Genomic DNA, 57,671 nt, shown 5'->3' with positions numbered 1-57,671 from the left:
CCGCAATTTCAGCTATTCGACGCAGCCGCCCGTGCAGATTGGACAGCGCGTTCATGTGTCGGGCGATACGTTGACCTCTTCGTGACCGAGTATTGTCCGGCACGGTACAGAACGACCCGTCATGCGCGAGCCGTGGTTACATCGGTTCCAGCAGCATGTGCGTGGCCGCGGCTGGGGACTTCGTCTGACGACCAGCAGTCGGCCATGCCTGAACGCTCCTTGCGAATGGCTGCTTTCAGGCAGCCCGGCTGGAGTGACGCGTGCAGCCATCCGCGCCGGTAACGTCCATCAATACCCAACCGACATTCGTCGACACCGGAAGGCGGGTCACTCGTCGGCCTAAACCGACGTTCAGACATCGCCTTTCGTGACGTAGCTTCAGGTTACTTTGCCGTCGTTCGGACCTGCGCGACCGCGAACGTCTGGTTCACTGTCAGCGGATGCATACCATGCAGGCGCCTTGTACACGAAGTATTGACCACCGTCTGCACCTCAAGGCGAGGGCGTCGCCTGTCGGTTTCCACCCGTGCTCGTCACCGCGTCTCTTTCCGCTCGATGCTTCGCGGCAACCTTCTCTTCCGCGGCCTGAATATCGGCGGGGTACGAACCATCGTCGCCCTGCGACGGGTTATAACCCGCCGCCTCCAGTTCTTCGAGCTCATGCATGACTTCCGCACGGGTGCGTTGATGGGTGGCAGGCTCCGGCATGGTTTGCGCACCAACGCTCACTGTACCGGCCATCAGCATTGTGCCTGCGATCACGAAGTTGCGTAGTGGCAGAACAACGCACCTGGCTATCGGATGCGATCTCATGTGGTACTCCTTTTACCTCGGGGGTATTTGCAAAATGGAATGGCTGGCGTTCAATGCGCCTTGTCGTCTGGGAGAGAAGCGTTCTGGCGCGCGAGATGTTCACGCTTCATACGTGCGACTTGCCCCGCGTGGATCGGATTGACATCTGGATACGAGGTATCGGTCACAAAGTTCAGACCGTTTTGCTGTGCTTCGATCAGCTCCTGATAGATCTCGGCGCGGGCCTTGCCTTGAGAAAACGCGTTCGGCGATGCGAGAGTCAACAGCGAAATGGCGATCACGATAGATTTTTTCATTTCATACTCCTTAGCGAATGTGTGAGTGTTGCTCGATGAGCATTGTGTAGACGCCACTTCGTCGCCGGATATTCCCGATCTTTGTCAAGCAGGACGTCGGCGGAGGCCCCCTCGCGTGTGGTCGTGTCGTATCAGCATTCATCACCTGTTCTGCAATCTTCGACGTTCAAGGCCGTTACGTAACTGGCCTGCGACGAACGCGCTAATGATCAGGAACAGGTAGAGGGTGACGAGATGGTGACGCCAGGCATCAAGGGCGAGTTGGTGCGAAACCAGTTTCGGATCGGGGGGCGGAAGCATGGAGCCCTTCGCCTCGACGGCTCGCATCATCCGGATAAAGCCTCCTGCGGAGAGCAGTGGCAACAGGACGACGAGTGCCAGCAGCGCGGGCTTCACGCGGCGCGCCAACGGATGATGGCGCAACCGGAACCACAGCCCGAGGCATCCGTGTATCCAGCCGGGCGCGAGCAGTGCAAGTTGCAGGCCCTGCGTGCCGCTGGTAAGCAGCACGGTGACGACTCGCTCGTAATCAGGCTCGAAGCCATAGAGCGAGGAGGCGAGTCGGGTTGTCACCGCGTGGCGGATCAGCAGCAGCGGCAGGCTGAGGCCTGCCCAGAGGCGGAGCCATTCGGTGGGCGGCAGTGCCCAGTGGCGGCGCCCGTATATCGTGCGCACCGCCAACGCAAAATGCAGCAAAGCTGCGCCGTACAGCGCGATCGTTCCAGGGGCGCTACGCCAGAGTCGGAGCGCCACCACGAGACCGCGTCCGGCAAGGTCCAGTGACCAGATGCCGAGCGCGTGATTGGTCAGGTGGAGAAAAAGATAGGTCAGCAGCACCATGCCCGACCCGAGTTGAGAACCACGCAGAACGGATTGCATCTGGACTCTCGATTCACTGTGTGGTGTGCGCACCGTGGGCGTTTCTTATTTCACACTCAGTTGAGTGTCGCGCGACATGCATTGAGCAGATGCAGTTGTTGCGTGGGATGTCCCGGCACCTTCGATAGCACACCGGCGCATCCTGCCAGACGGGTTAGCCACTGTTGAACGGCGCGAGGTCAAGTCACTCTGATTTGCTGCGCACTGACATACTGTTTCGGCAAATCGCAGTAACGCGGATACCGAACCGCATACGCTCTGGTATTCCTCGCTGCCTATTCTGCCGTCGAGGACGACTGTCAATCCCGATGCACGGGCCATGTCGATGATGTCCATCGTGGTCACCCAGTTCGTGTGTCCAGCCTGCAATACCGTGAGCACGCGACGGTTATTCCCTGATTCGACGAGACCCCCGGGGGGTAAAACAATGTGAGGGCGCCCGCGCTCGACACGCGCAAGCACGTTGCAGCAGCGCGGTAAGGGTGAGTGACCTGTTGTGCGCCAGCGGCGAGATTTCCGATCGGGGAATAAAACGGCCGACGCGGCAGTTTAGCGCTCGAAACCAGCCACGGAGGTCCACCGGATGATCCGGCGGTCTACCTCCTGAACCCCAGTCGAGAGGACACCATGTCGTCAGATCTTCCCTCCAATCCGTCGCGCCGCAGCGCGTTGAAATGCCTGGCCTACGGTGGCGCGGGTACCTTGTTTGTCCTGGCCGGTGGCGTCCTCACGCCAGTGCAATTGGCCCTTGCCGCCGGTACGAAGGACGAGTCCGCGGCCTCGGGCGTTCCCCTGTTCCTGCAGATCAGCGACACGCATATCGGCTTCAACAAGGAAGCCAATCCGGATGTCGCGGGAACGCTGAGGCAGACGATTGACTTCGTTGACGCCATGCCGGTCAAGCCGGCCCTGACGATTCACACGGGCGATATCACCCATCTCTCGAGGGCCGCAGAGTTCGACCTTGCAGCCCAATTGCTGGCGGGGTTGAACATCACCGAGTTGCACACCGTGCCCGGAGAACATGATGTGACAGACGGGCCTGGAACTGAATACTTCAACCGCTTCGGCCAGGCCTCAGGCAACAAGGGCTATTACAGCTTCGACCACAGTGGTGTGCACTTCATCGGGCTCGTCAACGTGATGCATTTCAAGCCAAATGGTCTGGGGAGCCTGGGCGATGACCAGCTTTCCTGGCTGGAGAACGATCTGAAGGGGCGTTCGTCCAGCACGCCGATCGTTGTGTTTGCACACATGCCGATGTGGACGATTTACGAACCGTGGGGTTGGGGCACCGGCGATGCAGGCCTGGCGATGAGCTACCTGAAGCGGTTTGGTTCGGTGACAGTGCTGAATGGACATATCCATCAGATCGTTTCCAGGGTGGAGGGGAATATCACCTTCCATACAGCGCGCTCGACCGCCTATCCGCAACCGACGGCCGGCAATGGCCCCGGACCCATGCCGCTATCGGTGTCGAACGATCAGCTCCCGAGAATGCTTGGTGTGACCAGCATCAAGATCTCGCGCCATCCGCTCAAGGCGACGCTTGCAGACACGACGCTCGCCTGATTCCAGACACCACTTGCTCACTCATCCAGGATCCCAATCATGCTTTCCACTTTCTTTCGTCGCGCATTTGTCGGCTCTATCGGGGGCGGGATGCTCATGGCAGCATTGGCTTGCGGGTCGACTGTCGCGCATGCGCAGGACGCCAATGCGGTTGTTATCAAGAATTTCATGTTTTCGCCGATGTCCCTCACGGTCAAGGTCGGCTCGACCGTGATGTGGAAGAATCTGGATGGCGAACCGCACACGGTCGTCAACGATGCCGGCATATTCCACTCGGCCGCGCTCGATCAGAACGATACATATCAATTCAAGTTCGACAAGCCGGGGGTCTACAAGGTGTTCTGTGGCATACACCCGAACATGAAAGCGACCATCACTGTGCAGTAGGAGACGGTCACCAATAAGGTCACTGAATAGAGAAGTCAGACCAGGGACAACACGAAGATAACGGGAAGTTATCAGCAAGGCAGCAGCTTTCATTATTCAACGGTGGCCCGATTCCTTACATTGTGCGGCAGATGCGATATGGCTCTGTCAACGGGAACGAGGACACACAATGAAACTGCTGCGATATGGCGCCCCTGGCCGCGAGAGGCCGGGCATTCTCGACCGCAATCACGCGATACGCGACCTGTCCGGCGTGATCGACGATATCGCGGGCTCGACGTTGCTACCCGAATCGCTGGAGCGGCTACGCCAGATCGACATCGAGTCGCTGCCCGTCGTTCCCGCCGATGAACGGATCGGCGCGTGCGTGGGCCGCATCGGCAAGTTCGTCTGCATCGGGCTGAACTACGCGGACCATGCCGCCGAATCGAATCTGCCTGTTCCCGGCGAGCCCGTCGTCTTCAACAAGTGGACCTCGGCCGTCGTGGGCCCGAACGACGACGTGCGCATTCCGCGCGGCTCGCAGAAGACCGACTGGGAAGTGGAACTGGGCGTCGTGATCGGCAAGGGCGGCGCATACATCGAAGAGGCCGACGCGCTCAGTCATGTCGCCGGATATTGCGTTGTCAACGACGTATCCGAGCGCGAATATCAGATCGAACGCGGTGGCACCTGGGACAAGGGCAAGGGCTGCGATACGTTCGGCCCGATTGGCCCGTGGCTCGTCACCGCCGACGAAGTGCCCGACCCGCAGCGCCTGAGTCTCTGGCTCGAAGTGGACGGCAAGCGCTATCAGAACGGCAGCACGAGCACGATGATCTTCAACGTTGCGCACATCGTTTCGTACCTGAGCCGCTTCATGAGCCTGCAACCGGGCGACGTGATCGCGACGGGCACGCCGCCGGGTGTCGGCATGGGCCAGAAGCCCGAGCCCGTCTATCTGCGCGCGGGGCAGACGATGCGGCTCGGCATCGAAGGGCTCGGCGAGCAGCAGCAACGCACCGTCGCGGCATAAGGAGCACGCTCATGAACCACTACGACTTCACGCAGCGCGCGGCCGTCGTCACGGGTGGCGCGCAGGGCATCGGGTATGCGGTCGCGGAGCGGCTGTTGCGGGGCAACGCGCGCGTCGCGCTATGGGACCGCGACGCAGCCGCGCTCGCCGATGCGAAAGCGAGTCTCGCGCACTTCGGCGATGTCGAGACAGTGCTCGTCGACCTCACGCAACGCGATGCCGTGCAGGCGGCCACCGACCACACCGTCGCGCGTCTGGGCGCCATCGACATTCTCGTTCACAGCGCGGGCATCGCGGGTGCGAACGCACCGCTCGCGGACTACGCGCCGGACGAATGGGCGCGCGTGATCGACGTCGATCTGAACGCGGCGTTTCACGTCAACCAGTCTGTGGTGAAGACGATGATCGCGCGCGGCTATGGACGCATCGTCAATATCGCCTCGATCGCGGGCAAGGAAGGCAATCCGAACGCGAGCGCCTACAGCGTCGCAAAGGCAGGGGTCATCGCGCTGACGAAGAGCCTTGGCAAGGAAACGGCTGCGCTTGATATCGCCGTCAACGCAATCACGCCCGCTGCCGCGCGCACGCGTATCTTCGAGCAGATGACGCAGCAGCACATCGACTACATGCTCTCGAAGATTCCGCGCGGCCGTTTCGTCGATGTGAAGGAAATCGCATCGATGGTCGCGTGGCTCGTATCGGCGGAAAATTCGTTCACGACGGGCGCGGTGTTCGACCTGTCGGGGGGCCGCGCGACGTATTGACGAGTGCGGTTTGCGCGGACCCGAAGCATCCGTTCGCTGACGGTTGACGCAATCGCACGTGTCAACGGTCCGCGCTTTCAGCATCGCTTCTGGCGGATATCTGATCATGAACACACGAAGCACGCCGCGCTATCGCGGCATTTTCCCCGTCGTGCCGACGACCTTCACCGAAACAGGCGCGCTCGATCTCGACAGTCAGAAGCGCGCGCTCGATTTCATGATCGACGCGGGCTCGGACGGCTTGTGCATTCTCGCGAACTTCTCCGAGCAGTTCGCGCTCTCCGACGACGAGCGCGACACGTTGACCCGCGTGATGCTCGAACACGTCGGTGGCCGCGTGCCCGTGATCGTGACGACGAGCCATTACAGCAGCGCCGTCTGCATCGAACGAAGCCGGCGTGCGCAGGCCCAGGGCGCGTCGATGGTGATGGCGATGCCGCCGTACCACGGCGCGACGTTCCGCGTGCCCGAGTCGCAGATCTACGAGTTCTACGCGCGGCTGTCGGACGGCATCGGCATTCCCATCATGATTCAGGACGCGCCCGCGAGCGGCACCGCGCTGTCGGCTGCGTTCCTAGCGCGGATGGCGCTTGAGATCGAACACGTGTCGTACTTCAAGATCGAAACGCCGGGCGCGGCCGCGAAGCTGCGCGAACTGATCCGCGTCGCGGGCGAAGCAGTCGAAGGTCCGTGGGACGGCGAAGAAGCGATCACGCTGTTCGCCGATCTCAACGCGGGCGCGACGGGCTCGATGACGGGCGGCGGCTACCCGGACGGCATTCGCCCGATACTCGAGGCTTTCCGCGAAGGCAGGCGCGACGACGCCTTCGCGCACTATCAGCGCTGGCTGCCGCTGATCAATCACGAGAACCGGCAGGCGGGCCTGCTTGCCGCGAAGGCGCTGATGAAGGAAGGTGGCGTGATCGCGTGCGAGAGCCCGCGCCATCCGCTGCCGCCGATGCATCCCGCCACGCGCGCCGAATTGATCGATATCGCGCGGCGGCTCGATCCGTTGGTGCTGCGTTGGGGGAATTGAACGCATAGCCAGGCCGCACAGAATTCACCACACACAAACACACGAGGAGACAGAATGGATGGAAAGCTGATTGGGGCGTCCGCGCCGGCCACGACTACAGGCATGAATTTCCGCTGGCGCGTGCTGATCTGGCTGCTGATCGGCGGCATCATCAACTATCTGGACCGCGCGAGTCTTTCGATCGCGGCGCCCGGCATGATTCACGATCTCGGGCTCACGCGCACGCAGATCGGTCTGCTCGGCACCGTATTCGCGTGGACGTATGCCGTGATGCAGTTGCCCGCGGGATGGATCATCGATCGTTTCGGCGCGAAGAAAGCGTACGCGATCGGATTGATCTGGTGGAGCGTCGCGACATGGCTGACAGGCGTGGTCGGTTCGATCTCGGGGCTGATCGTGATGCGCGCGCTGCTTGCCGTCGGCGAGGCGCCTTGCTGGCCGACATCGGCGAAGATCACGGCCGCGTGGTTCCCCGACAAGGAACGCGGCTTCGCGACGGGCATCTGGGACTCGTCGTCGAAATGGGGGCCCGCGCTCGCGCCCGCTATTCTCGTCGGGCTGATGATCGCGTTCGGCTGGCGCTCGCTCTTTCATGTGACGGGCGCGGTGGGCATCGCATTCGCGATTCTGTTCCTGTTCCTCTATCGCAATCCGATGCAGAGCAAGCGGCTTTCGCGCGAAGAGTTCGCTTATATCGAAGCGGGCGGCGGCGGACATGAGCGCTCGCTCGCGACGTCGGCGATCAAGTGGCGCTCGCTGTTTGGACATCGCAGCGTGTGGGGGATGATTCTCGGCTACTTTTGCGCAATCTGGCTGTGGAATCTGTTTCTCGTGTTTCTGCCGCTGTATCTGCTTGACCGCTTTCACATCTCGCTCGCGCAACTCGGCGTGTACGCGAGCATTCCGTGGTTCGGCGGCGCGGCGGGTGAGATCGTCGCGGGCTGGATTGCGACGAAGCTCGTCGATCGCGGTGTCGCGTCGGCGATGAGCGCGAAGCGCATCATCATCGTGTGCTCGTCGCTGGGCGCGGCGGCTTGTGCCATCGCGTTGCCGTTCACGCAATCGATCACGACGACGCTCGTGCTGATGACAGTCGGTCTCGCGTTCATCGCAGCGACGATCGGCAATGCGTGGGCGCTTGCGGCGGATATCGCGCCTTCGTCGATGGTCGCTTCCGTCAGCTCGATCCAGAACTTCGGCGGTTATTTTGGCGGTGCGTTTTCGCCCGTTGTCGCAGGGTTTATCGTCGATCGCACGGGTTCTTACTCGCTTGCGTTCGTGATCGGCGGGGCGATTGCGGGATGTGCCGCGCTGTTCTACTGGTTCATGGCGCGGCGGACCGTGGCGGATGGGGTGATGGAGCGAAGCGCTGGTTGATTTTATGGTTCGAACGACGAGTGGTCGTTAGTATTCGACGTCACTCGTCGTTCGGTCTGCCGCATGCATGGCGGCAGACGATGCACAAACTACGCTACATCACTCGGACGGCACCCGCACCCAACCCTCCATCAGCACTCGCGCGCTGCGGCTCATGACGGCCTTCTTCACGGTCCACTCGCCGTTTGCCTGAGTCGCCTGGGCGCCGACCCGCAGCGTCCCCGACGGATGACCGAAACGCACGGCGTTGCGCTCGCCGCCGCCCGCCGCGAGATTCACGAGCGTGCCCGGAATCGCGGCTGCCGTGGCGATCGCGACGGCAGCCGTGCCCATCATCGCGTGATGCAGCTTGCCCATCGACATCGCGCGCACGAGCAGATCGACGTCGCCCGCTTCCACGCGCTTGCCGCTCGATGCCGTATAACCCGTGGGCCGTGCGACGAACGCGACTTTCGGCGTGTGCTGGCGCTTCGCGATTTCATCGAGGTTCTTGATGAGGCCCATGCGCAGCGCGCCATGCGCGCGAATGGTCTCGAACTTCTTGAGCGCCGCGTCGTCGCTGTTGATCGCGTCCTGTAACTCCGTGCCCGTGTAGCCGATCGCCTCCGCGTTCACGAAGATCGTCGGAATGCCCGCGTTGATCATCGTCGCCTTCAGCGTGCCGACGCCGGGCACGTCCAGATCGTCGACGACACTGCCCGTCGGGAACATCGCGCCTTCTTCCTCGGCGGCGGGGTCCATGAATTCGAGCTGCACTTCGGCGGCGGGGAACGTCACGCCGTCGAGCTCGAAGTCACCCGTTTCCTGCACGGCGCCGTTGGTCATCGGCACGTGCGCGATGATCGTCTTGCCGATGTTCGCCTGCCAGATGCGCACGATCGCGATGCCGTTGTCCGGCACGCGCTCGGGATCGATGAGGCCGCCACTGATCGCAAACGGTCCCACAGCCGCCGACAGGTTGCCGCAATTGCCGCTCCAGTCGACAAACGCCTTGTCGATCGACACCTGGCCGAAGAGATAATCGACATCGTGATCCGGCCTGCTGCTCTTCGCGACGATCACCGTCTTGCTGGTGCTCGACGTCGCGGCGCCCATGCCGTCGATCTGCTTGCCATAAGGATCGGGGCTGCCGATCACGCGCATCAGCAATGCGTCGCGTGCCGCGCCGGGCACCTGCGCGGCTTCGGGCAAGTCCTTCAGTCGAAAGAACACGCCTTTGCTGGTGCCGCCGCGCATGTAGGTCGCGGGAATCCTGATCTGGGGTGCGTGTGCCATGTGTTGTGGTCCTGATGAGACGAGGGGGGTGCAATGCGCACCGCCCATGCATGAACGAACAGTGTGTGTCAGGCCGCTGCCTTCGACGACTCCAGGAAGTCTTGCGCGAAGCGTTGCAGCACGCCGCCCGCTTCGTAGATCGACACTTCTTCCGCCGTGTCGAGACGACAGGTGACGGGCACTTCGACGCGCTCGCCGTTCCCGCGATGGATCACGAGCGTGAGGTCCGCGCGCGGCTTGCGCTCGCCGATCACGTCATAGGTTTCCGTACCGTCGATGCCGAGCGCGAGCCGGTTGACGCCCGGCTTGAATTCGAGCGGCAGCACGCCCATGCCGATCAGGTTCGTACGGTGAATGCGCTCGAAGCCTTCCGCGACGATCGCTTCGACGCCCGCGAGCCGTACGCCCTTCGCGGCCCAGTCGCGCGACGAGCCCTGGCCATAGTCCGCGCCCGCGACGATGATCAGCGGCTGCTTGCGGTCCATGTAGGTTTCGATCGCTTCCCACATGCGCGTAACCTTGCCTTCGGGCTCGATACGCGCGAGCGATCCCTTCTTCACCTGGCCATCGACGACAGCCATTTCGTTGATCAGCGTCGGGTTCGCGAAGGTCGCGCGCTGTGCGGTGAGGTGATCGCCGCGATGCGTCGCGTACGAGTTGAAGTCCTCTTCGGGCAGGCCCATCTTCGCGAGGTATTCGCCCGCTGCGCTGTTCGCGAGAATCGCGTTCGACGGCGACAGGTGATCGGTCGTGATGTTGTCGCCGAGCACGGCGAGCGGGCGCATGCCCTTCAACGTGCGCTCTCCCGCCAATGCGCCTTCCCAGTACGGCGGACGGCGAATGTACGTGCTTTGCGCACGCCAGTCGTACAGCGGGCTAATTGGCTCGCCGCTCGCGGCCGTGACGGCGAACATCGGCTCATAGACCTTGCGGAACTGCTCGGGCTTCACGCTCTGCGTGACGATCGCGTCGATCTCCTCGTCGCTCGGCCAGATGTCCTTGAGATAAACAGGCTTGCCGTCCTTGTCGGTGCCGAGCGAATCGCGTTCGATGTCGAAGCGGATCGTGCCCGCAATCGCATATGCGACGACGAGCGGCGGCGACGCGAGAAACGCCTGCTTCGCATACGGATGAATGCGGCCATCGAAGTTGCGATTGCCCGACAGCACGGCAGTCGCGTACAGATCGCGGTCGATGATCTCCTGCTGGATCTTCGGATCGAGCGCGCCCGACATGCCGTTGCAGGTCGTGCACGCAAACGCGACGATGCCGAAGCCGAGCTTCTCCAGATCGGGCAGCAGATCGGCTTCCTGCAAATACAGTTCGACCGCTTTCGATCCCGGTGCAAGCGACGACTTCACCCACGGCTTGCGCGTGAGGCCGCGCGCATTCGCATTGCGCGCGAGCAGGGCCGCTGCGATCACGTTGCGCGGATTGCTCGTGTTCGTGCAGCTCGTGATCGCGGCGATGATGACAGCGCCATCGGGCATCTGGCCCGGCACGTCTTCCCACTTGCCCGCGATGCCGCGTTCGGCGAGATCGGAAGTGGGCAGGCGCTTGTGCGGATTCGACGGACCCGCCATGTTGCGTACGACCGTCGAGAGGTCGAATCTGAGCACGCGCTCATATTCGGCGTCTTTCAGCGAATCGGCCCACAGTCCCGCCGTTTTTGCGTACGTTTCGACGAGCTTCACTTGCTCGTCGTCGCGACCCGTCAGGCGCAAATAGTCGATCGTCTGTTCGTCGATGAAGAACATCGCGGCCGTCGCGCCGTATTCGGGCGCCATGTTGGAGATCGTCGCGCGGTCGCCGAGCGTGAGGCTCGACGCGCCAGCGCCGCGAAACTCCAGATACGCGCCAACCACTTTTTCCTTGCGCAGGAATTCCGTCAGCGCGAGCACGATGTCGGTGGCCGTGATGCCCGGCTGACGCTTGCCCGACAGCTCGACGCCGACGATATCGGGCAGCCGCATCCACGACGCGCGGCCCAGCATCACGTTCTCCGCCTCCAGCCCGCCGACGCCGACGGCGATCACGCCGAGCGCATCGACGTGCGGCGTGTGGCTGTCGGTGCCCACGAGCGTGTCGGGATACGCGACGCCATCGACGGCATGAATCACGGGCGACATCCGCTCCAGATTGATCTGATGCATGATGCCGTTGCCCGGCGGAATCACATCGACGTTCTTGAACGCCTTCTTGGTCCAGTTGATGAAATCGAAGCGGTCTTCATTGCGCCGGTCTTCGATCGCGCGGTTCTTCGCGAACGCATCGGGGTCGAAGCCGCCGCATTCGACGGCCAGCGAGTGATCGACGATCAGCTGCACGGGGACGACGGGGTTCACCTTCGCGGGGTCGCCGCCCTGATCGGCGATCGCATCGCGCAGGCCCGCGAGATCGACGAGCGCCGTCTGCCCCAGAATGTCATGGCACACGACGCGCGCCGGAAACCACGGAAAATCCAGCTCGCGCTTGCGCTCGATGATCTGCTTGAGCGAAGCGGTGAGCGTCGCCGGATCGCAGCGTCGCACGAGATTTTCAGCGTGGACGCGCGACGTGTACGGCAGCTTGTCGTAGGCGCCCGGCTGGATCGCGTCGATGGCGGCGCGCGTGTCGAAGTAATCCAGCGAGGTGCCGGGCAGCGGTTTGCGGTATTCGGTATTCATGACGTAGGGACAGTGCGGTAGTAGTCGGGAGCGTCGGGCGCTGAACGCTCCTTTGAGGTCTTCTCGCGAAGTTTAGCGCGTCAGTGGACGGCTCGCGCGGTAAAGCACGCGGTGTAAAAAGCAGCCTTGGCTCGTGGGTATGACGAGCCAAGGCCCAAGTGCATCGCAGCTCTCGCGCAGCGATACAGAAGACAGCTCATCTATCAGGCGCGCTTCGAGAGCGGCACGAACGGCAGATCATCCGGACCCGTGTAGTTCGCGCTCGGCCGAATGATCTTGTTGTCGATGCGCTGTTCGATGATGTGCGCGGCCCAGCCGGACGTGCGCGAAATCACGAACAGCGGCGTGAACATGGCCGTCGGCACGCCCATCATGTGATACGACACCGCGCTGAACCAGTCGAGGTTCGGGAACATCTTCTTGACGTCCCACATGACCGTCTCGAGCCGCTCGGCGATGTCGAACATCTTCATGTTCGACGCTTCCTTCGACAGCTTCTTCGCCACGTCCTTGATCACCTTGTTGCGCGGATCGGAGATCGTGTACACCGGGTGGCCGAAGCCGGTCACGACTTCCTTGTTCTCGACGCGGCGGCGGATGTCGGCTTCCGCTTCGTCCGGCGTCTGGTAGCGCGACTGGATCTCGAACGCGGCCTCGTTCGCGCCGCCGTGCTTCGGTCCGCGCAGCGCGCCGATCGCGCCCGTGATGGCCGAATAGATGTCCGAGCCTGTGCCCGCGATCACGCGGCCCGTGAACGTCGACGCGTTGAATTCGTGCTCCGCGTACAGGTTCAGCGACACGTGCATCGCGTCGATCCACGACTTCGACGGCTCCACGCCATGCAGCAGATGCAGGAAGTGGCCGCCGATCGAATCGTCGTCGGTTTCGACTTCGATCCGCTTGCCGTTGTGCGAGTAGTGATACCAGTACAGCAGCATCGAGCCGAGCGAGGCCATCAGCTTGTCGGCGATGTCGCGCGCGCCCGCGAGATTGTGATCGTCCTTCTCCGGCAGCACCGTGCCCAGCGCGGAGACGCCCGTGCGCATCACGTCCATCGGATGCGCGGCGGCGGGAATCCATTCGAGCACGGCCTTCACGTTCGCGGGCAGCCCGCGCAACGCTTTCAGCTTCGTCTTGTACGCAGCGAGTTCGGCGACGTTCGGCAGCTTGCCGTGCACGAGCAGATACGCGACCTCTTCGAATTCGCACGCGCCCGCGATGTCGAGAATGTCATAGCCGCGATAGTGCAGGTCGTTGCCCGTCTTGCCGACCGTGCACAGCGCGGTGTTGCCCGCCGTCACGCCCGACAGGGCCACGGATTTCTTCGGCTTGAACGCGCCTGCGTTCGGTGTGTTGTTGTCTGCTTCGCTCATGTGTCTTCCTCCAGATGCCATTACTTGTTCGCGGCGAACAGCGCGTCGAGCTTGTCCTCGTACGCGTGATAGCCAAGGTACTTGTAGAGATCGTCGCGCGTCTGCATCGTCGGCACGGCTGCTTTTTGCGTGCCGTCGCGCAACACCGTCTCGTAGAAATTGAGCGCCGCCGCGTTCATCGCGCGATACGCGCCGCAGCAATACAGTGCGATATCGACGTTCGCTTCGCGCAGCTCCGTCGTCGTGAAGAACGGCGTCGAGCCGAACTCGGTCAGGTTCGCGAGAATCGGCACCTTCACGGCGGCCTTGAAGCGGCGATAGTCGTCGAGCGTCTTCATCGCTTCGGGGAAGATCATGTCCGCGCCCGCTTCGACATAGGCGACGGCGCGCTCGATCGCGGCGTCGATGCCTTCGGCGGCGGCTGCGTCGGTGCGGGCCATGATGACGAACTGATCGTCGGTGCGCGCATCGACGGCGGCCTTCACGCGGTCGACCATCTCTTCCTTCGCCACGACTTCCTTGTTCGGCCGGTGGCCGCAGCGCTTCTGGCCGACCTGGTCTTCCAGGTGAACAGCCGCGACGCCCGCCTTGATGAACGAGCGGACCGTGCGCGCGATGTTGAAGGCGCCGCCCCAGCCCGTGTCGATATCGACGAGCAGCGGCAGGTTCGTGGCGTCGGTGATGCGGCGCGCGTCCGTCAGCACGTCGTCCATCGTGCTGATGCCCAGATCGGGAATGCCGAGCGAGTTTGCGGCCACGCCGCCGCCCGACAGATACACGGCCTTGAAGCCGACGGCTTCGGCCATCTTCGCGGCGTACGCGGTGATCGCGCCGACGACCTGCAGCGGTTGTCCTTCTGCGACGGCCTGGCGGAACGCGGCGCCGGCGCTAGCGGGTTGTTTGGCTGAATTCAATTTGGGGCTCCGTTGATTGCGGGCCTCTAATCGCAAGCAGCGTGCCAGGGTGGACCGCGTCGCTAAGTCTCTGATTTTGTGGAACGCGCGTTCGAACAGCATTTCGCGTGAGTTTCAGAAATGGAATCACGCGTTTCTGTTGTGAAACTTATAATGAATGGAAACCACGATCCGCACCGAGCCCGTCCATGAGTACGCCTTCCGTCGCCTCCCATTCCCGTCCGCGCATCTGGGCGATGGGCATCAGCCGTTTGCGCGATCTGTTCGTCGATATCGCGAGCGAGTATGCGGGCCGCGCCGACGTGCGCATCGTCGCGCGCGGTTTCGACGATGCCATGCAGGAGATCGACGCGGCGGGCGCCGAGCGCCCCGACGTGATCGTGGCGGGCGGCTCGAATGGCGCGTATCTGAAGGCGCGCGTCGACGTGCCCGTGGTGGTCATCACGCCGACGGGCTTCGATGTGATGCAGGCGCTCGCGCGCGCGAGACGCGATGGCGATTCGGTGGCGCTCGTCACGCACGGCGAGACGCCCGACGAGGTCAAGCGCTTCACGGCCGCGTACGGCGTCGATGTGATCTTCGCGTCGTACCGTTCGACGGAAGACGCGGAGCAATGCGTGCGCGAACTGCGCGAGCGCGGCGTCGATGCAGTCGTCGGGCCGGGCCACGTGACCGATCTCGCGGAGCGCGCGGGCATGGGTGCCGTGTTCCTCTATTCGCGCACGTCGGTGCGCGCGGCGTTCGATACGGCGCTCGAAGTCGCGCAGGCGACGCGCGCCGAAGGCGTACGCCGTCAGCGTCTTGACAACCTGTTGCAGCATTTGCGCGACGGCGTCGTCGCGCTCGATGCGCAAGGGCGCGTCGAGGCGATCAATCAGCGGCTCGCGGGCGTGCTCGGCATCGATGCCGCCGGCGCCGCGGGCGTGCCGCTGCAACAGCTCGCGCCCGATCTCGCCAGCGCGCTGCCCGATACGGACGGCGATACGCTCGTGACCGTGCGTGGCGCGAGCTACGTCGTGCATCGGGGACCGCTCGCGGGCGCGGGCCCCGCAGCGGGCACGGTGCTGACGTTTCAGGAATCGCGCGCGGTCGAACGGCTCGACCGCACGCTGCGTTCGCGTCAGCGCGCGCAACAGTTCACCGCGCGTTACCGGCTCGACGATCTGGTCGGCGAATGCGCGTCGATCGAGCGCGTGCGCACGCTGGTCCAACGTTACGCGAAGTCCGACGCGACCGTGCTGATACTCGGTGAAAGCGGCACGGGGAAGGAAATGGTCGCGCAGAGCATGCATCACCTGAGCGCGCGGCGCGACTTCGCGTTCGTCGCGATCAATTGCGGCGCGTTTCCCGAGGCGTTGCTGGAAAGCGAACTGTTCGGCTACGACGAGGGCGCGTTCACGGGTGCGCGCAAGGGCGGCAAGGCGGGGCTCATCGAAGCGGCGCATCGCGGGACGCTCTTTCTCGACGAGATCGGCGAGATGCCGTTGCCGCTGCAAAGCCGGCTGCTGCGCGTGCTGCAGGAGCGCGAAGTGGTGCGGCTCGGTTCGACGGAGCCGACGCGCGTCGATATACGCGTGGTGGCCGCGACGCATCGCGCGCTGACGGAAGGGATCGAGGCCGGGACGTTCCGCGCGGATCTCTACTATCGGCTGAACATCCTGAGCATTGCGCTGCCGCCGCTGCGCGAGCGAACCGCCGATGTGATGCCGCTTGCCGCCGAACTGCTGTTGCAGGCTGTAGCGCGCGAGCCGCGTCTCGCGACTCGCGTGTCCGGCTTGCATGCTGCGGCGCATGTGCTTGCGCCCGTCAGCGAGCCCTTGTGCCGCTACGCGTGGCCGGGCAACGTGCGCGAGTTGCAGAACGTGATCGAGCGCATCGCCGTCGAGCTGGCCGACGCGGATGGCGGCGCGGGCGCTGCGTTCACACGCGAGATGCTGGAGGTGGTTGCGCCCGAACTCTTCGTGCAGCCGGGGCGGCAGAAGAAGGGCGCGTTGACACTGCGCGAGCGCAGCCGCCACGTCGAGGCCGACGAAATACGCGCGATGCTAGCTGCGTGCGGCGGCGATCGCGATGCCGCGTGCAAGGCGCTCGGCATCAGCAAGACGACGTTGTGGCGCAAGCTCAGCACCACGCAATGAGCGTTTGCGAACCGTTCACACACCCAGCAACGCGGTGACGAAAAGACCGACTGCCACGACGGCCATGCCGATCGTCAGCTTTTGAAGCCAGCTCTTTTTCGTGAGCAGCGTAATGGCGGCGAGCGCGATCGAGATCTGGATCAGCGTGGTGGCCTGCGCCCAGCGATGATGCTGATGTTGCAGCGACTCGCTGACATCGTTGTCCTTCTTCACCTGCTTTTCGAGCGATTCCGCCTGCTGGCGAATCGGCTCCTTTTCGGTCTTGTAGCGCTGCACGTCGGTGGTGAACTTCGCGTGCGCCGCCGATGCAGGATCGCTCAGCTCCGCGCCCAGTTCGGCGAGGTTCTGTTTTTCTCCTTTCGCCTGATAGTAGGCCCACTGGTTCGCGGCTTCCGTCTTGAGTATCGCGGCCTCGTTCTTGTAGAAGAGCGCAAGGTTTTCGTTAGCGCCGCTTTGATACGAGGCGATTGCGCCTACGCTCGCGAGGATTGCCGTCATGACGGCGATTCGCGAGGCGCCCGTGTCGCCTCCATGGGGACCGGGGTGCTCGATCGCGTGATCGTGCGGGCCGTGCACTTCGTATTCGTCGGACATCGTGATCGTCGCTCGGGAGAAACGCAAAGGCGCAAGCATACCGCAGCGTATCACCCGCAAAAAAGGCGTCCAGCCTTTTCTTTTCTATCCGGTCGATGCCGTGCCGTGCCGTGCCGTGCCGCGCGCGCCGTACGCCGCTCAGCATTGCAGCTTGCGCTGCGCGCGATACTCGGTCGGCGAAGTCTTCATGTGTCGCCGGAAGCTGCGCGCGAGATGATCGCCGCTCGTCATGCCGGCGCGTTTCGCGACCTTGTCGACGGGCAGATCGGTTTCGATCAGCAGATTGCAGACCACCTGAAGCCGCGCGTTCATCAGATAGTCGGACGGCGTCATGCCGAGCTCGCTTCTGAAGTGACGCAACAGGCTGCGCTCGCTCATCGCGGCCACTTGCGCCGCGTCTTCGATCGTGACCTGGCGGCGGCAATTGTCCTGCAGCCAGTGCGCGGCCGCGCGCACTTTCTCGGCGGGTGTGCTGCCGACGACATCTTCGAATATCGCATTCAGCGCGTCTTCCGAACAGATCGACAGATGCTCGGCGACCCGCCGCGCCATCGTGTCGCCCATGTCGCGGCGGATCAGTTTAAGCGCGCCCGTGAGCGCGTCGTGAAGGCTTTGGGATTTCCTCTTGCAGTCGTTCGCGTGTCCCGCCGCGTTGCAGGATGATTCGCCGTGCGTCGCGCGCGGCCCATCGCGAATGGGGCTGTCGGGCCCCGGCAGCGGCGCGCCCACCAGCCGCACATCGGCCGCTTTCGCGCGGGCGCGGCTGATCCAGGCGGTCAGCGGCTCCAAGCGGTCGTCGAGATCCGTGTCCGCGCCGACGATCGCGAAGATCGCGTCGAATTCATCGTTTCTGTGTGCGTCGAATGCTTCCGTGGAGACGAGCAGCGTCGCCGAACTGCCGACGTGTCCCTCGTGCGCCGCGAGAACGGCGACCCGATACGCCCACTGGATCGAACAGCGCGACGACAGCTCGCTCGCCAGCTCGAGCGTATTGGCGATGACGCTCGCGCTCAGCAGATCGAACCCCTCGAACAGCACGACGGCGACATGACGTGTTCGCAGCGGTTTCCCGTCCGGCCCCTCCGATTCGTTGGCATCGAGTCTTTGACGCGGACGCGTGGACATGTTCTTCCCCAACCTCAATGAACTGGACCAGAACCCCGGATACCCCGACGTCGACGGGAAGCCTTTCAGACGATGCGCGCGTCACCGAATGTATGGAAGGCTCCAGTTCTCCCGCTAACTCCCAATCCTGCCTTGATAAATCGCAAAGTGAATGTGGGCCGGCGCACGCAGCGCGACAAGTATTGTCAAAGAACTTGCACGCGCATCGGCCGATGCGTTTGATCCGGCACGAGGGGCACTGCATTCGGTTGCGGGAATCAGCGTGCGTGCAAGAGCAAAACGATTGGCGGGCCGATATTGTTCCCGTGCCGATGTCGGTTGTCAGGTCGACTGGTTTCTGTTCCAGTTCGACATCGACGAGATGCCGCTCGATTCGAAGATGGCCTGCGCAACTTTCAGGTAGCTATCGGCCGTGTCGCGCAGCGTGTAGCCGTCCAGTGGGCGATATGCGCGAGGCGTGTGCATTGCGTGAATCAGCGCGCGCGCATACGCGGAAGGATTCATCGTGTCGACGAGCGAGACGCCCGGAAATTCGCGGGCGAATTCGAATGCTGCAATGCGGCTTGCGACGACGGGGATACCCGACGCCAGCGCTTCGAGAAAGCCGATGCTGTGCGCCTCCCTGTGAGAAGGCATCGCAAACACATGCGACGCGTGCAGGATCGCGGCGACATTCGTCGCCGGGCCGCACAACGTGACGCGCTCGGTCAGGTTCATGCGGTCGACGAGATTCATCGCTGTCTCGTGATAAGCCTTGTCTTCGATGACGCCGCACAGCAGAAGGCGCGCTTCCGGCTCCTGTTGCAGCACGCCATCGAAGGCCTGGATCGTTTCGAGCTGTCCCTTGTCGCGGACGTAGCGTCCCAACTGCACGATCTGTTTTGCCGTGCTGTGGTCGGCCAGGTTCAATGCGGATGCCACGAACTGGAAGCGCGACAGGTCGACGCCGTTAGGGATCACGGTCACGAACGGATGCGGTCCGAACTCGCGAAGGTAGTCGTGCGTATTCTGCGAGGAGACGCCGACGATGGCTCTTGCGCGGTGCGACAGGAAACGCTCGGCCCATTTCAGCTTGGGGTTCTCGAAATCGTTGGAGCCGGAGTGCATCACGTAGACGACGGGCGCGGCATACGGAAGAATGCGCACGTAGAGCGCGGCGAGCGTCGCGTGAGCGATGATGATGTCCGGCCGGAACTGCTTGATGCAGCGCCACAGATGCATCAGACGCCCCATCCTGCCCAGATACGCATCGGGAAAATCGCACAGCACATCCGCAGCCGCCAGCTCGCTGCGGCTGTGATCGAAGTCTGCGAGTTGAGGCAGCATCGATGCGATGCAGACTTCGTGGCCACTCTCCCTATGCTGGATCGCGAGACCCTTCGCGAGAATCTCGGCACCAGACAGACGTGGCGCATGTACGACCTGTAGTATCCGCACTTGTCACCGTTTCGAATAAGTCGTCTGTACGAAGGGAACAGGGCCGCAATGGCGAATCGTCAATTGCATTCTGTTCCCTGTGCAGCGTACGGTTCCGTTGATCGACCGTCAATTGGTGTGTTCAATGACGGTTCTAACATACTCAATCGCGCCGGCAATCATCAGCCAACGACTAGTCATTACTCGACACCTAAGTGCTTACCTGTAGAGCTGCTTTTGCTGCGACCATCGATGCTGGCGGTGTGAACGGTCATGCAATTTCTTTGCCCGATCACGCCTGTTCCAATCTATTGAGTGAGCCGTTCGAGCCAGAGCGTTTCGGAGTACGTCGCGGGAAGCTGGACCGTTCCTGTTGGTACAGCCTGCACACTGTTTCCGTTGATCGCGTATTGGACGAGCGCCGCGTTTCCGGCGGTAAAGAGCGTGTTGTCGAGTATCGCCTCGGTGCGCTGATAAAAGGCGAGTGTCGTGTGCTTGCCGTCGCCGGGCAGCGCGGGTGTCGTGTCCTGCCACCGGATGCCGCGCAATGAGGCCAGCAGAACGGGCGCCGAATCGGGATGAGCGGCGTCCAGCTTCCATACGTCGATGCCGCCGGGGTTCGCGAAATGAGGTACGGTCATGACGATCGGCGCGTCTGCGTCGGCATCGGCGTGCGGATCGCCGGCCGCGAATTTTGTCATGTCGGGCTTGAATAGCGCGGGCAGCACAGCGGGTGCGCCAACCGACCAGTGCCCGCCTTTGACACCGAGCGGGACAATGGCGATGCGCTGGTTACCGTCGGCCGGTTGAATGGCGACGAACGATGCGGCATCTGCGCGATCGTTCCGCACTGCAAGCAGGCGAAGATTCGACTTGAGACGGCTGTCGTCGAGTACATGGATTTGCTCGACGTGTCCCGCCGGGTCCGCGCCCACTGTCCATAGTTCGACGCCGTTGTCCGGCTTTTGAATTGCGATCAGAACTTTTGCCGGTTCCTTCTCTTTGATAGAGAACGGCGTGACCTGCTGCACGCGTCCGGCAGGCATCCGGTTATCGCTCTGGAACCAGAGAACGGGTGCGGCAAAGCGGCTGCCCGTGCTGCGCAGCAACCAGAATGCGGTGCCGCCATTTCGCGGCGTGACGACCATCAGATCCGCGCGGCCGTCGCCGTCGAAATCGCCGAGCAGAAAGCGCGCACTGTCGAAGCACAAACTATCGGCGCGACACGTTGCGGTCGTTGCCCGGCTGTCGAACGGAACCGCGTTCGCGTACCAGCGCACGGGTTTATCCGCTTTTCTCAACGCCTGAACGTTGACGTCGAAGCCAGGACCGTCTGCGCGCCGTTGAACGTACACCGCCGACGACTCGCGGCGCCCGGCTACATCGCCGTACATCGCGCCCGCGAGCCGCAGATCGGTCGCCCATGTCGGGCGCGTCGTCGACCATCGGTATCTCGTCGTCAGCGATGCGCAACCGCGGATGTTCAGGCGTCCGCTTTCCTCGCCGAGGCATCGGCGCGACGGCGTAAAGATCAGACCAAAGTCCCACGGCGTCCAGCGCTGCGATTCGTCCCACGCTTCGCACGGCTCCTCCGTCAACGTGCCGTCATGTTCGGCAACGCATTGCCGCGTCGACGCCGATACGAGTGCCGCGTTGTGCTGATTGCCCGCATAGGTCGGCCTCGGCTCCCACTCCCACTGCTGGCTGACGGAGCCGTCGCACGGCGCCAGTTCCGGTTTGCGCTCGCTGCCCGTCGAGGTCAGGCATTCGCTGGATGCCGTGTTGAACAGCACCGTCGGCAGCGCGACGAAATCGGGTGTGGCGTGATCGGATGTGTCGAGGCGCGCGTATCGGCGCATAACCCAGTTGCCGTCCCATTGGTATTCGCCGAACACATGCGCGAAGTCCCCTCCGTCGATCGAAAAGTAGCTCGCGGAAACGTCGCGCTTGCGTTGAGCTTCCTCGCCGAACAGCGTGTACGGCCACGTTCCCGTTGGATAGGTGATGTGGTACGCGATCGGAATCGATCGTCCCAAGGTTTGCGCGACGTGCCGCGTGATGCGCGCGGAGTAGATGTGGTCGGGATGCTCGATGAACGGGACGGTGTCGGGGTTGAGCGTGTAGATGCGTGTCGCGTCTTGCAAAATCGCCTTGAGCACGGCGGAAAGCGAATCGCGCGTATAACGTGCCGGCGCGATTTCGCCGTGTCCCATCGGATAGGTCGTGATCGTCGCGCCCTGATCCCACAGCAACGCGAGCGGCACGCGGCCGCCACGCACGGCGCCGCCGGGAAGACGCAGTTCGAGCAGCCGCACTTTCGGTTGAGCCTTCAGCGTCAACTGGAACACCGGCTTGCCCGCGATGCGTACTGTCGACTCGTCCCAGTCGTTCGGCACGCCGGCCATGCGCGCGTAGGCGAGACGCGATCCCTGCTCGCGCTTTTGCACATACGCGAAGTTCGCGCCGTTGGCCCCGCCGATCAGATGAACTGTGGTGACGCACCAGCCTGCCCGCAACTGCTCGCTGATGCCGGGCTCGACGAACAGCAGATCGTCGTCGAGATGCGCGACTACGGTAACGAGCGTGCCTGCGCTGCAATCGGCGGGCGCAGCATGGCTCGCCTCGCAAAAGGATAATGACACGCAGAGAAGAAACAGGAAGCGAATGAAGCGGCGAGCATTGAAGAGCGACATGTTCATGTGATTTTCTTCGTGTTCTTCTCGCGAGTCGTCACTGGGTGAATGAAGTAGCGCCCGTTCTCTTTTCTAACGCTTCGGCAATTCCATAACTCTTACGGGACAAAAGATTAATGAGCTTTTAAAGCACGCCTCTAATTCGTCATTGAAATGAACATTGCCAATTTCACCTCTTTCGCGGCCGTCTTAGGGACATTGAATAGCATTTAATCGCCAGATTTTCTGACATATCGGCATCACATGGATGCGCATGCCCGCATTGTCGGCGCTTTACGACCCGCCGCGCGGCGTGACCTGGAACGTATCCACGATCTCGCGCATCAACGCCTTCCGGTCATCCGATGCGCGCTGCACCATGCCCACCGTACGAAGCGTCGGCGGGCTGCCGATTGAAATCACGCGCAGCGACGGGTCGCTTTGCCAGTTTCCGCGATTGAGCAGCGGCAGCACCGCCACGCCGACTTTCTCGCGCACGAGCGCGACGATCGTTTCGATCGAATTGAGTTCGAGATACTCGTTGACCGTCAAGCCCGACTTCTGCAACGCCTGTTCGACGACCTGCCCGGTGCGCACGCGCCGGTCGAAACGCAGGAATCCGTGGCTGCGCAAGATGCGCTGCGGATCGTTGTCGACGATCTCGCGGCTCACGACCAGCATCATCGGCTCGGTATAGAGCGTGGTCCACTTCAGCGTGTCGGGCAGCGTCTGGTCGGCGCGCGCGACGATGGCGGCGACATCGACTTCGCCTGCTTCGACCATGCCCGCCAGTTCGTCCGAGCGCGCCGACAGCAGGCGCACGTCGAGCCGTGGATGCGCCGCCTTCAGCCGCGCGACAGCCAGCGACAGCGCGCCGATCACCGACACCACCGCGCCGATCGTCACCGGTCCCTCCATCACGTCAGAAGGCTTCGCTTCGAGTTCGGCGAGAAGCTCCAGAATCTGCTCGACCTTCGGCCAGATCGTATGGCCGTGTTGCGTGAGCGCGATCTGGCGGCCCCGCCGGTCGAATAGCTGGCGGCCCAGCGCCAGTTCGAGCCCGCGCATCTGCAGGCTGACGGCGGCCTGCGTCAGCGCCACCTTGTCGGCGGCGGCCGAGAACGACCCCGTGCGTGCCACGGCCTTGAACGTTTTCAACATGCGAAGCGTCGGCATGGTATGTCCCGAGTGCATCTCATGATCGAATCATGAGAAAAACTTAAGTGTCGAAAAGAAATATTAATATTTTTTGTACGACGCCGGCCAGATAATCGATTCATAACGACATGAAAGGACGACGACACGATGTGGAGTGCCCAAGCATGACCGGTGCTGAACGCCGACCAGTACTGGATGTACGAGGCTTCTCGTTGAAATTTTCAAACGCGGCCGATGTACCCAATGTCGTCGATAACGTCTCCTTCCCTGTTCATGCGGGCGAGACGCTGTGCATGGTCGGCGAATCGGGCTGCGGCAAGAGCGTGACGTCGCTGGCGCTGATGGGGCTGCTCGCGAGTCCGCCCGCGCGTCGCGTCGCGGGCACCGCGCATTTTGAGGGCGCCGATCTCTTCGCGCTGACGGAGCGCGAACTCGCCGACATTCGCGGCAACCGCATGTCGATGATCTTCCAGGAGCCGATGACGTCGCTGAATCCCGCGTACACGATCGGCGAGCAGATCGGCGAAAGCATCCGGCGACATCGCGGCGTCAAGCGTGCGCAAGCGCGTGAAGAAGCGCTGGAGATGCTGCGCCTCGTCCACATTCCCGCACCCGAAGCGCGGCTCGACGCGTTTCCGCATCAGCTGTCGGGCGGCATGCGCCAGCGCGTGATGATCGCGATGGCGCTCGCGAACCGCCCGCGTCTCCTGATCGCCGACGAACCGACGACGGCGCTCGACGTCACGATCCAGGCTCAAGTGCTGTCGCTTGTGCGCAACCTCCAGGCGGAGACGGGCACGGCGATGCTCTTGATCACGCACGATCTGGGCGTCGTCGCCGAAGTGGCGGATCACGTCGCCGTGATGTACGCGGGAAGGATCGTCGAGTACGGCACCGTCGCCGATCTGTTCGACGATCCGCAGCATCCTTACACGATCGGCCTGATGGGCGCGATTCCGTCCGTCGGCAAGCGCGCGGGCTCGCTCGCGACGATACGCGGCTCGGTGCCGTCGCCCGAGCAGATGCCGCGCGGCTGCCGCTTCGCGCCGCGCTGTCCGTTCGCGGAGCAGCGCTGCATCGACGCCGCGCCACCCGACAGAACGCTTTCGGGCGAGCATCGCGTCGCGTGCTGGCTCGCGCCTGTCGAGCAACTCGTGAAGCCCGCGCAGCAAAAGGAGCTGACATGAGCGCCGACGTGAAAGCGCCCATCATCGAAGCCAGCGCGCTCACGAAACGCTTCGGCGGCGAGCGGCACATGTTTGCGCGCACGCCAACGGTTCATGCCGTCAACGACGTGTCGTTCGCCGTGAACACGGGCGAGACGTTCGCGATCGTCGGCGAGTCGGGCTGCGGCAAGTCCACACTCGGCCGGCTGCTGCTGCGCCTGATCGACGCGACGCGAGGGCGCGTGATCTATCAGGGCGAGGACATCACGCACTGGCAAGGCGCGAAGCTGCGGCGGCTGCGCCGCGAGATGCAGATCATCTTTCAGGACCCGTTCGCTTCGTTGAATCCGGGCATGACGGTGGGCCAGATCATCGGCGAGCCCGTCGGCGTACATGGGCTCGCGCGCAACGCCGCCGAGCGCCGCGAGCGCGTCGCGCAACTGCTGACGAAAGTCGGCTTGCAGCCGGGCTACGCCGAGCGCTATCCGCATGAGTTTTCGGGCGGGCAGCGTCAGCGCATCGGCATCGCGCGGGCACTCGCGGGCGAGCCGAAGCTGATCGTCGGCGACGAGCCGGTGTCGGCACTCGATGTGTCGGTGCAGGCGCAGGTGATCAATCTGCTCGAATCGCTGAAAGCGGAACTTGGCCTCACGCTGATCATGGTCGCGCACGATCTGGCCGTGATCCGCCATATGAGCGATCGCGTCGCCGTGATGTATCTCGGCGAGATCGTCGAGCTGGCGCAAGTCGACGAGCTGTTCGATGCGCCGCTGCATCCGTACACGCAAGCGCTGCTGCGCGCGATTCCCGCGAGCAGTCCGCACGAGCGCCGCACGAAGCCCGCGCTGCAAGGCGATCTGCCAAGCCCGACGGCGCCGCCGCCCGGCTGCCGCTTTCATACGCGCTGCCCGCACGCGACGCCGCGCTGCTCGCAAGAGCGGCCGCTCGCCGAAGCGCTGCCCGGCGGCCGGCAGGTCGCCTGCCACTTCTGGCGCGAAGTGCAGAACGCGGGCAGCGGCACGCCGCTCGCCGCGAGCGTCAGCGTGAAGCTGAACGAGCGCCTCGAGATTTACCGCGACCGGCAGGCCGCGCTGACAGCGGGCGCGATCCGATAACCCTACCTCTAATGGCAACCCGAACCGCAACAAGGACACAACGCATGCGAAGAATGTTGATTGCCGCCGCGCTCGCATTGAGCGCATCCGCCGCGATGGCCCAGACCACCATCCGCATCGGCTTGCAGGACGATATCGGTTCGCTCGACCCCGCGCGAAGCGTGCAGTTCGTCGACCGGATCGTGTTCGCGTCGATGTGCAATTCGCTCGTCGACGTCGGGCCCGATCTGAAAATCGTGCCGATGCTCGCAACTTCATGGACCACGAGCGCCGACGGCAAGTCGCTGACGTTCAAGCTGCGCCAGGGCGTGAAGTTCCAGGACGACGAGCCGCTCAACGCCGCCGCCGTGAAGGCGAACCTCGACCGCTATCGCACGCTGCCGACCAGCAACCGCAAGAGCGAGCTTTCGTCGGTCGATCATGTCGACGTCGTCGACGACAGCACCGTGAAGATCGTGCTGAAGCAGCCGGACGCCGCGCTGCTCGCCACGCTCTCCGATCGCGCCGGCATGATGCTCGCGCCCAAGACGCTCTCCGATGCGGCGGGCGTCGCGTCGCATCCCGTGTGCTCGGGTCCGTACAAGTTCGTGCAGCGCGTGCAGAACGATCGCGTGGTGCTCGAGAAGTTCGCGGGCTATTGGGACGCGGACAAGTATCCGATCCAGCGTGTCGTGTTCCAGCCGATTCCCGACAGCACCGTGCGTCTCGCGAATCTGCGCTCGGGCTCGCTCGACATGCTCGAACGCCTCGCGCCTTCCGATGTCGCGTCGGTGAAGAGCGACGCGAACCTTCAATTCAAGCCGGTCACGGGCTTGGGCTTCTACTACGTGACGTTCAACATCAACAACGGACCGCGCGGCAACAACCCGTTGAAGGACAAGCGCGTGCGCCAGGCGTTCGAGCTGTCGATCGATCGCGATGCGATCGATCAGGTGATCGGCGCGGGCATCTTCACGCCGGCCAATCAGGGTATTCCGAAATCGAGCCCGTACTACAACGCGTCGCTGCCGACGACGAAGCGCGACGTTGCCAAAGCGAAGGCCTTGCTGAAAGCGTCGGGCCATGAGCATCCGACGATCGAGTTCGCGTACCCGAACAACACGGTCGCGAGCCAGATCACGCAGATGCTGCAGGCGATGCTCGGCGAAGCGGGCATTACGCTGAAGCTGCGCCCGAGCGATTACGCAACCGAGCTGAACGCGGGACACAGCGGCGACTTCGAAGCGATGTACACGGGCTGGTCGGGCCGCGTCGATCCCGATGGCAACCTGCATCAGTTCAACACGTGCTCGGGCAACCTGAACTACGCGCACTACTGCAACCAGCAGGTCGATTCGCTGCTCGACGGCGCACGCACGAAGCTCACCGCAGCCGAGCGCAAGGCGGATTACGACGCGGCCGGCAAGATCCTCGCCGACGACGATCCCATCGTCTACATCTACGCGCAGCCGTGGCCGTTCGTGCTGTCGAAGAAGGTGCAGGGCTTCACGCCTTCCGCCGATGGCCTCGTTCGCCTGCGCGGCGTTTCGATGAAGGGCTGAGCATCATGTTGCGGATCATCGCCAATCGGATGCTCGTGGCCGTGCCGACGCTGATCCTGGTGTCGATGCTGATCTTCGGCCTGCAAAAGCTGCTGCCGGGCGACCCCGTCATGGCAATGGCGGGCGAGGACCAGGACCCGCAGCTCATCGCGACGCTGCGGGTCAAGTATCACCTCGATCAGCCCGTGCCCACCCAATACGCGCTGTGGATGCGCGACGTCGCGCACGGCGACCTGGGCGCGTCGCTGCGCACGGAAGTGCCCGTGCGCTCGCTGATCGCGCAGAAGCTGCCCGTCACGATACAGCTCGCGATCATGGCGATGATTCTGGCAATCGGCATCGGCATACCGGCGGGCGTGATCTCGGCGGCGAGCCGCGGTGGACCGCTCGACTACGCCGCGAATATCTTCGCGCTGTCCGGCATGTCGATACCGAACTTCTGGCTCGGCATCATGCTGATCTTCATCGTGTCGGTGCGCTGGCATCTGTTGCCGTCGTCGGGCTATGTGTCGCCGGGCGAGGACTTCTGGCTCAGCATCAAGACGATGCTGATGCCCGCGTTCGTGCTCGGCGCCGCACTTGGCGCGCAACTGATGCGCCACACGCGTAGCGCGATGCTCGGCGTGCTGCGCACCGACTACATCCGCACCGCGCGCGCGAAGGGTCTGCTGCGCGGCGCCGTGGTCGTCAAGCACGCGTTCCGCAACGCGCTGATCCCGATCGTCACCGTGCTCGCGCTGCTGTTCGGCGAACTGCTTGCGGGCGCCGTGCTGACGGAGCAGGTCTTCACGATTCCGGGCTTTGGCAAGCTCGTCGTCGATGCCGTGTTCAACCGGGACTATCCCGTCGTGCAAGGCGTCGTGCTCGTGACGGCGCTCGCGTTCATCGTCGTCAATCTGTGCGCCGACGTGCTCTACATCCTGCTCAACCCCCGACTGAGGCGCAGTTGATGGCTACTCCTCTCGATGCCCAATCCGTAGCGTCGGCTGCATCGTTGCCGCGCCGCAAGCGCCGCGGACTCGTGCGCTTCATGCGCAACCGCGCCGCGGTGTTCGGCGCGCTGCTGGTGGCGCTCGTCGTCGTGATGGCCGTGTTTGCGCCGTGGCTCACGCAGTACGACCCGGTACGGGCGAGCTTCATGACCGTGCGCCAGGCGCCGTCGGCGGCTCACTGGTTCGGCACCGACGAACTCGGCCGCGATGTGCTGAGCCGCCTGCTGTACGGCGCGCGCGCGTCGCTGCTCGCGGGCGTCGTGTCCGTCGGCATTGCCGTCGTGCTCGGCGTGCCGCTCGGTCTGCTCGCGGGCTACTTCGGCAAGCTCGTCGATGGCGTGATCTCGCGCGTCGCCGATGCGCTGCTGTCCATTCCATTCCTGATTCTCGCAATCGCGCTCTCCGCGTTCCTCGGGCCGAGCCTGACGAACGCGATGGCCGCGATCGGCATTTCGGCGATGCCGCGCTTCATCCGTCTCACGCGCGGACAGGCGATCAGCGTGAAGGCCGAAGAGTATGTCGAAGGCGCGCGCGCGATCGGCCTCGATCATCCGCGCATCATCCTGCGGTACATTCTGCCCAACGTGCTGCCGCCCATCATCGTGCAGGCGAGCCTCACGGTGGCGAGTGCGATCATCGCCGAAGCGAGCCTGTCGTTCCTCGGGCTCGGACAACTGCCGCCCGCGCCGTCGTGGGGATCGATGCTCAACACCGCGAAGGACTTCGTGAGCCAGGCGCCCTGGATGTCGATCTTTCCCGGCATCGCGATCTTTCTGGCCGTGCTCGGCTTCAATCTGGTCGGCGACGGTCTGCGCGACGCGCTCGACCCGCGCGAATCCTGATTTCTTTCCGTGGCCGTGTCGCCTTCGATATGGCCGTGGTCAACCTCTAGAGTGACGACATGACAAGTTTCAACTGGAAGAACCCTTATCCGACGACGCGCATGCCTGTGTTCGCGCGCAACATTGTCTCGACTTCGCAGCCGCTCGCCGCGCAGGCCGGTCTGCGGATGCTGTGGAAAGGCGGCAATGCCGTCGATGCCGCGATCGCGGCGGCCGCTGCGATCACGGTCGTCGAGCCGGTGTCGAACGGTCTGGGCAGCGATGCGTTCGCGCTCGTGTGGGACGGCAAGAAGCTGCATGGTCTGAATGCATCGGGCGTCGCTCCCGCCGCTTGGAACGTCGATTACTTCAAGCGCAAATACGGCGAGAACAACGGCCTCGCCGAGCACCCCGTTCGCGGCTGGGACACGGTGACGGTGCCGGGCGTGATCGCGGGCTGGGAAGCGCTGCACAAGAAGTTCGGCTCGCTGCCGTTCGCGGACCTGATGCAGCCCGCGATCGAGATCGCCGAGCGCGGTCATGCGGTGGCGGGCATCGTCGCGCGCAAGTGGGCGGCCGCCGTGCCGGAACTCAAGAACCAGCCGGGTTTCGCCGATACGTTCATGCCGCGTGGCCGCGCGCCCGAAATGAGCGAACTGGTGAAGATGCCGGGGCACGCGAAGACGTTGCGCGTGCTCGCCGAACAGGGCCCGCGCGCGTACTACGAAGGCGAGATTGCCGAACGCATCGCGGCGTTCTCGCGCGAATGCGGCGGCGCGATGACGCTCGACGATCTGCGCAACTACCAGCCCGACTGGGTGGAGCCGATCGGCAAGCAGTATCGCGGCTACACGGTGCACGAGATTCCGCCGAACGGGCAGGGCATCGCCGCGTTGATCGCGCTCGGTATTCTCGAGCAGTTCGACATGGGTTCGCTGAAAGTGGACGGCATCGAATCGCAGCACTTGCAGATCGAGGCGATGAAGCTCGCGTTCGCCGATGTGTATCGCTACGTCGCCGATTCGCGCTCGATGGAAGTGACGCCCGCGCAAATGCTCGACGACGCGTACCTGAAGTCGCGCGCAAAGCTGATCGATCCGAAGCGCGCGACGCATTTCGGCTTCGGCATGCCGAAGTCGGGCGGCACGATCTACATGTCGGCGGCAGACGAGCGCGGCATGATGGTCAGCTTCATCCAGTCGAACTACATGGGCTTCGGCTCGGGCGTCGTGGTGCCGGACAGCGGCATCTCGCTGCAGAACCGCGGCTACGGATTTTCGATGGACCCGAAGTCGCCGAATGTCGTCGAAGGCGGCAAGCGGCCTTTCCACACGATCATTCCCGCGTTCCTCACGCAGCAGGTGGACGGACGGCAGGAAGCCGTGATGAGCTTCGGCGTGATGGGCGGCGACATGCAGCCGCAAGGCCATCTGCAAACGGTCGTGCGCATGCTCGACTACGGCCAGCAGCCGCAGGCCGCGTGCGACGCGCCGCGCTGGAAGGTGAACCGCGATTTCACGATCGACGTCGAATCGACGCTCGATCGCAACACGACGCGCGCGCTCGAAGGGCTCGGCCACACGATCAAGTCGATCGACGATCCGTATATGGATTTCGGCTCGGGTCAGTTCATCTGGAAGCTCGATCGCAACGAGCCCGAGCGCGGCTATGTGGCCGCGAGCGACAGCCGCCGCGATGGTCTCGCAGCGGGCTTGTGAGCGGAACGCTATTTCGATGGTATCGATGCGTTCGCGCGTTTGAACCGGCTGCGTTCAGCCGGTTTTCCAGCGCGCGTCCGCGACGGTCAGCTTGCCGGGAATCAGCTTGAGCGCGCTGAACGTATCGGCGATCTGCTGCTGATACGCGAGCGTCGCGTCCGTGATCGGCTGAACGCCGTAGCCGGTGCGTTTGAGCGCGACTTCGAGCGTGGCCGTATCGAGCCCGACGAGCGGCGACAGCAGCGCGGCGACTTCGGGAATGTTGTCGTGCGCCCAGCCGTCGATGCCGTTCACTTCTTTGAGCAGCGTGTGCAGCACTTGCGGCTGTGCCGCGGCGAATTTGCGGGCCGCGACGTAGTACTGCGTATTGCGCACGAGGCCGTCGCCATAGGCAAGGGTGCGCGCATTCCCCTGGCGTTCGATCGTCGCGAGATACGGGTCCCAGATGACCCATGCATCCACGCTGCCCCGCACGAAGGCTGCGCGTGCATCGGCGGGCGTCAGATAGACGGGCTGGATGTCGGTGTAGGCGAGCCCCGCTTTTTGCAGCGCCTGCACGAGCAGGAAGTGGACATTCGAGCCCTTGTTGAGCGCGACCTTCTTGCCGCGTAGTTGCGCGACCGAGCGGATCGGCGAATCGTGCGGGACGACGATCGCTTCGCCTTGCGGCGCGGACGGCTCGCTGCCGATGTACACGAAGTCGACGCCGCCCGCCTGCGCGAAGATAGGCGGCGTCTCGCCGACGGTGCCGACATCGACGGCGCCCGCATTCAGTCCTTCCAGCAGTTGCGGCCCAGCGGGAAATTCGAGCCATTGGACGGTCACGCCCTGGCTTGCAAGCCGCTTTTCGAGCGTGCCGCGCGCCTTCAGCACCACGAAATTGCCGTACTTCTGATAGCCGATTCGCAGCCGGTTGCTCGCGCTTTGCGCATGCGCAGCGACGCTCGCGAACGGTCCTAACGGTCCTAACGCGCCGCCGAGCGCGGCACCCGTCAGGCCGGCGGCGGCGCGCTGCAAGAGACGACGCCTGTGCACATCGGCGGGATGGGTATCGATGGGTGTGTCGTGTTTGCTCATCTTTCGCTGATGTCCGTCATGTCTGTTAGGAATGACGCTTGCCGGACTGCGCGGCGCAGTCAACAGGAGTTGTTCACGCCGCAATCGCGCGCGTCAGACTCACGACGTTAAGACGGCGCGCGCGCGAATCCAACCAATGTTTGCGCATATCGAAAGCAGCGAATCGACGATAGCGTTCGCGTGACGATCGCCGTGGACATCGCATGAGACGCGCCATTTGCATATATCGAATCGTCCTTGGAAGACGCGTAGCGCGTGGCTAGCATGCAGGGACTATGGGTGCAAGGCGTGCGTCGGACACGTCAATCATGGCTTGTGGAAGCGACATGCGGGTGCTGCGTTTCGCAGCAGTCGGCGCTCGGCAGCGTTGCGCAAGCGCCGAGCGTCGCCTGAGCAACGAAGAAGCTAAGACCTACGCGGCCTGTTGTCCCAATGCACGCGACAGGTTGGCCGCCTCGCGCTTGAGCAACTCGGCAAACTGCGTGACGCGGTTGTCCGTGACACGCACGCTGGGACCGAAGATGCAAATCGATCCCGCAATCTGATTGGCTCCGTTGAAGAACGGCGCGGCGACGGCAACCGCGCCTTCGATCAGCTCATGGCGGCTCGTTCCGTAGCCTTGCGCGCGGATCGCTTCGATGTCCGCGAGCAGCGCCGAAACGTCCTGATCCGGCTCGGCGAGATACGGGCGCAGTTCATCCGCGGAAAGCTGCATCTGCGAGAGGATGGTGCGCCCGCTCGCGCCGAGCACGAGCTTCTCGCGATAGCCGACGCCCCGTCGAAAACTCAGCGGCTGCGGGCTCTCCAGTTCGGCCACGCACACGCGATACGTGCCGTCCGGCACGAACAGCGCCACCGTCTCCGTCGTTTCCGCCCAAAGATTTCGCAGCATCGGTTGCGCAAGCTCCGCGATGCTGTGATCGCTCATCCACACGTGCGCCAGATGCGCGACGGCGCTTCCGAGGTGGAACCGCTGCGGTTCACCCTTCGACGCGAGAAAGCCCTTTTGTTCGAGCGTGTTCAGCAGCCGATACAGCGTCGGTCGGCTCAGGTTCACGCGCGTAAGCAGCTCCGCGACGGTCAATTCGTTATCCCCCGGCCTGAACGCAAGAAGTATTTCTAGCGCTCTTTCCACTGCACGCACATTTTCGTGCGATTTTTTTTCTTGCATTTGAAATTTCCTTTCCAAATCGGAGCGTGCCGTCTGCACATTGTAGAGAAAGTCACTGTCATTGAAACTTGACTTCGCGCAAACTGTCCGTAGAATGAAATCACAATCTCATGTAGCGGACAACTCCGCAACCGATCTGGAGGATGAACATGGACAAGAACATGTCGGAAACCCTGGTGCGCACGGGCCCGGGTACGGCAATGGGCAACCTGATGCGCCGCTACTGGGTGCCGATACTGCTCGCGAGCGAAATCGCCGAACCCGATTGCCCGCCTGTGCGCGTGCAGATCCTCGGCGAGAAGCTGCTCGCGTTCCGCGATTCCGAGGGCAAGCCCGCGCTGATCGACGAGTTCTGCTCGCATCGCGGCGTGTCGCTGTATTTCGGCCGTAACGAAGAGAACGGCATTCGCTGCGCGTATCACGGCCTCAAGTTCGACCGCGACGGGAAGTGCGTCGACGTGCCGTCCGCGCCTCAGGCATGCAAGCACATGGGCATCACCGCGTATCCGTGCATCGAGCGCGGCGGCATCGTCTGGGCGTACATGGGACCGAAGGACCGCCAGCCGGCACCGCCGGATCTGGAGTGGTGCAATCTGCCGGACAGCCATGTGTTCGTGTCGAAGCGGCTGCAGGAATCGAACTATCTGCAGGCGATGGAAGGCGGCATCGACACGAGCCATGTCTCGTACGTGCACCGCTATGAAGTCGACGACGACCCGATGCACCAGGGCACCAAGGCGCTCGACTACATCAAGGCCGATGGCAACGTGATCTTCGAAATCGAGAAGCAGCCGTTCGGCCTGACGCTTTTCGGCCGTCGCAACGGCGAGCTGGATTCGTACTACTGGCGCGTCACGCAGTGGCTGTTCCCGTGGTACACGCTGATTCCGCCGTTCGGCGATCACTCGCTGGCGGGCCATGTGTGGGTGCCGATCGACGATCACAACTGCTGGGCCTGGAGCATCAACTTCCGCCCCGATCGTCCGCTGAGCGAACAGGAGCTGGCCGATCTGAACGCGGGCAAGGGCATTCACTGCGAGTACGAGCCCGGCACGTTCCGGCCAAAGGCCAACAAGGACAACGACTACCTGATCGACCGCCAGGCGCAGAAGGACAAGCGCGCTTACTCGGGCGTGTTCGGCTTCGCGATGCAGGATGCGTCGCTGCAGGAAAGCATGGGGCCGATCCAGGACCACAGCAAGGAAAAGCTGCTGCCGACCGACCGCGCGATCGTGATGGCGCGCCGCATGCTTTTCGAAGCGGCCACCGCATTGCTTCCCGATACCGATCCGCCTGCCATCAACGCCGATCAGCAGCGCGTGCGCGCAGCGGGGGCGCTGTTGCCGCGCGATCAGAAGCCGCAGGAATGGGCGGCCATCCACCTTGCCGACGGCAAGGGTCAACCGATCTACTCGATCTGATCGTCCACGCCGGACGCAGGTCCGGCGCGGGAGTCATCGTTCCTGATTCGCGACAAGGAGGCCGGCATCGCGCCGGCATGAAATGCAGCAAGGTACAAGACTTCAAGGCAAGGTTGCGCTGATCACAGGCGGCGGCGGAGGCATCGGCGCTGCGACGGCGCGCGTCTTCTGCGACGAGGGCGCGGCCGTGGTGCTGGTCGATGCGAACGCCGACGCGCTCGCGCGCGTCACCGATGAACTGCTTCAGCACGATTCCTCCGTGAAGGTGAAGACCTTCGTGGCCGACGTGTCGAACGCGGACGAGGCGGCCGCAGCGGCCGAGCTTGCGGCCCGCTCGTTCGATCGTCTGGACGTGCTCGTCAACAACGCGGCGATGCGCAACTACAGCGCGCTCGCCGAGGCGACACCCGCCGAATGGCAAAGCATGGTGTCCGTGAATCTGATCGGAACGTCGAACTACTGCAAGGCCGCGCTTCCGCTGCTGCGCAAGTCCGCGTCCGCGAGCATCGTCAACGTGTCGTCGTGCTATGCGGTGACGGGCCGCAAGGGCATGGGCCTCTACGATGCGACCAAGGCCGGCATGCTCGCGATGACGCGCACGCTCGCATTCGAAGAGGCGGCGAACGGCGTGCGTGTCAATGCCGTCTGTCCCGGCTCGACATTGACCGACTTTCACGTCAACCGCGCGCGTGCAGCCGGCAAGAGCGTCGACGTGCTCAAGACGCAGCGGCAGGACACGTCGCTGATCGGTCGCTGGGCTGCGCCCGAAGAAATTGCGTGGCCGATTCTCTGGCTCGCAAGCGACGAAGCGTCGTTCATCACGGGCACGACACTGATGGTCGATGGCGGCCTGTCGATCATGTAACGGGTGGTCAGCATGAACGATTCCACACTTACCGTGCGCGTCGCGCGACGCTGCGTCGAAGCTGAGGGTATTGTCAGCTTCGAGTTCGCGAGTGTCGACTGGCGCGAGCTGCCCGCGTTCGACGCGGGCGCGCATATCGACGTGCATGTTCCCGGCGGTATGATCCGACAGTACTCGCTGTGCAATTCGCCTGCGGATCGTCGGCGCTATCAGATCGCCGTGTTGCGCGATCAACAGTCGCGCGGCGGTTCGGCGGGCATGCACGAGTCCGTGCACGAAGGCGACGAGATTCGCGTCGGCGCGCCGCGCAATCATTTCCCGCTTGCGCACGGCGAGGTGAAGCATCTGTTGCTCGCGGGCGGTATCGGTCTTACGCCGCTGCTTTGCATGGCCGAGCATCTGGGCGATGCGGGCGCGTCGTTCGAGATGCACTACTGCGCCCGCTCGCGTTCGCGTGCGGCATTCATCGAGCGTATCGCCGGTTCGCAGTGGGCAGCACAAGTCCAATATCACTTCGACGATGGCGACGCTGCGCAGCGCCTCGACTTGAAGGTGTTGCTCGCACAGCCGCAGCCCGATGCGCATCTGTATGTATGCGGCCCGCAGGGGGTCATGAATGCCGTGCTCGACACGGCCCGTTCGCTCGGCTGGCCCGAGCAGCAACTGCACTATGAGTTCTTTTCGGCGACGCCCGTCGACACCAGCAACGATGGGGCTTTCGAAGTCAGTCTCGCGCGCTCGGGACGTATCGTATCGATTCCCGCCGACCGGTCGGTGGCCCAGGCGCTCGCCGATGCCGGTGTGGATGTCCCCGTGTCGTGCGAACAGGGTATCTGCGGGACGTGCATCACGCGCGTGATCGATGGCGAGCCCGATCATCGCGATCTTTTTCTGTCGCCCGAAGAGCAGGCTCGCAACGACCAGTTCCTGCCGTGCTGTTCGCGCGCGAAGTCGAGGAGGCTCGTGCTGGACCTTTAGCGATGGAAGCAGGTCGATAGAACCAGGACCAGTCCGCTTCGAATGGCTGGATCAGAAGGCAGAATAAAGGGGCGGCCACGCGCACGCCCTGCATTGGAGGAGTCATGGAGAAGAATCTGACGTCGTCAGGAGACGCATCTTGCGGCGTGTGGTCCGCGCAAAGCGCGGCAGATACTGAAACGAGCGCTTACCGCTGGGTTGCATTGTTCATCGTATGGGCGGCGTTTCTGCTGAGCTATGTGGATCGCGTTGCATGGAGCACGGTCGCCGCGCCCGTCGGCGCATCGCTCGGTCTCAATGTCGCGATGCTCGGTGCGTTCGTCACTGCTTTCTACGCGGGTTACGTTCTCGCGAATGTGATTGGCGGCGCGCTCACCGATCTGCTCGGCGGTCGCGCGATGATGACGCTGGCGCTGCTGCCGCTCGGCGTTTTCACTTTCTTCTTCGGCGAGACCCGCACGCTGACGACGGGCATCGCGATCCAGCTTGCAATGGGCTTTGCGGCGGGAGCCGATTACTCCGCCGGCATGAAGATCATCCCCGCCTGGTTCACGCGAGACCGCGGCCGCGCGATGGGGATCTACACCACGGCCACATCGCTGGCAGTCGTTCTCGCGAATGCGATCGTGCCGTCGTTTTCCGCGCAGCACGGCTGGTCCAACGCGTTCCGTATGCTCGGCGTCGTCACGTTCGCGTGGGGCATCGTGTCGCTGCTGTTCCTGAAGAACCGGCCGAACAGCGATCAGTCGCCGTCACGAAACAGCGCGAAAGAAATGCTCGGCCTGTTGCGCAACCGCAATCTGATCGTGCTCGCGATTGCAGGCTGTGGCGGCCTCTGGGCGACGGTCGGCTTCGGCGCGTGGGGCAATGCGTTGATGACGAAGCAATACGGCATCTCGCCTGTCGTTGCGGGCTCCATCATTGCGTCGTTCGGAATCGGCGCGGTGATCGCAAAGCCGACGCTCGGCTGGATCTCCGATCTGCCCGGCATCTCACGCCGGCTCATGTCGATTCTCTGTCTGATCGCCTTCGCGCTGATGCTGCTGGTTTTCGGCATGTGCTCGACCACGACGCAGTTCTATGTGGTCGCGCCGATTCTGGGCGCGTTCTCTTACGGCTATCTGCCCGTGCTGATGGCGCAGATCAGCGATGCATCGGGCAAGCGTCTTGCGGGCGCGAGCGCGGGCTGGACCAACGCGATCTGGCAAACAGGCAGCGCGATTTCTCCGCTTGCCGTGGGACACGTATATGGCGGCACGCATTCGTTCATGCTCGCGCTGCTGACGCTCGCGATCGGTCCCGTCGTCGGCATGGTGGCGATGCTGTTCGTCAGCAGGCACATTTCCCGCGAATAAAACCGATGACATGGAGAGCGTTACGTTTCGCTCTCTTATTCCTTGCAATTCGATTAGTACCACTACAGTAATAAATCAAAGGAGACAGGATGAAGTCGAATTACACGGCCCGCACAATCGGAAATCTGCTTGTCGCTTGCGTTGGAGCGGGCGTGAGTGTCGCGGCGCACGCGCAATCGTCGGTGACGCTGTATGGGATTGTCGACTCAGGCGTCGAATACGTGAACCACGCGGCGAAGCAGGGATCAGGCAACCTGTTCCGGCTCAATACCGGCAATCGCATCAATTCGCGTTGGGGCATAACGGGCAAGGAGGATCTCGGCGGCGGCCTGCGCTCGATCTTCACGCTCGAATCCGGCATCGCGATGAACAACGGGACATTGCAGCAGGGCGGACGACTCTTTGGCCGCCAGGCGTTCGTCGGCATCGAGAGCGACCGGCTTGGCTCCGTGATGGCCGGCCGGCAGATGACGCCGATGTATCGCTACTTTCTTCCGCTCGATCCGCTCGGCTATTCCAGCTATGGCTTTTCCGCGCAGGACGCGCAGTTCGTGGGCCGCGCCGACAATGCCGTCGAGTATCTGGGGCACGCGGGACCGTTCGAGGTCAATGCGCTCTACAGCTTCGGCTATGACTCGACCGTGGCCAATGGCGGACCGGTGCCGGGCGCGTTCCGGGTCGGTAAGCAGTTCGACGTGGGCGGGCGCTATCGTCAAGGCCCATTCAATTTGACGTTCGTGTATGAGCAGCGGCAAGGCCAAAGCATTGCATCGGCGAATGACAGCGAACGCCGATACGTGGCCGGCGGTTCATGGCAGATCGGCGACGCGACGCTGTATGGCGGATACGAACTGTTGCTCAACGACATCGCCGCCACGTTGCAGGCATCGCCTTCTCAGTACATGGCATATGGCGGGTTGCGTTACAAGGTCACGCCGCAACTTCAGCTGGCGGCCGCTTCCTACTATCACTCGTATCGCGCGGTGTCGGCACATGCGCTGAGCTCGGGTGTCAATGCGGACTACTGGCTTTCGAAGCGGACGGTTCTTTATACCGACGTGACCTATGTGATCAACAGTTCGAAGTCTGCATTGAGCGCGACGGGATCGACGACAACGGTCGCTACGGGTGCGAATCAAATGGCGGTTGCGATCGGAATTGCGCACCTTTTCTAGACGCGTTCATTAGCGTATCTGATTGCCGCGTTGCAACTTGGCGAGAGCAGACCCATGCCAAACCGTACCGCCTATTCGACGCGAACCGCCCTCAGCGAAACACGCTGACCGCTTCCACGAGGCGTTCGGCCTGTTGCTTGAGGCTTTCCGACGCAGCGGTGCTCTGCTCGACGAGTGCCGCGTTTTGTTGCGTGATGGTGTCGAGATCGCTCACTGCCCGATCGACTTGCGTGACACCGCTGCTTTGTTCCTCGGTGGCGGACCTGATTTCCGCAATGAGGTCCGACACCCGCTTCACTTGCGCGACGATGTCGTCCATCGTCTGTCCTGCATCGTCGACCAGCTTGGCGCCCGCCTCGACCCTCTCGACGCTCGCGCCGATCAGATTCTTGATTTCCTTCGCGGCGTTTGCGCTTCGCTGCGCGAGCGCACGAACCTCGCCGGCGACGACGGCGAATCCCCGTCCCTGATCGCCCGCGCGCGCGGCTTCGACTGCGGCGTTGAGGGCCAGGATGTTGGTCTGAAACGCGATGCCGTCGATCACGCCGATGATGTCGGCGATTCTTCGCGAGCTGTCGGTGATGTCGTCCATCGTGCTGACGACCTGCGACATCGCCTGTCCGCCTTTCGCGGCGGCGTCGCTCGCTGAAGCCGACAGCGTGTTGGCCTGCGTCGCGGTCTCGGCGTTGCTCTTGACGGTCGCGGTCATCTGCGTCATCGACGATGTGGTCTGTTGCACGTTGGTGGCGGCCTGCTCGGTTCGTCTGCTGAGGTCGTTGTTGCCTTGCGCGATTTCGTTGACTGCGCGCTGCACGTTGATGACCTGTTCGCTGACGTCGTCGATCAGCCAGCGAAACATCAGCCCAAGCTGGCTGATCGTGCGCAGCGTCATGCCAATTTCGTCGACGCGATCCATGTGAACGGCTTTCTGGCTCTCTCCCGATGCGACACGCAGCGCCTGTTGAAGGACTTGCTCGAGTGGCCGCGAGATCTGCTTCTCGAGCCATAACGACAGCAGCAGCGAGCAGGCCAGCACCGCTGCTGCGAACTCCGCAAGTGCGACTTGCGTCAGACCCAGCAGCCACGCGATGAGTACCATCACGGGTGTCACCATCAACGACGCAGACCGGATGCGCCAGCGCACGGGCATGATCTTGAACGCCGAAGTCCACCGCATCAGGCCGCGACGAACGATGAGTCCCTTGTGGAAGACCTGGCTGCCGGCCTTACCTTCCTTGAACTGGCGATATAGCGCTTCGGCCGCCGCGATTTCGTCACGCGAGGCTTTGGTGCGCACCGACATGTAGCCCGCAGGCTGGCCGTTCCGCACGACAGGCGTGGCGTTCGCGCGCACCCAGTAGTGGTCGCCGTTCTTGCGCCGGTTCTTGACCAGCGCGGTCCACGGTTCGCCGCCTTTCAGCGTTGCCCACATGTCCGCGAACGCTTCTGCCGGCATGTCGGGGTGGCGCACGAGGTTGTGAGGCTGCCCCTGTATTTCCTCGAGAGAGAAGCCGCTCACCTGGATGAAAGCCGCGTTCGCATACTGGATATGGCTCTGCGTGTCAGTGGTCGACATCAGCGTGGCGTTGTCGGGAAATTCAAACTCGTGCTGCGTGACAGGTTGGTTATTGCGCACCGACGGCCCTCGAAAGTTGGAATGTTTATCGTGCCCGCAGACGCCGCGCTAAGGGCGCGCACTGTCTATCGAGCGCTATGGCGTCGCGCCGCAGACTGACACCATAAGAAGGCTATCGGAGGCAGGTGAAAAAAACTTTATGGGCCGGAGCGGAAAAAGGGCTACGGAGTTACCCAACCCCCCAAAAAATAGAGGTAGTCGCTACTTTATGATTTTGCGGTGACAAGCGGGATTCGAAGGCGTCATTGCGACGACTATGGGTTGCTCGACCGATTGACGGAGGCGCTGGGCCAACGGTTCATCCGGTTGCCGCGATGCGTGGCATGGGCCGCTATCTATAGCAACCCATGCCTGTCTTTGGATTAGCTGGATTCGCCCTGCGTAGCTTGAGCGCTGATCCATGCGTTACACACCTGCTCGATTTGCAACGCTTCCTTGTTGGGAAGAAGATCGTAGCGGCCGTCGACGGACCCATTGACCAGCCCATGAAGTCCGCCCGCGAGGAATCGCCTCTTCCAGTACGTTACTGCCGCCGATGTTATCGAACACTCGCTGCTGATGTCGTTGTTCGAATGACCATCGGCGGCCATCAGCAGGATCTTCGCACGAAGTCTCCATGAGGGAGGGTGGTCTTGCGTGTGGACCATAGCGAGGAGTTGCTCACGTTCGTCCGCCGAGATATCAAATTGGATTCTGGGTCGAGCCATGTTCAAACTGCAGTAATGCAGTACTCCGTGAAAGTCAGAATGAACGACACCGTCGTTGCGTCTTGCCGTGTCGATAAACACAGCGGTAAAAGGCGAATGCGGTGAGTAGAAATCGTGCCATCGATCGAATCAGAAGCCCATCTTCGATCAAACGGTCGAGCGCGGATCAAGGGGTGTGTATTGAATTCGGCAAGCACATCTCCTCCACGTTTTCAAAAGTGGTAACTGCTCATCACCGCCGCAGCGGACTTGCAAGGCAAGATGGCAATGTCGTGTGCCGGGTGAAGCGTCAGCCGGTGCCGACGAATCTTGTTGATGTATTGAGCCATCGCCAATAGTGCTCAACAGTTCCGGCCACCTTCTTTGCAAGAGGGCCACAGGAACGGATCGAGCGGCGATACGGCACTTGAGCGCCTGATGGACCGCTGAGGATCGCTAATTCGACAGGGATACGTGTCACATGAGCAAGACATTGCGACGTCTCCTGCGAGGGGGGAGTACGCATCCTACGACTTTTATTCTTTTTGGTCCCCCGCCCTTTGGAGGGGGAGCGTTAATGCGTGAAGCGGCACATTTGGAAGCAGTGTTCAACGCGCTTGTTGTAACAAGATGCTGTGTATTGCAGAGCAATTATGATTGGATGGTGCGAAAGACATCGAGGATGTAATCGCACTCGAACCTTGAAAACGGAAGTGCTCGCGACGTCGGTCGCGAGCACCGTTTCCAGGCTTGTCAGTATCAACCTACCTCCGATGTCAACTCGGACCCAGCCGTGAGCTTCATACGTGCTGGCGGCTGCAGGAACTCGAGCGTCACCCCGTCCGGGCCCCGGACATAGACAAGCCTCAAACCGTCGCGCTCGCCGCCTTCGACGCGTTGCGGCGGCCCGACGGGCAGCCACCCTGCTTCCTTGATCCGTTCAAGCAGCGCGTCGAGGTCATCCACGTACATTGCAATGTGGATAAAGCCCTGCATCGCAGGAACGCGCGTCGACGGTCTTTCGGTTGGCGGGCGAGTAATACTGCAACAGTTCGATCTTGTGTCCATAGCCTTCGATCATTGCAAGGCTCAGCGAAGCACCTTCAACCCCGACGAGATTCTCGATAAATGAGTTGTTCTTGAAGTCCCATGTATAGAGATGCTGAAATCCAAGAACGTCTACCCAAAAATCGAGCGAGTCCGTAAGCGACGAAACGGTTATTCCAGTGTGGTCGACACGGTTTATCCTGAACGCTCGTCCGTCGCCTGCTTCCGGCCGCGAAGTCATGCTTGCTCCCGGCCGGCGCGTTTCCAGAACGCTTGCAGTTCTTCGGAGATGAATTGGGTCTTCTCCTCGAAGACCCAATGGCCGCATTCTTCGATCACGCCGCCACTCGCGTTGACAGAGATTGCCTTAGCGCTATCGAAGCAGTGCGATCCAAACGAGTGGCTTCCACCCCAGGCGAGCATCGGTATTTTCAGCTTTTCTTTTGCGAGTTCTGCCGTCTGCTCGGCCATTTGAGGAATGTAGCCGTAGTGATTGAGACTTGCGCGAAGATTTCCCGGCTGCTTCATCTGCATGACATAAAGCGCCACTTCCTCTTCTGGCATTGCTTGAGGGTTGTACGCGAAATCGCGGAAGAAATGGCGCAGATATTGCTCCTCTCGTCCTTCAACAAGAAAGCGCGTGATATCCATATTCATATGCATGCCGAGATGCCAGTAGGGCACGCGCGGGTCGACATATCCAGGGAAGTCGAGTCCGAAGAACGGTGTCTCGATCGTGGACAGGGAAATAGCGCGGTCGCCGGCCATGTACGCGAGCGCCACCGACGGCGGACCTCCAAGGTCGTGGCTGAAAATGTGAAAGCGATCGATGCCTTCCACTTCGAGCAGGTCGAGCATGTCCTGGGCGATTGTTTTCGGCTCGTAGCCGGAGAACGGCTTGTCGCTGTCCGCGTACCCACGTAAGTCTGGGGCGATGAACCGATATTCCTTGCCCAGTGCGTCGATGACAGGAATGAACTCCCTGTGGTTCTGAGGCCATCCGTGCATCGCGAGGACCACGGGACCAGAGGGATTCCCCGCCGTAACGTAATGCAGCGTTACTCCGTTTGCTTTTGCGCGCTTGCTTGTCAGCTTTTCCATGACCGCTCCTGTCGAATAGAAGCACCGAATGAAGCATCGGTGTTAGTGATAATCCGCAGCAGCGTCCGCTGCTACGACTCCGCGCAGGCGACGCAAAATTTGCAGCCGAAGAAGCAAAGAGAGGTATTTCGTCATTTCTTTGCTGAAAAGACCGCTTTTATATTCGCATCGCTACGTGTCGCAAAGATTATGGACCTGTCGGTTCAGAAGTACATCCGTAGGTGTCGAAGGAAACGTTCTGGATTCTCGAACGTGGTCTGGTGAAAATCGGCTTCGTACACCAGTGAGGCAAGCAAGAACCGCATTTCAGCAAGGGCTGTGTTTACATTGTGGACCGAAGGGTTCACAATAAGCGTGCGGTCTGATGCCTCAATTCGATTTTTATCGGTCGTCGAACGACGATAGTGACTTTTCCTGGTTCGGAGTTTGCAGATAGAGACGGAGCCGAATGGATGACCAGCCAGGCTGATGACGACGTCGTTCGACGTGCGCTAGTCGACATATTGATGCCCGAGTCGCACTCGCTCGAAGCGACGATCAGGCCGCCGTGCGGTCCAAGGAAGAAGTTGCGTTCGAGGCGGCGACCATCAACTCAGGCGTTCAAACCGGTCGATGTCGAACCGCCTCCTTCGCATGTTTCTATTCTCGAGCGGCTGTCGTCGAAGTCGCTCAGCGTGTGCTGGAGCGTTCCGCGTTCAGGGCACTATGCGGACCAGGTCTGGCGAATAGGACTTGCGCGCGTGGACTCGTTTTGCGTGCTGACTGGCATGCCTATCTGGCGTGGTGACTCTGTGTTTCGGCCTCGGGTTAGTCCGTCCTTCTTTCCGGCCAATCATAACCGGATGATTCTTGCTTCCGTGGTTTCCAGTTATCTGCGATGCGAACGCGATTTCGGGTCCGAACGGCCTTGAGCGCGCGAGCGGGGATGGTTGCCGGAAGCGGGCTTACGAGTTCGAGCCCGCTCGTGGTTATAGAGCTTCAATAAAAACTTACTTGCCTTTACGCTCGTAGCCTTTGACAAGATCGAGCCATTCAAACTTCCGGTCTGACTTCAGAAGGTCTTTGAGCTTGCCTTCGTAGTCGACCCGGTAAGACTTCTTCAGATGATGATCAACGAAATACTGCGCGCTGCACGCCCAGGTTTCGTAAAGCACGAGGGTGTCGGGATCGTCTGCGGATCGATGAAGATACGTGTTGACGAAATCCGGTTCATTTGACATTTCGTCGAGCACCTTGATGAGGCTCGAGTAAAGTTCTTCGCGTGCCTCGGGCTTGCCGGGCAGATGGACTATGAATGAAATGTTCTGAGTCATGGTGGGGCTCCTGAATCTGGATGGATCTTTACGATGTCGCATCGGCAACGTTGAACATCGCGCGGGCTGCGGCAAGTTGCGAGGCCACTTCCGCGACGCTGATGCCGAGAAATTCCGCGGTGCGCAAATTCGCTTCGAGGGCGACGGCGACGCGGATTCCTTCAAAACCTTGCGACATGATCTGCTCCATGGTTGACGTCACAGCCAGTGACGATTGCGAGAATTATGGATCAGCCGGTTTCGAATATCGTTCGAAGGGATTCACGAGGTCGTTCGGTTTCATCGAACGAGTGCGGTTCTGCTGAGCTGACGGACATCGGGCGCGATCGAGGCAATCCTCTGTTGTAAACCGTTTGGTCTACAATGACAGTCTGTCAGAGGAAACTGAAATGGCACGCCCGCGAGAGTTCGACGAAGATCATGTTTTGGAGAAGGCCCTGCATGTGTTTTGGGAGAAAGGCTATGACGCCGCGTCGCTAGCGGATCTTCAGGAGGCGACAGGGCTCACGAAGTCCAGCCTGTACAAGGCGTTCGAAAGCAAAGAGGGGCTCTTTCGGCGGGTGGTCAATCGATACAACGACAACCATCTGGCTTTCCGCGAGCATGCGCTGGCGCAACCGACACCCAGGCTGATCGCAGAATCTCTGCTTGAGGGAATTGTCGTACTTCACACAGGGAAGAACACGCCTTCCGGTTGTCTCGTGACGTTTGCCGCGCTTGCGTGCAGCGCGGACGCGCGCCCGCTCGCCGATGAACTGTCCGAGAGCCGCAATGCTTTCGAGCGGCGTCTGCGCGAGCGCTTCGAGTCAGTGAAGCAGGCGGGGCCGCTTCCGGAGGGCATGACCAGTCATGACGCGGCCATGTTCGTATCGACGTTTATTCAGGGTCTGGCCGTTCAGGCGAGAGGAGGCGCTACGCGTCGGCAGCTTCGTCAACTGGTGGCGGCGGTGTTGAAAAGTTGGCCCGCAGCCTAGGAAAACGCTGTCCAGACCTGCTCGGCCGTGCATCCGCAGAGTTGCCTAACCAGAAGCGCACGGCACTTCTCGCAACGGTAGTGCTCGATTGCCACTACACCTTCGCATTCGCCAACGCCGATCAGGGTAAGGCCTTCTTCTCTGATCCTGTCAGCGGAGCATCCCTGGAGCGTGGAGCATTCGTCGCAAAGTTCCATGACCTGATTGCCGTTTCACGTGAGTCAAGCTACAGCGGGAAATGGGGCGCTTAAGCGGGCCATCCATCAGTGAAGAACCCGCGAGAAGAAGCGGGCAGGTCAGTATTGCGCCAATTTGCCTGCTGCGCAGCAAAAATCATTTGGGGAACCAGACCGAACCAGGAAATGCACAGTGTTAGTGCCAAACGTGCTTCATTTCGGTGAGTTTTGCGCGGCTCGACGAGCAGATACTTCGTGCCGTCGAGCGGCACGCGCACTCATGTGCGCTCGGCCAAACACGATCACTCGGGCTGCATCCACGCCGGATCGAGCGGCGCCATTCTGCGCAGTGTCAGTCGAAAATCGCGCGCGACGGCCGGCAATGTCGCATCGCGTCGGCGGATCAAACCGATTGTGCGTGCAACCGTCGGCTCGACGAGCGGACGGATCGCGATTCTCGATTGAGGGTCGCGGGGCGACGCGCAACGCGGAATGATCGAGATGCCGAGTCCGGCTTCGACGAGTCCGAGCGACGTCGTCAGATGCTCGATTTCGATCAGCCGGTCCGGGCGCCAGTCGATGTCGCGCAATGCGGCATCGAGCATCCGGCGATTGCCGCTCGTCGTGCCCGACACGATCAACGGCCACGGTCTCAGCTCGCGCCACGCGACGTGCTCGCTTTTCGCTAGCGGGTGATCGGCGGGGCACGCCAATACGTACGGGTCCACCAGCAACTCGTCGATCGCGAGTTCCGGCGTTTCGTTGACGAGAAACGCGATGCCGAATTCCGCCTCCCCGTCGGCGACGCGCCGCGCGACCGTCGAGAGGTCCGCTTCGATCAGCCTCAACCGCACTTCAGGCCGCTTGCGGTGATAGCTGCTCACGATCTTCGGCAGCAGAAACTTCGCGACAGTGGGGATGCACGCAATCGTCAATTGACCCGCGCGGATGCGGGTGGCCTCGGTGACGAGCTGTAATGACGCGTCGAGTTCGCGCAGCACGCTTTGTGCGCGCGGCAACAGCAGTTCGCCCGATGACGTGAGCGAGACCGTGCGCGTCGTGCGTTCGAAGAGCATCAGGTCGAGTGCTTCTTCGAGCCGCTTGATGCGTCGCGTCAGCGCCGACGCGGACAGATTCAGTTCGATCGCCGCATCGTTGAACGATGCATGCGATGCGACTGCGACAAAAGCGCGGAGTGCATCGAGATCGACGCCGGGAAAGCGAATCATGGGAGCCTGACTGTGGACCTGACTGTGAGGGATACACAGACTATCGACTATTGCATGTGAGGCAATAATAATCGCGCCGCACGCAATTCACAAACCCATGGCGCGTGCGGATACTGGGTGACAGCAAAGCAGCATGCCCGGCTCAAACCCACTACCGCGCGCCAATTGCGCCTGACACGCGATGAACCAGCACAACGACATCGGCACAAACCCTTATACCGGCGGCGTCGCGGGCTTCGTGGCGGGATTGCGTTATGAAGCGATCCCCGACGAAGTGCGCGCTCGCATCAAGCTGCTGATTCTCGATTCGCTCGGCTGCGCGCTGTTCGGCTCGGGGCTCGAGTGGAGCCGCATTCTCTCGGATACGCTCGCGAGCATTGATACGACACAGGGCTGTCACGTGTGGGGCATGTCGTCGAAGCTGTCGGCGCCGCACGCGGCGCTCGTCAACGGGACGATGATCCAGAGCTTCGAACTCGACGACGTGCATCGCGCGGGCGTGCTGCATGTCGGCGCGGTGACGTTGCCCGCTGTGCTCGCGATCGCGGAGACGCTGCCTGCCGATGCACGCATGAGCGGCCGCGATTTTCTGCGCGCGTGTGTCGCCGGCTATGAAGTGGGGCCGCGCGTCGGCATGTGCATGGGCCCCGAGCATATCGCGCAGGGCTGGCATTCGGGCGCGACGGTCGGCGTGTTTTCGGCTGCGGCGGGCGCGGCGGCCGCGTTGCGTCTCGATACCGCGCAGACGGTGCACGCGCTCGGCATCGGCGGCACGCAGTCGGCGGGCCTGATGGCCGCGCAGTTCGGCGCGATGGTCAAGCGCATGCATGCGGGGCGCGCCGCGCAAAGCGGACTGTATGGCGCGCTGCTGGCGCGTAACGGCTTCACGGGCATCGTCGATGTATTCGAGAACCCCTATGGCGGCTTTTGCAGCACGTTCTCGCGATCGACGGACCGCTTCGATCTGACGCAATTGATCGACGGCCTCGGCGAGCGCTTCGAGACGATGAACATCGCGCTGAAGTTCTATTCGTGCGTGGGCAGCAATCACACGACGCTCGATGCGATCCGCGCGATGCAGGCGCGTCATCCGTTCGGCGCGAACGACGTGGAGTCGATTGTCGTGCATGGCTCGCGTGTGACAGTCGATCACGTCGGCTGGCGCTACGTGCCGCAGGGGCTGACGTCGGCGCAGTTGAACCTTCCATACTGTGTCGCGACGTTGCTGCTCGAAGGCGACGTGTTCGTCGACCAGTTCAGCGAAGACAAAGTGGCCGATCCTCAACGCATGGCGCTGGCCGACCGCGTACAGGTGCTCGAAGATCCGTCGATCACCGCGCGCGGCCGCGGCGCGCGCCATACGGTGAGAGTCGAAGTGATACTGCGCGACGGCACGCGGCTCGAAGAAACCGTGCAATCGCAGCGCGGCAGCGAGGATGCATTTGCGAGCGAGGCGGAAATCGTCGGCAAGATGACGAAGCTCGCGGCGCATCGCATCAAAGGCGAGCAGATCGAGCGCATCGTGGACTGGGTCATGCACGCCGAAGAAAAGACGGACGCAGCAGAACTCGTGCGCTTGCTCGCGTCTCACGGTTAGCGCCGCGAGAACATCACGCGCGAGCACATTGCACGCAACAGCACGCAACTGCACGCACCACTCGCGACCGCGTGACAGCAGCACGGCAGGCAGGAAAGTAGCAAAGCAGCAATCCAGGCACCAGACAAGAGCGGCCGGGTGGCCGCAAGGGGACACAGGATGGCCGCAACGCCTCACGATCTGTCGCTACGGGCTTCGCTCGCCGGGCGGCGGGAACGCCTGCGCTCGATCATCGGCGGCAGCGCGGGCAACGTGATCGAGTGGTACGACTTTCTCGCGTACTCGATCTTCTCGATCTACTTCAGCAAGGCATTCTTTCCGGGTGGCAATCAGACGGCGCAATTACTGAACGCCGCCGCTGTCGCCGCGATCGGCTATGTGGTGCGGCCGCTCGGCAGCTGGGCGATCGGCGCGCTCGCGGACCGGCACGGACGGCGTGTCGCACTGAGCGTATCGGTGGCGATGATGAGCGTCGGCTCACTGATCATCGCGCTCACGCCGACCTACGCGACGATTGGTGTCGCCGCGCCTGGTGTGCTCATCTGCGCGCGGCTGCTGCAAGGCTTCAGCATGGGCGGCGAGGCGGGCACCAGCGCGACGTATCTCAGCGAGATGGCGCCTGCGGGGCGGCGCGGCTTCTTCGTCGGCTTCGTGCAGGTAACGGTCGTGATGGGTCAGCTCGTCGCGCTCGCGCTGATGCTCCTGCTTCAGCGGCTCGTGCTGTCGCCCGCACAACTCGAAGACTGGGGCTGGCGCATTCCGTTTGCGATCGGCGGCGCGCTCGCGGTATTCGCGCTGTACCTGAGGCGCGGCATCGCGGAAACCGATGCGTTCGAGCGTGCCGATGCGCTCACGGCGGGCAAGCAGCGCGGCGAAGCAGAGCGCGGCAGTCTCGTTGCATTGCTGATCCGCCATCGCATGCAGACGCTGTGGACGATCGGCATCAGCATCGGCGGCACGGTCGCGTTCTATACGTTCACGATCTACCTGCAGAAGTACATGGTCAACACGACGGGCTTCAGCCGCGATACGGCGACGCTGATCACCACGGTCGCGCTCGTCATTTATATGTGTTTTCAGCCGCTCTATGGACTGCTATCGGATGCCGTCGGCAGGCGTCCTGTCATGCTGATCTTCGGTATCGGCGGCACGTTCTGCACGGTGCCGTTGATGCATGCGCTCGGCACGACACACAGCGTATGGGCGGCGTTCGCGCTGAACCTCGCGGCGCTCGGCATTCTGAGCGGCTTCTCGTCGATACATTGGCTCGTGAAGTCGGAGCTCTTTCCGGCGAAGCTGCGCGCGCTCGGCGTCGGTTTGCCGTTTGCGGTGGTGTCGTCGGTGATGGGCGGCACGACCGAATACCTCGCGTTGAAGTTCAAGCACGCGGGTCATGAGTCGTGGTTCTTCTACTACGTGAGCGCGTGCGCGGCCATATCGCTCGTCACCTATCTGCTGATGCCGGAGACGCGCCATCGCTCCGTCATCGACGAAGAAGCGCGAGGCTGACGGGACATGCAAAGCACGCAACGAGACGACACGATGCACGAATCGACGACGACGGCCGCACACGCGCTCGCGGACTACGCTCACGGCTTGCGATACGAAGCATTGCCCGCCGATGTCGTGCGGCTCGCGAAGGATTGCCTGATCGATGCAGTCGGCGCGGCCGTCTATGGTCATGAAGTCGCCGCGGGCGAAGCCGTGCGCCGCTATCTCGCGGATGCGGCGCCGGGACCGTGCGCCGTCCCCGGCATCGCCGATGCGCGCTATGGCGCCGAAGCGGCGGCCTTCGCGGGCGGCGTGCTCGTGCATGCCGCCGAGCTCGACAGTCTGCGGCAGCCCGGCGCGGGTGTTCATCCCGGCGCGGTGCTCGTGCCGCCGGCGCTGGCCGTTGCGCAGATATCGGGTGCATCGGGACGCGATGTACTGAGCGCGCTCGTGGCGGGCATCGAAGTGCTGTTCCGGATCGGCGCGGCGACGAAGCATTCGGCGGAAGCGCGCGGATTCCACGCGCCGGGTCTGACGGGCCCGTTCGGCGCGGCAATCGCCGCGGGCAAGCTGGCAGGCGTCGACAGCGAGACGCTGCGGCGCGCGCTCGGCATCGCGGGTTCGCTGGGCGGCGGGCTGCTCGAATTCGCGAAGGCGGGCGATGGCGGCCTCGTCAAGCGCATGCATCTGGGGCGCGCGGCGCAGGCGGGTATCGTCGCCGTGCAACTCGCGCGTGCAGGTTTCGACGGCCCATCGAGCGTGCTCGAAGGGCGCTACGGTTTTCTGCACGCCTATTGCGAGCGCTCCGACCTTGCGCTGTTGACGGACGGTCTCGGCACGCGCTACGAAACGCCGACGCTCTGCCTGAAGCGCTACGCGTGCCATATCGTCGCGCACACGCCCGTTTATGCGGCGCAGCGTCTGCGTGCCGCGCACGATATCGACGCGCGTCGCATCGCATCGATTCACATCGAGGGCGCGGCGCGGCTCGCCGCGAATCACGACATCAAGTCGCCGGCCGATTCGACGCTCGCGCAGTACAGCGTGCCGTACTGTGTCGCTGCTGCGTTACTGCACGACGCCGACGACCCCGCGACCTTCGGCAAACGGCTGCTCGACGATCCCGCCGTCGGCGAACTGGCGCAGCGCGTGAGCGTCGTCGCAACCGATGCGCAAGGGCTGTCGACGAAGACGCGCATCACGCTCGACAACGGCACGTGCTACGAAGAAGCGCGCGCGGATTTTCCGGGCTGCCCGAGTACACCGCTTTCGCGCGAGCAGTTGCGCGCGAAATTCATGCGGATGACGCGCACGCTCGACACTGCGGCCGCGCCGCTGTTCGACCGCCTCGATCGTATCGAAGAGGAAGCGGATCTTCACTGGCTCGACGCCGCAGCGTCACGGCTGCAAGGAGCACACGCATGACGATCGCCCGATGGTTCGGCGACAGGATCGCCGCATTCCGTTTCGAGGACCTGCCACCCGAGGCGCTGCGCTGGGCGCGCATCGGCATCGTCGATACCGTCGGCGTGACGCTTGCGGGCGCGAGCGAGCGTTGCACGCGTCTCGCGCATGCGGTCGCGTCGCCGTCCGCGGGCGACGCGCTGGTGTTCGGACGACGCGAGCGCATGAAGCCATCGGATGCAGCGTTCGTCAACGGCACGGCCGCGCACGCGCTCGACTTCGACGATTGCAGCAACACGCTTGGCGGTCATCCGTCGGCGCCCATTCTGCCCGCGCTCTTCGCGCTGGCGGAGCAGGTTCATGCAAGCGGCCGTGAGTTCGTGAGCGCGTATGTCGCAGGCTTCGAAACGCAGGCGCGGCTCGCGCACGCGGTGAACTTCCATCACTACGACAAGGGCTGGCATCCGACCGCGACGCTCGGCGTATTCGGCGCGTGCGCGGCGGCGTCGCGTCTGATGCGGCTCGACGCATCGCAAACGGCCACGGCCCTGTCGATCGCTGCGTCGTTCGCGTCGGGCGTGAAAGCGAACTTCGGCACGATGACGAAGCCGCTGCATGTCGGTCACGCGTCGCGCAACGGGCTCATTGCAGCGTGGCTCGCGCGCGAAGGCTTCACGGCCGGCGACGAAGCGTTCGAGCATCGCCAGGGCTTCTTCAATGTCTACAACGGCGCGGGCAACTACGATGCCGACGCGGCGATGCGCGCGTGGGCCGATCCGCTCGATATCGTGGAGCCGGGCATCGCGATCAAGCAATACCCGTGTTGCGGCAGCACGCATCCCGCCATCGACGCGATGCTGATGCTCGTCGCCGAGCAAGGCTTGACGCCGGAGAAAGTCGAGCGCGTGATCTCGCGCACGCATCCGCGCCGCTTGCGGCATACGAATCGTCCGCAGCCAAAGAGCGCGCTCGATGCGAAGTTCAGCGTGCAGTACTGCGTCGCAAGAGCGCTTGCGCAAGGTAGCGTCGTGCTCTCCGATTTCGAAGGCGATGCGTATGCGAATGCAGCGATCCAGGCCGTGATGAAGAAAGTGACGGCCGAGCCCGATCCGCTCGCGGGCCGGCAGCCCGATCATTTCGGCGCGGAGGTGGTCGTCGAGTTGCGCGACGGGAGCCGCGTGTCGAAGCGCGTCGCGCGCGCGGCGGGCCGCACGTCGGCGAATCCGCTGCCCGACGAGCGTATCGAAGCGAAGTTTCTCGATTGCGCCTCGCACGCGCTGACGACAGACGCGAGCGAGCGCGCGCTCGCCGCGCTGTGGCAGGTCGAGCGCCTCGACGATATCGCCGGTTTCACTGCGCAGATGGAGGCCGGCTTGAAGCCCGATTGAAGCACGCCAGCGGATGAGCAACGCACCGTCCCGCACCACACCCGATTGCAAATCGCGCGGCCACGAACGCGCGGATTCGAAGGAGACAGGCATGAACGATTCAATCGTCGCCGCGCGCGTCGACCGTTTGCCGAACTCGCGGATGCATCGCGAATGGATGCTGCTGTTTGCGATCCCGCTGTTTTTCGACAGCTGCGATATCAACACGTTTGCTTCGGCTGCGCCCGCGCTGATCCGGCATTGGCATATCGCGATCAATGAAATCGCGCTGATCACGTCCGCGAGCTTTATCGGCATGTTCTTCGGGGCTACGTTGGGCGGCATGCTGTCGGACCGCATGGGGCGGCGGCGCTCGCTGACTGTGTTCGTGCTGATCTCGTCGCTTGGCTCGCTCGCGACCGCGCTCGTGCCGGGCGTTCCGTATCTGTTCGCGGCGCGCGTGGTGACGGGCTTCGGGATTTCGGCGGGCATGGTGACGGTGATGACATACATCGCCGAGCTGTTTCCTGCGAAATCGCGCGGCACGTGGCAATCGTGGGCGATGGTGATCAACCTGTGCGCGATTCCGTTGACGAATCTCGTTGCGCGGCTCGTCGTTCCGTTCGGGCCGGACGGCTGGCGCTGGGTGTTCGTATGGGGCTCGCTCGGCATCGTGTTTCCGCTGATCGTGCGGCGCTTGCCCGAATCGCCGCGCTGGAGCGCTCGCGCCGGCCGGTTCGACGACGCCGAAGCTGCGATCGCCGCAATGGAAGCGCGCGTGGCGGCCGAAGGCCATACGCTCTCATCGCCCGCCGTGGCTGTGCGCGCGCCCGAAGCGCGCGAGCCGTGGACCGCGATGTTCAACAGCACCTACCGTCGCCGCACGCTCACGCTGTGCGCAATCTGGCTGCTGCAGACCATCGGCTTCTACGGCTTCGAAGCGTGGGTGCCGACGCTGCTCGTGCATCACGGCATCACGGTCGCGCGCAGCCTCACGTACTTCACGCTGATCAATGTCGGCGCGCCGCTTGGCGCATTGCTCGCCGTTGCGTTCGCGGATCGCTTCGAGCGCAAGCATCTGATCGCACTCGTCGCGTTTCTGATCGCGTGCTTCGGCTTGCTGTACGGCCTGAGTTTCCAGCCGATCCTGATCGTCACGTTCGGTTTCGCAGTCGGCATGTTGACGCAGACCTTCGCGACGCTGCTGTACTCGTACACGCCCGAGCAGTTTCCGACTGGCGTGCGCAACAGCGCGACGGGCCTGACGTATGGCGCAGGCCGCGTTGCCAACGTGGCGAACGCCTTCGTGATCGCCGCGATCTACACCAGCTATGGCTATGTGACGGTGTTCATGTACATCGCGGGCGCGTGGACGCTCACCGCGCTGATCACATTGGTGTTCGGTCCGCGCACGACGGGCCGCAGCCTCGAAACGCTGAGCCCCGCCGTCGATCCGAACGCAACCGGCGACGCCTCGCTGCAGCCGCTCGCCGACTATCCACGCCGCTGACTACGCAACGGGAGACCCTACTGATGACCCTCGACGAACTCAACGATATCGACGTCCTCGTGATCGGCGCCGGCAATGCCGCCGCGAACGCGGCACTGGCCGCGCGCGAAGGCGGCGCGCGCCGCGTCGCGATGCTCGAAAGCGCGCCCGAGAATGCGCGTGGCGGCAACTCGGCATTCACGGGCGGCGCGTTCCGTTTCGTCTACGAGTCGGTCGACGACTTGCTGAAGCTCGCGCCCGACATTGCCGAACTCGATTTGCCGAACATCGATTTCGGCACCTATACGCGCGAGCAGTATTTCGACGACGTCGGCCGCCTGACGGAATATCGCGCCGACCCGGACCTCACGGAAGTGCTGATCGGCAACAGCTATGACGCCGCGCTGTGGCTCAAGCGGCATGGCGTGCGATTTCAGCCGGCGCTCGGACGCCAGGCGTTTCGCGTCGAAGGCAAGTTTCGCTTTTGGGGTGGTCTTGCATGCCATATCCTCGGCGGCGGGACGCATCTCGTCGAAACGCTGCACGAGGCGCTCAAGCGCGCGGAAGTCGGCGTCGTTTATCAGACGCAGGCGACGGGGCTCCTGTATGGCGACGGACGTATCGAAGGCGTGCGCGCGTTGCATCGCGGACGTCCCGTCGAAATCCGCGCGAAGGCTGTCGTGCTCGCGTGCGGTGGCTTCGAGTCGAACCCGGAGATGCGCGCCCGCTATCTCGGTCCGAACTGGGATCTCGCGAAAGTGCGCGGCACGCGTTACAACACGGGCTGGGGTCATCGGATGGCGATGGAGATCGGAGCGGCCGTGACGGGCCACTGGTCCGGCGCGCACGCGGTGCAGTGGGACATGAACGCACCCGAGTATGGCGATCTGACGGTCGGCGATCGCTTCCAGAAGCACAACTATCCGTTCGGGATTCTGGTGAACGCGAAGGGCGAACGCTTTCTCGACGAAGGGCTCGACTTTCACAGCTTCACGTATGCGAAGTACGGCCACGAAGTGCTTCGCCAGCCGGGCCTGTTCGCATGGCAGATCTTCGATCAGAAAGTGGTGAAGCTGTTGCGCGACGAATACCGCATTGCGCGCATTACGAAGGAGACGGCGAATACGCTCGAAGAACTCGCGCAGAAGTTGACGGGTGTCGACCCGGAAGGTTTTCTGCGCACGGTGCGCGCGTACAACGCCGCCGAGCGTCCCGACGTGCCGTTCAATCCCAACGTGCACGACGGCTTGCGCACGCGCGGGCTCGCGATCGACAAGACCAACTGGGCGAACCGGCTCGATACGCCGCCTTACGAGGCATATGGCGTGACGACAGGCGTGACGTTCACGTTCGGCGGGCTGAAGGTATCGACGGACGCGGAAGTGCTCGACGTTTCGGGTGCGCCGATTCCGGGGCTTTACGCGGCGGGCGAAATCGTCGGCGGTCTCTACTATCACAACTACGGCAGCGGCACGGGACTGGTCGCTGGCGTAGTGTTCGGAAGGCTTGCGGGCGAAGGCGCAGCGCGCCTCGTCGCTCGCTGAACGCGTTAGCGGAGGGCGCTTCTCGGTGCTGCTGCTGGACAACGAATGCGTCGCGCGTCTGCTGACGATGCGCGACTGCATCGACGCGCAGGCGCGGGCGTTTGCGGGACTGCCGGCCGGCGCGTCGATCGGCCGCCCGCGCTTCGATACCTATGTGCCGACCTCGCGCGACGATGGCTACTACCGTTTCGGTTCCGTCGATGGCGCGACGGACGGCATTCTAGCGGTGCGGCTGAAGTCGGACGTGATGGTGTGGCCTCGCGACGATGGAGCCGATCAGTCGGGTTCGCATCGCGTGGGCAGCGAGCAGAAGTACTGCATCGAGCCGGGCACGTACTGCGGGCTCGTGATTCTCTTCAGCACCGAGAACGGCGCCCCGCTCGCGATCATCAACGACGGTCATTTGCAGCATATGCGCGTCGGCGGCGCTGCGGGGCTCGGCACGCGTCTGCTCGCGCGCGAAGATGCGCATACCGTCGGCATGATCGGCTCGGGCGGCATGGCCGAAACGTTTCTCGATGCGCTGTGCTGCGTGCGCGAGATTCGCCGCGTGCGCGTGTATAGCCGACGCGAAGAGAACCGGCGACGCTTTGCTCGCGCGATGGCGGACAGATTGCAGATCGACATCGAAGCCGTGGATAGCGCTCGCGATGCGGTTCGCGGTGCGGATATCGTCGCGACCTGCACGGACAGCATGTCGCCCGTGCTCGACGCCGCGTGGCTCGAACCGGGGATGCATGTGGTCGCGTTGACGCCGCGCGAGTTCGATGCAAGCGTCGCGCGGCGCTTCGACGTCGCGATTGCGCAGGGTCGCGAGCGCCTGCCGTTGGCGGAGAGCGAGCGCTTCAGCCAGCATGTTTCGGGAAGCCCGAATGCGTTCGTCGGCGGTAGCGTCGACGAACGGCGACGGCTGCCCGTTTCGCGCGGAGAGCGCGTCGATACGAGCGGCTGGCCTGTCTATAGCGATGTGATCACGGGTCGCGCGCCGGGCCGCACGAGCGCGGAGCAGGTCACGTTTTACTACACGGTGGGCAACTGGGGCGTACAGTTCGCGGCCGTCGGCGGACATGTGTACCGTGAGGCGGTCAGACAGGGCGTCGGCGTGACGTTGCCGCGCGAGTGGTTCATCCAGACGATACGCAATTAGGGTTGGGCACCGGCCAAGGGGCGAGCTTTTGTTCGCCAGGGATTGCGCGGTGCAAAGAGCGCCGGTAACACGCAACGCATACGCATCCCCGCGTAGTGATGCCGATAGTCTGCGAAACCAAACGTTTCTTCCAGATCGCCTCCTTTCGTGAGGCGATTTTTTTTAGTTCTTCGCGGATTTCCTGGACCAGGCGGGAGTTGGGCCGCGATCGGGCCAGTTCCCGTCATTTCTCTTCCTGAGCAAATGGACGCTCATATGGCCGATGCGCTTCGGCAGCTGACATTCGCCTCGCAGTGTTGCCCCGAACGCGCGGCCGGCTGCATACAGCCATCGGAGCTTCCGCTAGAGAGATGGACATACGCAAGGGATCTCACGCTTCATGTTCCATACAATTGGGACTACCTGTCCGGTAGCCGTCATGACCTTCGTCTCTTGCGCGAAAGGGTGGCTGAAAAGAAAACAAGGCGGCCGATTACCTTGACCCGCCCCCGCCATTTCCGCCGTTCCCGCCTCCGCCGTTCCCACCGTTCCCGCCTCCGCCGTTCCCACCGTTCCCGCCTCCGCCGTGACCGCCTGCGCCATGACCGCCTGCGCCTGCGCCCGAA

General features: G+C 62.9%; 50 protein-coding genes (1 of these 50 running past the window's edge). 28 read left to right on the top strand and 22 right to left on the bottom strand.

What is annotated here, in order from left to right; genetic code table 11:
- A protein-coding gene (locus BN2476_RS04740) for a glycine zipper 2TM domain-containing protein (protein WP_087733012.1) crosses the window boundary here: on the top strand, positions 1-85 show its 3' end. The gene continues 641 nt to the left of window position 1, outside the view; only the last 85 of its 726 coding nucleotides appear in the window; the start codon falls outside the window, past its left edge; its stop codon occupies positions 83-85.
- A gap of 407 nt (positions 86-492) precedes the next feature.
- On the opposite strand, the gene BN2476_RS04735 is transcribed toward BN2476_RS04740, so the two are convergent.
- From BN2476_RS04735 to BN2476_RS04725, 3 genes are all read right to left on the bottom strand, one after another.
- Positions 493-813: a DUF4148 domain-containing protein gene (locus BN2476_RS04735; RefSeq protein WP_087733011.1), complete on the bottom strand. Its 321-nt coding sequence runs from the start codon at positions 811-813 to the stop codon at positions 493-495.
- A 50-nt stretch (positions 814-863) separates the two neighbouring features.
- Entirely contained in the window at positions 864-1,109 is a 246-nt protein-coding gene (locus tag BN2476_RS04730) for a DUF4148 domain-containing protein (RefSeq protein ID WP_087733010.1), read from the bottom strand.
- Positions 1,110-1,250: 141 nt separating this feature from the next.
- Positions 1,251-1,988: a hypothetical protein gene (locus BN2476_RS04725; RefSeq protein ID WP_087733009.1), complete on the bottom strand. Its 738-nt coding sequence runs from the start codon at positions 1,986-1,988 to the stop codon at positions 1,251-1,253.
- A gap of 627 nt (positions 1,989-2,615) precedes the next feature.
- On the opposite strand from BN2476_RS04725, the gene BN2476_RS04715 reads away from it, so the two are divergent.
- The 6 genes from BN2476_RS04715 (at position 2,616) to BN2476_RS04690 (ending at position 8,139) form a co-directional block, all read left to right on the top strand.
- The gene (locus BN2476_RS04715; RefSeq protein WP_087733007.1) at positions 2,616-3,560 is read left to right on the top strand and encodes a metallophosphoesterase family protein; all 945 of its coding nucleotides are present in this window, start codon (positions 2,616-2,618) and stop codon (positions 3,558-3,560) included.
- A 96-nt stretch (positions 3,561-3,656) separates the two neighbouring features.
- A complete protein-coding gene (locus BN2476_RS04710) occupies positions 3,657-3,947 on the top strand; it encodes a cupredoxin domain-containing protein (RefSeq protein WP_438942858.1) in 291 nt (96 codons plus the stop codon).
- Positions 3,948-4,116: 169 nt separating this feature from the next.
- The gene (locus tag BN2476_RS04705) at positions 4,117-4,962 is read left to right on the top strand and encodes a fumarylacetoacetate hydrolase family protein (RefSeq protein WP_087733005.1); all 846 of its coding nucleotides are present in this window, start codon (positions 4,117-4,119) and stop codon (positions 4,960-4,962) included.
- Between the two features lie 11 nt (positions 4,963-4,973).
- Positions 4,974-5,726, top strand: coding sequence for an SDR family NAD(P)-dependent oxidoreductase (locus tag BN2476_RS04700; RefSeq protein WP_087733004.1), 753 nt, complete (start codon positions 4,974-4,976; stop codon positions 5,724-5,726).
- 106 nt (positions 5,727-5,832) lie between these two features.
- Positions 5,833-6,762, top strand: coding sequence for a dihydrodipicolinate synthase family protein (locus BN2476_RS04695; protein ID WP_087733178.1), 930 nt, complete (start codon positions 5,833-5,835; stop codon positions 6,760-6,762).
- A gap of 54 nt (positions 6,763-6,816) precedes the next feature.
- Complete coding sequence (locus BN2476_RS04690; RefSeq protein WP_087733003.1) at positions 6,817-8,139, top strand: MFS transporter; 1,323 nt, start codon at positions 6,817-6,819, stop codon at positions 8,137-8,139.
- A gap of 99 nt (positions 8,140-8,238) precedes the next feature.
- Here BN2476_RS04690 and prpF read toward each other — a convergent pair whose 3' ends face one another.
- The 4 genes from prpF to prpB all read right to left on the bottom strand — a co-directional run bounded on the left by prpF (position 8,239) and on the right by prpB (position 14,367).
- Positions 8,239-9,414, bottom strand: a complete 1,176-nt coding sequence (prpF, locus tag BN2476_RS04685; RefSeq protein ID WP_087733002.1) for a 2-methylaconitate cis-trans isomerase PrpF — start codon at positions 9,412-9,414, stop codon at positions 8,239-8,241.
- Between the two features lie 68 nt (positions 9,415-9,482).
- A complete protein-coding gene (gene acnD, locus BN2476_RS04680) occupies positions 9,483-12,080 on the bottom strand; it encodes a Fe/S-dependent 2-methylisocitrate dehydratase AcnD (protein ID WP_087733001.1) in 2,598 nt (865 codons plus the stop codon).
- 203 nt (positions 12,081-12,283) lie between these two features.
- On the bottom strand, positions 12,284-13,453 hold the full coding sequence (gene prpC, locus BN2476_RS04675) for a bifunctional 2-methylcitrate synthase/citrate synthase (protein ID WP_087733000.1): 1,170 nt from the start codon (positions 13,451-13,453) through the stop codon (positions 12,284-12,286).
- A gap of 20 nt (positions 13,454-13,473) precedes the next feature.
- Positions 13,474-14,367: a methylisocitrate lyase gene (gene prpB / locus BN2476_RS04670; protein WP_087732999.1), complete on the bottom strand. Its 894-nt coding sequence runs from the start codon at positions 14,365-14,367 to the stop codon at positions 13,474-13,476.
- Between the two features lie 188 nt (positions 14,368-14,555).
- Between prpB and prpR the strand changes: the two genes are divergently transcribed.
- Entirely contained in the window at positions 14,556-16,505 is a 1,950-nt protein-coding gene (gene prpR / locus BN2476_RS04665) for a propionate catabolism operon regulatory protein PrpR (RefSeq protein ID WP_087732998.1), read from the top strand.
- Between the two features lie 15 nt (positions 16,506-16,520).
- On the opposite strand, the gene BN2476_RS04660 is transcribed toward prpR, so the two are convergent.
- The 5 genes from BN2476_RS04660 to BN2476_RS04640 all read right to left on the bottom strand — a co-directional run bounded on the left by BN2476_RS04660 (position 16,521) and on the right by BN2476_RS04640 (position 23,488).
- On the bottom strand, positions 16,521-17,099 hold the full coding sequence (locus tag BN2476_RS04660) for a DUF4337 domain-containing protein (RefSeq protein ID WP_087733177.1): 579 nt from the start codon (positions 17,097-17,099) through the stop codon (positions 16,521-16,523).
- A 138-nt stretch (positions 17,100-17,237) separates the two neighbouring features.
- The gene (locus tag BN2476_RS04655; protein WP_087732997.1) at positions 17,238-18,224 is read right to left on the bottom strand and encodes a helix-turn-helix domain-containing protein; all 987 of its coding nucleotides are present in this window, start codon (positions 18,222-18,224) and stop codon (positions 17,238-17,240) included.
- 321 nt (positions 18,225-18,545) lie between these two features.
- Positions 18,546-19,661, bottom strand: a complete 1,116-nt coding sequence (locus BN2476_RS04650; RefSeq protein WP_087732996.1) for a glycosyltransferase family 4 protein — start codon at positions 19,659-19,661, stop codon at positions 18,546-18,548.
- A 287-nt stretch (positions 19,662-19,948) separates the two neighbouring features.
- Complete coding sequence (locus tag BN2476_RS04645) at positions 19,949-22,339, bottom strand: PIG-L family deacetylase (protein WP_087732995.1); 2,391 nt, start codon at positions 22,337-22,339, stop codon at positions 19,949-19,951.
- Positions 22,340-22,606: 267 nt separating this feature from the next.
- On the bottom strand, positions 22,607-23,488 hold the full coding sequence (locus BN2476_RS04640; RefSeq protein WP_087732994.1) for a LysR substrate-binding domain-containing protein: 882 nt from the start codon (positions 23,486-23,488) through the stop codon (positions 22,607-22,609).
- Positions 23,489-23,634: 146 nt separating this feature from the next.
- Between BN2476_RS04640 and BN2476_RS04635 the strand changes: the two genes are divergently transcribed.
- Genes BN2476_RS04635 through BN2476_RS04610 form a run of 6 tightly spaced genes read left to right on the top strand, consistent with a single transcriptional unit; the run spans position 23,635 to position 30,823 of the window.
- Entirely contained in the window at positions 23,635-24,657 is a 1,023-nt protein-coding gene (locus BN2476_RS04635) for an ABC transporter ATP-binding protein (RefSeq protein WP_087732993.1), read from the top strand.
- The gene (locus BN2476_RS04630; protein ID WP_087732992.1) at positions 24,654-25,751 is read left to right on the top strand and encodes an ABC transporter ATP-binding protein; all 1,098 of its coding nucleotides are present in this window, start codon (positions 24,654-24,656) and stop codon (positions 25,749-25,751) included. The genes BN2476_RS04635 and BN2476_RS04630 overlap by 4 nt, the downstream gene beginning before the upstream one ends.
- Before the next feature lie 44 nt (positions 25,752-25,795).
- Entirely contained in the window at positions 25,796-27,292 is a 1,497-nt protein-coding gene (locus BN2476_RS04625) for an ABC transporter substrate-binding protein (RefSeq protein WP_087732991.1), read from the top strand.
- A 5-nt stretch (positions 27,293-27,297) separates the two neighbouring features.
- A complete protein-coding gene (locus BN2476_RS04620; protein ID WP_087732990.1) occupies positions 27,298-28,242 on the top strand; it encodes an ABC transporter permease in 945 nt (314 codons plus the stop codon).
- Positions 28,242-29,126, top strand: coding sequence for an ABC transporter permease (locus tag BN2476_RS04615; protein WP_087732989.1), 885 nt, complete (start codon positions 28,242-28,244; stop codon positions 29,124-29,126). The genes BN2476_RS04620 and BN2476_RS04615 overlap by 1 nt, the downstream gene beginning before the upstream one ends.
- Before the next feature lie 59 nt (positions 29,127-29,185).
- Positions 29,186-30,823: a gamma-glutamyltransferase family protein gene (locus BN2476_RS04610; protein ID WP_087732988.1), complete on the top strand. Its 1,638-nt coding sequence runs from the start codon at positions 29,186-29,188 to the stop codon at positions 30,821-30,823.
- 54 nt (positions 30,824-30,877) lie between these two features.
- Here BN2476_RS04610 and BN2476_RS04605 read toward each other — a convergent pair whose 3' ends face one another.
- Together BN2476_RS04605 and BN2476_RS04600 are read right to left on the bottom strand one after the other, a co-directional pair.
- Positions 30,878-31,900, bottom strand: a complete 1,023-nt coding sequence (locus tag BN2476_RS04605) for a sulfonate ABC transporter substrate-binding protein (RefSeq protein WP_087732987.1) — start codon at positions 31,898-31,900, stop codon at positions 30,878-30,880.
- A gap of 412 nt (positions 31,901-32,312) precedes the next feature.
- The gene (locus BN2476_RS04600) at positions 32,313-33,071 is read right to left on the bottom strand and encodes an IclR family transcriptional regulator (RefSeq protein WP_087732986.1); all 759 of its coding nucleotides are present in this window, start codon (positions 33,069-33,071) and stop codon (positions 32,313-32,315) included.
- Positions 33,072-33,220: 149 nt separating this feature from the next.
- Between BN2476_RS04600 and BN2476_RS04595 the strand changes: the two genes are divergently transcribed.
- The 5 genes from BN2476_RS04595 (at position 33,221) to BN2476_RS04575 (ending at position 38,865) form a co-directional block, all read left to right on the top strand.
- Positions 33,221-34,492, top strand: a complete 1,272-nt coding sequence (locus tag BN2476_RS04595) for a Rieske 2Fe-2S domain-containing protein (RefSeq protein ID WP_087733176.1) — start codon at positions 33,221-33,223, stop codon at positions 34,490-34,492.
- An 82-nt stretch (positions 34,493-34,574) separates the two neighbouring features.
- The gene (locus BN2476_RS04590) at positions 34,575-35,357 is read left to right on the top strand and encodes an SDR family NAD(P)-dependent oxidoreductase (RefSeq protein ID WP_087732985.1); all 783 of its coding nucleotides are present in this window, start codon (positions 34,575-34,577) and stop codon (positions 35,355-35,357) included.
- A 12-nt stretch (positions 35,358-35,369) separates the two neighbouring features.
- A complete protein-coding gene (locus BN2476_RS04585) occupies positions 35,370-36,335 on the top strand; it encodes a PDR/VanB family oxidoreductase (RefSeq protein ID WP_087732984.1) in 966 nt (321 codons plus the stop codon).
- A 104-nt stretch (positions 36,336-36,439) separates the two neighbouring features.
- Positions 36,440-37,690, top strand: coding sequence for an MFS transporter (locus tag BN2476_RS04580; protein WP_087732983.1), 1,251 nt, complete (start codon positions 36,440-36,442; stop codon positions 37,688-37,690).
- Positions 37,691-37,779: 89 nt separating this feature from the next.
- A complete protein-coding gene (locus tag BN2476_RS04575) occupies positions 37,780-38,865 on the top strand; it encodes a porin (RefSeq protein ID WP_087732982.1) in 1,086 nt (361 codons plus the stop codon).
- Positions 38,866-38,956: 91 nt separating this feature from the next.
- Here the strand turns inward: BN2476_RS04575 and BN2476_RS04570 are convergent, their stop codons facing one another.
- The 5 genes from BN2476_RS04570 to BN2476_RS04555 all read right to left on the bottom strand — a co-directional run bounded on the left by BN2476_RS04570 (position 38,957) and on the right by BN2476_RS04555 (position 43,335).
- A complete protein-coding gene (locus BN2476_RS04570) occupies positions 38,957-40,501 on the bottom strand; it encodes a methyl-accepting chemotaxis protein (protein ID WP_087732981.1) in 1,545 nt (514 codons plus the stop codon).
- 362 nt (positions 40,502-40,863) lie between these two features.
- Positions 40,864-41,208, bottom strand: coding sequence for a helix-turn-helix domain-containing protein (locus BN2476_RS04565; RefSeq protein WP_087732980.1), 345 nt, complete (start codon positions 41,206-41,208; stop codon positions 40,864-40,866).
- A 738-nt stretch (positions 41,209-41,946) separates the two neighbouring features.
- Positions 41,947-42,183: a VOC family protein gene (locus tag BN2476_RS49270; RefSeq protein ID WP_328590275.1), complete on the bottom strand. Its 237-nt coding sequence runs from the start codon at positions 42,181-42,183 to the stop codon at positions 41,947-41,949.
- Positions 42,146-42,475: a VOC family protein gene (locus BN2476_RS49265; protein ID WP_160111669.1), complete on the bottom strand. Its 330-nt coding sequence runs from the start codon at positions 42,473-42,475 to the stop codon at positions 42,146-42,148. The genes BN2476_RS49270 and BN2476_RS49265 overlap by 38 nt, the downstream gene beginning before the upstream one ends.
- Positions 42,472-43,335 (bottom strand): alpha/beta fold hydrolase, encoded by an 864-nt coding sequence (locus tag BN2476_RS04555; protein ID WP_087732978.1) that lies wholly within the window; start codon positions 43,333-43,335, stop codon positions 42,472-42,474. Before BN2476_RS04555 ends, BN2476_RS49265 begins: the two co-directional genes overlap by 4 nt.
- Positions 43,336-43,787: 452 nt before the next feature.
- Between BN2476_RS04555 and BN2476_RS04550 the strand changes: the two genes are divergently transcribed.
- Positions 43,788-44,246: a DUF3331 domain-containing protein gene (locus BN2476_RS04550; RefSeq protein ID WP_087733175.1), complete on the top strand. Its 459-nt coding sequence runs from the start codon at positions 43,788-43,790 to the stop codon at positions 44,244-44,246.
- Positions 44,247-44,324: 78 nt separating this feature from the next.
- Here the strand turns inward: BN2476_RS04550 and BN2476_RS04545 are convergent, their stop codons facing one another.
- Positions 44,325-44,648: a putative quinol monooxygenase gene (locus tag BN2476_RS04545; RefSeq protein ID WP_087732977.1), complete on the bottom strand. Its 324-nt coding sequence runs from the start codon at positions 44,646-44,648 to the stop codon at positions 44,325-44,327.
- Positions 44,649-44,676: 28 nt separating this feature from the next.
- Complete coding sequence (locus BN2476_RS46360) at positions 44,677-44,826, bottom strand: hypothetical protein (RefSeq protein WP_160111668.1); 150 nt, start codon at positions 44,824-44,826, stop codon at positions 44,677-44,679.
- A 175-nt stretch (positions 44,827-45,001) separates the two neighbouring features.
- Between BN2476_RS46360 and BN2476_RS04540 the strand changes: the two genes are divergently transcribed.
- Positions 45,002-45,622, top strand: coding sequence for a TetR/AcrR family transcriptional regulator (locus tag BN2476_RS04540; RefSeq protein WP_235850694.1), 621 nt, complete (start codon positions 45,002-45,004; stop codon positions 45,620-45,622).
- 478 nt (positions 45,623-46,100) lie between these two features.
- On the opposite strand, the gene BN2476_RS04530 is transcribed toward BN2476_RS04540, so the two are convergent.
- Positions 46,101-47,027, bottom strand: a complete 927-nt coding sequence (locus BN2476_RS04530) for a LysR family transcriptional regulator (protein ID WP_087732975.1) — start codon at positions 47,025-47,027, stop codon at positions 46,101-46,103.
- A 181-nt stretch (positions 47,028-47,208) separates the two neighbouring features.
- Between BN2476_RS04530 and BN2476_RS04525 the strand changes: the two genes are divergently transcribed.
- The 7 genes from BN2476_RS04525 (at position 47,209) to BN2476_RS04495 (ending at position 57,066) form a co-directional block, all read left to right on the top strand.
- Complete coding sequence (locus tag BN2476_RS04525; RefSeq protein ID WP_087732974.1) at positions 47,209-48,624, top strand: MmgE/PrpD family protein; 1,416 nt, start codon at positions 47,209-47,211, stop codon at positions 48,622-48,624.
- A gap of 159 nt (positions 48,625-48,783) precedes the next feature.
- The gene (locus tag BN2476_RS04520) at positions 48,784-50,133 is read left to right on the top strand and encodes an MFS transporter (protein WP_087732973.1); all 1,350 of its coding nucleotides are present in this window, start codon (positions 48,784-48,786) and stop codon (positions 50,131-50,133) included.
- A gap of 33 nt (positions 50,134-50,166) precedes the next feature.
- On the top strand, positions 50,167-51,540 hold the full coding sequence (locus BN2476_RS04515) for an MmgE/PrpD family protein (RefSeq protein ID WP_160111667.1): 1,374 nt from the start codon (positions 50,167-50,169) through the stop codon (positions 51,538-51,540).
- Complete coding sequence (locus BN2476_RS04510; RefSeq protein ID WP_087732971.1) at positions 51,537-52,907, top strand: MmgE/PrpD family protein; 1,371 nt, start codon at positions 51,537-51,539, stop codon at positions 52,905-52,907. Before BN2476_RS04515 ends, BN2476_RS04510 begins: the two co-directional genes overlap by 4 nt.
- A 91-nt stretch (positions 52,908-52,998) precedes the next feature.
- Entirely contained in the window at positions 52,999-54,396 is a 1,398-nt protein-coding gene (locus BN2476_RS04505; protein WP_087733173.1) for an MFS transporter, read from the top strand.
- 23 nt (positions 54,397-54,419) lie between these two features.
- Entirely contained in the window at positions 54,420-55,919 is a 1,500-nt protein-coding gene (gene tcuA, locus BN2476_RS04500) for an FAD-dependent tricarballylate dehydrogenase TcuA (protein WP_087732970.1), read from the top strand.
- A gap of 25 nt (positions 55,920-55,944) precedes the next feature.
- Positions 55,945-57,066, top strand: a complete 1,122-nt coding sequence (locus BN2476_RS04495) for an ornithine cyclodeaminase family protein (RefSeq protein WP_087733172.1) — start codon at positions 55,945-55,947, stop codon at positions 57,064-57,066.
- Positions 57,067-57,671: the final 605 nt, after the last annotated feature.

This window comes from Paraburkholderia piptadeniae (assembly GCF_900007165.1).
GTDB lineage: Bacteria > Pseudomonadota > Gammaproteobacteria > Burkholderiales > Burkholderiaceae > Paraburkholderia > Paraburkholderia piptadeniae.
The sequence above is the reverse complement of the archived record's forward strand: the minus strand, read 5'-3'. Positions and strand labels throughout refer to the sequence as shown.

What these genes read in the sequence shown, in the direction of transcription:
- BN2476_RS04735 (WP_087733011.1), bottom strand. Translation starts at nt 813, where the DNA reads ATGAGATCGCATCCGATAGCCAGGTGCGTTGTTCTGCCACTACGCAAC.
- BN2476_RS04730 (WP_087733010.1), bottom strand. Translation starts at nt 1,109, where the DNA reads ATGAAAAAATCTATCGTGATCGCCATTTCGCTGTTGACTCTCGCATCG.
- BN2476_RS04725 (WP_087733009.1), bottom strand. Translation starts at nt 1,988, where the DNA reads ATGCAATCCGTTCTGCGTGGTTCTCAACTCGGGTCGGGCATGGTGCTG.
- BN2476_RS04715 (WP_087733007.1), top strand. Translation starts at nt 2,616, where the DNA reads ATGTCGTCAGATCTTCCCTCCAATCCGTCGCGCCGCAGCGCGTTGAAA.
- BN2476_RS04710 (WP_438942858.1), top strand. Translation starts at nt 3,657, where the DNA reads ATGGCAGCATTGGCTTGCGGGTCGACTGTCGCGCATGCGCAGGACGCC.
- BN2476_RS04705 (WP_087733005.1), top strand. Translation starts at nt 4,117, where the DNA reads ATGAAACTGCTGCGATATGGCGCCCCTGGCCGCGAGAGGCCGGGCATT.
- BN2476_RS04700 (WP_087733004.1), top strand. Translation starts at nt 4,974, where the DNA reads ATGAACCACTACGACTTCACGCAGCGCGCGGCCGTCGTCACGGGTGGC.
- BN2476_RS04695 (WP_087733178.1), top strand. Translation starts at nt 5,833, where the DNA reads ATGAACACACGAAGCACGCCGCGCTATCGCGGCATTTTCCCCGTCGTG.
- BN2476_RS04690 (WP_087733003.1), top strand. Translation starts at nt 6,817, where the DNA reads ATGGATGGAAAGCTGATTGGGGCGTCCGCGCCGGCCACGACTACAGGC.
- prpF (WP_087733002.1), bottom strand. Translation starts at nt 9,414, where the DNA reads ATGGCACACGCACCCCAGATCAGGATTCCCGCGACCTACATGCGCGGC.
- acnD (WP_087733001.1), bottom strand. Translation starts at nt 12,080, where the DNA reads ATGAATACCGAATACCGCAAACCGCTGCCCGGCACCTCGCTGGATTAC.
- prpC (WP_087733000.1), bottom strand. Translation starts at nt 13,453, where the DNA reads ATGAGCGAAGCAGACAACAACACACCGAACGCAGGCGCGTTCAAGCCG.
- prpR (WP_087732998.1), top strand. Translation starts at nt 14,556, where the DNA reads ATGAGTACGCCTTCCGTCGCCTCCCATTCCCGTCCGCGCATCTGGGCG.
- BN2476_RS04660 (WP_087733177.1), bottom strand. Translation starts at nt 17,099, where the DNA reads ATGTCCGACGAATACGAAGTGCACGGCCCGCACGATCACGCGATCGAG.
- BN2476_RS04655 (WP_087732997.1), bottom strand. Translation starts at nt 18,224, where the DNA reads ATGTCCACGCGTCCGCGTCAAAGACTCGATGCCAACGAATCGGAGGGG.
- BN2476_RS04645 (WP_087732995.1), bottom strand. Translation starts at nt 22,339, where the DNA reads ATGAACATGTCGCTCTTCAATGCTCGCCGCTTCATTCGCTTCCTGTTT.
- BN2476_RS04640 (WP_087732994.1), bottom strand. Translation starts at nt 23,488, where the DNA reads ATGCCGACGCTTCGCATGTTGAAAACGTTCAAGGCCGTGGCACGCACG.
- BN2476_RS04635 (WP_087732993.1), top strand. Translation starts at nt 23,635, where the DNA reads ATGACCGGTGCTGAACGCCGACCAGTACTGGATGTACGAGGCTTCTCG.
- BN2476_RS04630 (WP_087732992.1), top strand. Translation starts at nt 24,654, where the DNA reads ATGAGCGCCGACGTGAAAGCGCCCATCATCGAAGCCAGCGCGCTCACG.
- BN2476_RS04625 (WP_087732991.1), top strand. Translation starts at nt 25,796, where the DNA reads ATGCGAAGAATGTTGATTGCCGCCGCGCTCGCATTGAGCGCATCCGCC.
- BN2476_RS04620 (WP_087732990.1), top strand. Translation starts at nt 27,298, where the DNA reads ATGTTGCGGATCATCGCCAATCGGATGCTCGTGGCCGTGCCGACGCTG.
- BN2476_RS04615 (WP_087732989.1), top strand. Translation starts at nt 28,242, where the DNA reads ATGGCTACTCCTCTCGATGCCCAATCCGTAGCGTCGGCTGCATCGTTG.
- BN2476_RS04610 (WP_087732988.1), top strand. Translation starts at nt 29,186, where the DNA reads ATGACAAGTTTCAACTGGAAGAACCCTTATCCGACGACGCGCATGCCT.
- BN2476_RS04605 (WP_087732987.1), bottom strand. Translation starts at nt 31,900, where the DNA reads ATGAGCAAACACGACACACCCATCGATACCCATCCCGCCGATGTGCAC.
- BN2476_RS04600 (WP_087732986.1), bottom strand. Translation starts at nt 33,071, where the DNA reads ATGCAAGAAAAAAAATCGCACGAAAATGTGCGTGCAGTGGAAAGAGCG.
- BN2476_RS04595 (WP_087733176.1), top strand. Translation starts at nt 33,221, where the DNA reads ATGGACAAGAACATGTCGGAAACCCTGGTGCGCACGGGCCCGGGTACG.
- BN2476_RS04590 (WP_087732985.1), top strand. Translation starts at nt 34,575, where the DNA reads ATGCAGCAAGGTACAAGACTTCAAGGCAAGGTTGCGCTGATCACAGGC.
- BN2476_RS04585 (WP_087732984.1), top strand. Translation starts at nt 35,370, where the DNA reads ATGAACGATTCCACACTTACCGTGCGCGTCGCGCGACGCTGCGTCGAA.
- BN2476_RS04580 (WP_087732983.1), top strand. Translation starts at nt 36,440, where the DNA reads ATGGAGAAGAATCTGACGTCGTCAGGAGACGCATCTTGCGGCGTGTGG.
- BN2476_RS04575 (WP_087732982.1), top strand. Translation starts at nt 37,780, where the DNA reads ATGAAGTCGAATTACACGGCCCGCACAATCGGAAATCTGCTTGTCGCT.
- BN2476_RS04565 (WP_087732980.1), bottom strand. Translation starts at nt 41,208, where the DNA reads ATGGCTCGACCCAGAATCCAATTTGATATCTCGGCGGACGAACGTGAG.
- BN2476_RS49270 (WP_328590275.1), bottom strand. Translation starts at nt 42,183, where the DNA reads ATGCAGGGCTTTATCCACATTGCAATGTACGTGGATGACCTCGACGCG.
- BN2476_RS49265 (WP_160111669.1), bottom strand. Translation starts at nt 42,475, where the DNA reads ATGACTTCGCGGCCGGAAGCAGGCGACGGACGAGCGTTCAGGATAAAC.
- BN2476_RS04555 (WP_087732978.1), bottom strand. Translation starts at nt 43,335, where the DNA reads ATGGAAAAGCTGACAAGCAAGCGCGCAAAAGCAAACGGAGTAACGCTG.
- BN2476_RS04550 (WP_087733175.1), top strand. Translation starts at nt 43,788, where the DNA reads ATGACCAGCCAGGCTGATGACGACGTCGTTCGACGTGCGCTAGTCGAC.
- BN2476_RS04545 (WP_087732977.1), bottom strand. Translation starts at nt 44,648, where the DNA reads ATGACTCAGAACATTTCATTCATAGTCCATCTGCCCGGCAAGCCCGAG.
- BN2476_RS46360 (WP_160111668.1), bottom strand. Translation starts at nt 44,826, where the DNA reads ATGTCGCAAGGTTTTGAAGGAATCCGCGTCGCCGTCGCCCTCGAAGCG.
- BN2476_RS04530 (WP_087732975.1), bottom strand. Translation starts at nt 47,027, where the DNA reads ATGATTCGCTTTCCCGGCGTCGATCTCGATGCACTCCGCGCTTTTGTC.
- BN2476_RS04525 (WP_087732974.1), top strand. Translation starts at nt 47,209, where the DNA reads ATGAACCAGCACAACGACATCGGCACAAACCCTTATACCGGCGGCGTC.
- BN2476_RS04520 (WP_087732973.1), top strand. Translation starts at nt 48,784, where the DNA reads ATGGCCGCAACGCCTCACGATCTGTCGCTACGGGCTTCGCTCGCCGGG.
- BN2476_RS04515 (WP_160111667.1), top strand. Translation starts at nt 50,167, where the DNA reads ATGCACGAATCGACGACGACGGCCGCACACGCGCTCGCGGACTACGCT.
- BN2476_RS04510 (WP_087732971.1), top strand. Translation starts at nt 51,537, where the DNA reads ATGACGATCGCCCGATGGTTCGGCGACAGGATCGCCGCATTCCGTTTC.
- BN2476_RS04505 (WP_087733173.1), top strand. Translation starts at nt 52,999, where the DNA reads ATGAACGATTCAATCGTCGCCGCGCGCGTCGACCGTTTGCCGAACTCG.
- tcuA (WP_087732970.1), top strand. Translation starts at nt 54,420, where the DNA reads ATGACCCTCGACGAACTCAACGATATCGACGTCCTCGTGATCGGCGCC.